The organism is Mitsuaria sp. MSU3D, from assembly GCF_056867975.1.
The window spans coordinates 4,254,666-4,311,466 of the sequence record NZ_CP200314.1 but is presented as its reverse complement, the minus strand read 5'-3'; the positions used below and the strand labels follow the sequence as shown (position 1 = coordinate 4,311,466).

Here is a 56,801-nt window from a genome sequence, read left to right as displayed (position 1 = left end):
AGCTAGAGCTAGAGCTAGAGCCCGAGCCCGAGCAGGACGCCGGTCGCGACAGCGCCGCGACGATGCCCGGCCACAGCGCCAGCGAGCGCCAGCCCAGGGCGGCGATCTCCGCGCCGCCCTGTTCCTGCTCGGCGAGCGGACTCAGCATGCCGGCGGCGCTGAACGCGGCCGCGCCGTGCGCGTCGAACGCAGGCCCGGGGCCGGGCGACGCGTCGAAGACCTCGACGCGATGTCCGGCCCGCGCGAGCGTCCACGCCAGCAGCCGTCCGGCGAGCCCCGCGCCGGCGATGGCGATCGCGGCCATCGCGCTCAGGCCTGGCGGATCGGGATGTAGAGCTCGCCGCCGCCGGCGAGGAACTCGGCGCTCTTCTCCCGCATGCCGGCTTGCGCCTCGGCATCCGCCGCATGGCCGCCATGACCGCCATGGCCGTCGGCCTCGCCGTTCGCCGCCAGCTGCGCGCTGTACTCCCGCACGTCCTGCGTGATCTTCATCGAGCAGAACTTCGGTCCGCACATCGAGCAGAAGTGCGCCACCTTCGCGCTGTCCTTGGGCAGCGTCTCGTCGTGGAACTCGCGCGCCGTCTCGGGGTCGAGGCCGAGGTTGAACTGGTCCTCCCAGCGGAACTCGAAGCGCGCCTTGGACAGCGCGTCGTCGCGCGCCCGGGCCGCCGGATGGCCCTTGGCGATGTCGGCCGCGTGCGCCGCGATCTTGTAGGCCATCAGGCCCTGCTTGACGTCGTCGCGGTCGGGCAGACCCAGGTGCTCCTTGGGCGTCACGTAGCACAGCATCGCGCAGCCGAACCAGCCGATCATCGCGGCGCCGATGCCGCTGGTGATGTGGTCGTAGCCCGGCGCGATGTCCGTGGTCAACGGGCCCAGCGTGTAGAACGGCGCCTCGTCGCAGTGCTTGAGCTGCTCGGTCATGTTGGCCTGGATCATGTGCATCGGCACATGCCCGGGGCCTTCGATCATGGTCTGCACGTCGTGCTTCCACGCGACCTTGGTCAGCTCGCCCAGCGTGCGCAGTTCGGCGAACTGGGCCTCGTCGTTGGCGTCCGCCAGCGAGCCCGGCCGCAACCCGTCGCCCAGCGAGAAGCTGACGTCGTACGCCTTCATGATCTCGCAGATCTCCTCGAAGTGCGTGTACAGGAAGTTCTCGCGGTGATGCGCGATGCACCACTTCGCCAGGATCGAGCCGCCGCGCGACACGATGCCGGTGCGGCGCTTGACCGTCATCGGCACGAAGGGCAGGCGCACGCCGGCATGGATGGTGAAGTAGTCGACGCCCTGTTCGGCCTGCTCGACCAGCGTGTCGCGGAACAGCGCCCAGGTCAGGTCCTCGGCCACGCCGCCGACCTTCTCCAGCGCCTGGTAGATCGGCACGGTGCCGATGGGCACGGGGCTGTTGCGCAGGATCCAGTCGCGCGTCGTGTGGATGTTGCGGCCGGTGGACAGGTCCATCACCGTGTCCGCGCCCCAGCGCGTCGCCCACACGAGCTTCTCGACCTCTTCCTCGATGCCCGAGCTCACGGCCGAGTTGCCGATGTTGGCGTTGACCTTGACCAGGAAGTTGCGGCCGATCGCCATCGGCTCGACTTCCGGGTGGTTGATGTTGGCCGGGATGATGGCGCGGCCGCGGGCGACCTCGTCGCGGACGAACTCGGGCGTGATGATCCCGGGGATCTGCGCGCCCAGGCCCTGGCCGCGCAGGCGCTGCTCGCGCTCGGTGTCGGACAGGTACTCGTGCATCCAGGCGCGGCGGCCGTTCTCGCGGATGGCGACGTATTCCATCTCGGCGGTGACGATGCCGCGTCGCGCGTAGTGCATCTGCGTCACGTTGGCGCCGGACTTCGCCCGGCGCGGCGGACGCGTCAGCGCGGCGCTCTGCGCGCGCAGCGCCTGCTGCTGCGCGGCCTCGCGCAGGCCGTCGTCGAAGAGCTGGATGGCGCGGCCGGTGTAGGGCTCGGTGTCCCCGCGCGACTCGACCCACGCGGCGCGTGTCGTCGGCAGGCCGCGGCGCACGTCGGTCTCGACGGCGGGATCGGTGTACGGGCCCGAGGTGTCGTACACCGTCAGCCGTTCGCCGTTGGTCAACGCGATCTCGCGCAGCGGCACGCGCAGTTGCGGATGCAACACGCCGGGCTCGTGCGTCTTGGTCGACGCGGGCAGCGGCGCGCGGCTGGCGGCGAGGCGGTCGTGGAAGGCGGCGGCGGCCGGGGGCAGGTCTTGCTGCAGGTCAGGCGTCGAGTCGGGCATCAGGGTCTCCGGTTGGGCGCCGGAGGCTGGACTGACGGGGACGTTCGGACGTTCGGAACAGACCCCTTCCTGGGCGGGGCGCACGGGCGCGGTGCGGGACCGCTGGGCGTTGGTGCGGGCCTGGGGGGCTCGCGATTCGCCGAGGTGCGCCTGGAAGGGCGGGCTCTTCTTACGCCGGTACGAACCGGATCAAGTTCAGCGGGTCCACGGCTTCATCGCCATGTCTCAGCCCGTGCCGGCGATGCGCGAAACGCGTCGTCGACCCAGGGCTCCCCGGAGCAGGCGCGCAGTATAGGTCCGGTCGCGCGCGGCGCGGCGCGGATGTGAATTCCTCGACGGAACCCCGACGCCATGGGGCTTCCAGGCCGCTGTTACATCCTGATTCCGGGGAAACACCGAGGGGGATGCACCCAGGTGACTTCTTACACTGCGGCGCTCATGCCGGGGCGCGAAAGAACCACAGCAACAAGCAGTAGACAAGACCGGCGTTGTCTCCAAAAGAGAGCAACCAGCGCAATCGAGAGGGTGGAGTGATGAGCAGCCGTAGTCTCCCGAGCGTCCGACGCCGTGGCCTGGTCGCGTGCCAGGTGTTGACCCAGGCCCTGACCTGGGGTCTGGTCGCGATGACCGCGCACGCGCAGACCGCGCAACCCGCGCAGACAGCACCGACCGCGGCGGCCACGTCGGCCGCGCCGGTCGATCCGAAGGCGGCCTTGAGCGACGTCGACCGCGCCAAGCGCGATGCCGACAAGGTGTTCCAGTGGATCAAGTTCCACGCGGAGAAGGGCGAGAAGAAGCCCGCGCACGAAGCCAAGGCCGAGGCGCCCAAGCCGGTCGCCCGGCCCGTGGCCACGGCCGCGCCGGCCGCCGCGCCCGTGGCGCGTCGACAGGACCTGGACCCCGCCGCCGAGCGTGCGCTCGCGACCCGCAATGCCGCGCCCGATACGGCGCCGGTGCCAGTCGTTGCCACGGCGTCGCCCGCGCCCGCGGCGATCGGTCAGTCCGCCGCGCAGACGATCGCGCCGCCGACGCCCGTGCCGCAGCCGATGTCGGAAGCGCCGGCGCCGCAGGTCGTGTCGATGGCGGCACCGTCGACCGCCGCGCCGGCCGGCAAGGCGCCCGAGCCGGAGCCCGACGACGAGCCCGTGCCGCTGAAACTGCTGCGCAAGGTCGATCCCGAGTACCCCCGCTCCTTGCTGGCGCAGCAGCGCGCCGGCTCGGTGCTGGTGCAGTTCACGGTCCGGCCGGACGGCTCGGTCGATGGGGCGCAGGCCTTGCGCTCGCCGGATCGCAAGCTGAGCACGGCCGCGATCAACGCGGTCAAGCAGTGGCGCTTCGGACCCATCCCGGCGCCGCGTCAGGTCAGCGTGGAGATCGGCTTCCAGGTGGAGTGACGCCCCGGCGATCGAAGACGTGAACCGCGAGGGGGTGTGCAGCGCACCAACCCCTCCTTGTTCATGCTTCCTGGGGTGTTCGCCGTGTATCCATCGTTCTCTCAATCGCCGCCGTTCCTGAGCTTCGACTGGCCGTTCCCGTCGACCACGCCGTCGGAGGTATCCGCTCGCAGCGACGTGAACGGACCGGCGCGCGATGAGTTGTCCGTCCTCTTCCGCCGGCTGACGGCGTCGCTTCCGGTGACGGGCCCGCATGCGGACGTGACGCAGGCCATCGGACGACAGGCGGCGGGGTGGACCGATCCGCGCTCGGCCATGGGCCCTGCGCAGGCGCAGATGTCGGGTGCCGGCAAGCGCCTGCTGGTCGAGTTGTGCCAGGCCCTGGAGGCCAATCCGCAGCCCGACATCCAGGCCTTGGCCTGCCACCCTCTGCGTGCCGGCTTCGTGCCCGGTACGGACCTGGATCCGCGCGCCGTCACGGCGATCGGACGGGCGCTCTCCGCGGTGATCGCCGCCAACGATCCGGACCTTGCGTTGCGTCGCCGCGAGCAGGCCCTGTCGAAGCTGGAGGCCTGGGCGCGCACCTGCAGTTTCCCGGGTGTCACGCCGGCCGACGTGGCGCGGAGTTTCCTGCAGTATCTCGGCTTCGACGAGACGTCCAAGGTCTCCGCCAAGCGCGAGTTCTGTGCGATGTCAGCCGATGCCCAGACATGCGACGCGGCCGCTGCGGCCTGTGCGGGGCTCCTGCCACGGCGCCCGGACTCCTCGGTGCCCGAAGAATACTTGCATGAACGCGTCGAGGAACTGCGCCAGCTGGCCGTCCAGCTCGGCGTCGGGCCGGTGGAATCGCTTGACCGGTTCATCGAACGATTCGCCGGGCGCAGTCCGACAGGCGGGCAGGTCGACCCGGTAGGCAATCTGCATCGCTTCGGGTTGGAGGCGCTGAAGCACCTGTGCTCGCGGGCGAAGGAACGGGGCTGGAAAGAGGAGGGCAAGGTGCGTGACGTGCTCGAGCGCGTGCTGCATGGCATCGGAAGCGCCGAGGAACCCGCGGCGCTTCTGCTGAGCGCCCTCCGATACCGTCTGCCCAGGTTGGATATCCGGCCCGGCGACAGTGATGTGGAGGATCAGGCTCGTGTGCGTGTGATCCGCGATGCCGTTGAACGCAGCGCCGAAGGACCGCTGATGAACTGGTCGGCGCGGGAACGAGAAGCCCTCGTCGAATCGGCGGTGGCCAAGGTGGCGGAGCTGCTGGGGATTGCCCTGAGCGTGCCCGAAAGCCAGTGGTCGACGACCTCGGGACTCATCGATGTCTCGACGGACAACCTGGCGGCGCTGCTCCAGAAGACGCGCATAGAGGCCGGACGTGCCGTCGACCGGCGGTCCTCTCATCGTCATTGACGACCCTGGGTGCGCGGCCGTCCAGGTCGCGGCGCTTCGGACCGCTGCCGGCGCCTACATCCCGTACATCGCCGCCTGATCGAACGGCGTCAGCGCCGCGGCCATCGCGTCCAGGAACAGCCGCGTGCGCAGCGGCATCAGGCGGCGCTGCGGGAACACGGCCCAGCAGGTCGACGGCTCCGCGCACCAGGCCGGCAGCACGCGCAGCAGCTCGCCGCGGTCGACGAAGGCCTGCGCATACTGGTTGCCGACCCAGGTGATGCCCAGGCCCGCGCGGGCCATCTGCAGCAGCATGTCCGGCGCGTTGACCAGCGTGCGGCTGTCCGGCACGCCGACCCATTCGATGTGCTGGTCCGCCTGTCCGTCGACGATGCCGAACAGGCGCCAGGGCAGGGGCTCGCCGGCGCGGCTCAGGATCATCAGGCCGTGCATGCTCAGCAGACCCTCGGGCAGTTGCGGCTCGCCGTGCCGTTGCAGGTAGTCCGGCGAGGCATACAGGCCGCTGCTGAACATCGCCATGCGCCGGGCCGCCAGTTGGCTGTCCGGCGGCAGCTGGCCCATGCGCACGGCGATGTCGAAACCTTCGGCGATCAGGTCCACGCGACGCGGTGACAGGTCCAGCTCCAGCTGCACCTCCGGATAGTCGCCGACGAAGCGGCTCAGCATCGGGATCAGCATCTGGTTGGCGAAGTCCGCCGGCATCGACACCCGCAAGCGCCCCGTCGGCCGCTGCTGCCGATGCAGCGCCAGCGCGAGCGCGCCGTCCACCTCGCCCGCCAGCACGCGCGCATGCTCCAGCACGCCCTGGCCGAACTCGGTCAGCGTCAATCGCCGCGTGCTGCGCTGGAGCAGCTTCTCGCCCAGCCGCTCCTCCAGCGCCGCGATCCGGCGCGACACCGTCGACTTCGGCAGTTGCAGCCGCTCCGCCGCGCGGCTGAAGCTGCCGCTTTCGATCACGCGGGCAAAGACCAGCAGGTCGTCGGCATCGAGGCTCATGGACGAGGTGCTTTCAAGGCAATTGGATTGTTCGTTGAATGGAACAATCTTATCCAGTACGACGTCTTCCGGTGCCGGCAGGGGATCAATAGAGTTCACTCCATCCCATCACACCCCGGCTGATCCAGCCGAAACGCCCGGAGAAACGCACCATGAACATCCTCCAGATCAACTCCAGCGCCCGCCGTCTGCATGAGGGCCAAGGCTCGGTCTCGACCCTGCTGGCCAACGAAGTCGTCGCCCAGCTGGTGGCCCGCAATGCCGGCGCCACGACGGTCGTCCACGATCTGGCGGTGCGCCCGCTGCCCGCGATGGACGAGGCCACCCTCGGCGCGCTGTTCACGCCGGCCGACGCCCGCACCCAGGCGCAGACCGACCGCGTGGCCTTCAACGACCAACTGATCGCCGAGCTGAAGGCCGCCGACGTCATCGTGCTGACCGCGCCGATGATCAACTTCGGCGTGACCTCGCAGCTGAAGAACTGGATCGACGCGGTCGCCCGCGCCGGTGCCACGTTCAAGTACGGCGCCAACGGCCCCGAAGGGCTGGTGACCGGCAAGCAGGTCATCGTCGTCAGCACGCGCGGCGGTGTGTACCGCGGCCAGCCGGCGGACAACATCGTTCCCTACCTGCAGCTGACGCTGGGCTTCCTCGGCATGACCGACGTGAAGTTCGTGCTGGCCGAAGGCCTGAACATGGGCGAGGAAGCCGCGGCCAAGGGCCTGGCCACCGCCCGCGAAGAAATCGCCGCGCTGTTCGGCGAAACGCAGCCGGCTTGATCGCCGAGACGGTGGCGTAACCGGCCTGATAGACCGCGCGCGCCCTCCACGGGGCATGGGGGATCCCTCCTGGACCCCCAAGCCCCATGCCGGGCCGGCAGCACCCGCTGACGGCCGGCACAGACATTCATCGACACCTTGGAAAGGAATCCATCATGACCGCCGCCACCCCTGTCACCTCTCTTCGGACGCCCCGCCAGGTCGAGCGCCTGGTGCAGGGCAGGGCCACCAGCGACGGCGCCGGCGTCAAGCTGACGCGCGTGCTGACGCAGGACCTGCAGCGGCGCCTGGATCCTTTCCTGATGCTGGATGCCTTCGGCACGGACAACGCCGACGACTACATCGCCGGCTTCCCCGACCATCCGCATCGCGGCTTCGAGACCGTGACCTACATGCTCGAGGGCCAGATGCGCCATCGCGACTCGGCGGGCCATGAGGGCCTGCTCGGTCCCGGCGGCGTGCAATGGATGACCGCCGGCCGCGGCGTGGTGCATTCCGAGTTGCCCGAGCAGCAGGAAGGCCGCATGGAAGGCTTCCAGCTGTGGCTGAACCTGCCCGGCCGCGACAAGATGCGCGACCCCTGGTACCGCGACATCGCCAGCGCCGAGATCCCCGAGCTGACGCTGCCGGGCGCGACGGTCCGCGTGATCGCGGGCGAGAGCCACGGCGTGGCCGGCGCGATGCAGCGCGACGTCACGTTGCCGATCTACCTCGACGTGCATCTGGAACCAGGCGCGACCTTCGAGCAGGCGCTGCCGGCGACGCACAACGCGTTCCTGTACGTGTACCGCGGGGCGCTGCGCTTCGACACTGGCTGCTTGGTGCCGAGCGGCCGCATGGCGATCCTCGCCAACACGGCCGGCTCCGATGGTGCGCGACTGACGGCCTCCGATGAAGGCGCCCGCGCGATCCTGATCGCGGGTCAACCGCTCGGCGAACCGATCGCGCAGTACGGTCCGTTCGTGATGAACACGGAAGGCGAACTGCTGCAGGCGGTTCGCGACTTCCAGGCGGGCAAGTTCGCCTGAGGAAGGGGCCGGTGCCGAGGGTTCGGTACCGGTCCGCTTGTCGCCGGAACCAGAACGGCTGGGAATGAACTGAAGCGGCCTCAACTTCTGGAGCGGCCATGTATCAATCCCCCGTTCATCGACAAGAGTCCGCAGGGCTGTCGATTGCGTCAACCATTGAGACCGGAGGTGCCGCCGATGCGGCGGTGGTCGACCCGATCCGATTCTCCGGCGAACAAAAGCGCTTCCTGCTGTCGCTGGTCGAGAGACTGGAAAAGCGTCCGTCACCGAGCACGGTGAATGCGGTCTGCGGCGAGTTGCGCCTGGCGACTGACGCACCGAATGCAAAGGCGCATGGAGCAAGGCCCGTGCCGCAACCCAGGCGAGCTTTGATCGCTGGTCCGAAGGCACTGGCCGTCCCCTCAACGAGCGCTCCCGCCGTAGCGCCGCTGCCGCAGTCCGACGATGTGGTGATCACTCAGGCTCTGACGGACATGGGGGCCGAGGAAGTCCGACGACGCTGCACACGACTGAGTAGCAGCGTTGACCGGCTGCTCCGCCTTGTGCCGGAGGACATGCACACCTTCCGAGGGCACCTGATCGCCCTGCGCGACCGTTATGCGACCCCGCCGGCGCGTATTGAGGGGAAGCACGCCGAGATGCTGGAGGGCGGCCACCTCGTGCTCACTGCAATCTGCAATGAGCTGGAAAGACGCGATCCCAGCACCCGCAAAGGAGCGCTCTGGTACCTATCGTTAAATGTGCCTAAGGAAGGCGAGAGAGGATCTCAAGTCAGCAAGCTGTTCCACGGCTTGACCTTCTCGGAGAGCTTCGAGGTGGATGGAGACGGGTCCGGAGACAACGACCTTCATCTGAGCGAACGGCGCACGCGATTCGAAGCCTGGGCCGAGCCGCTGCTAAAGAGTTCGAAGTTGACGGTGGCAGAGGTCAGCCGGGGCATGAAAGACCTGGGCCTGGAACTTCCCGACTTGGAGGGCGAGGGAGTTTCCATGTGGCTGCACCCTGTCTACAACAACGCGGCCTGGCGCGCGTGTCTGGGGATCCCGCTCGATCCGAATGATGTGCCTGCGCTGGCGAACGTTGACAGAGCCGAACTGGTCCTGGCGCTGGATGGGTTGCGGCAACGCTGCGAGGGCCTGAGGGTGGACACGACCGCGCTCGACAGGTTCTCCGACACCTGGCTTGGACACAAGCCATCGGACGATCGCGACGACAGGGTGTGGCGGCTCCAGGGGGCCGGTGTGGATTCGTTGTGGCGTATCAACGAACACCTTGCCGGCAAGGGCGATCGCGGATCCAAGCGTCAGTTTCTGGTCGACATGATGCGCTCCTTGTCGGTGGCCCAGGACCCGGCAAACGAACTGCGCTTCCTTACCAACCGGATGAAGGAGTGAGCTGTCATGTATCACCACTCCGACTATCGCAACGCGGTCTCGGGACTGTCGACGGCGTCAATGATCGAGACCGACGGTCCTTCCGATGCCGCCATGGCCCGGATGATCCGGACTGCAAGGGAGCAGACGCACTACTCGGATGGACTGAAGCTGGAGACGTTCAAGCACTGGTCGGAATTTCCCGCAGCGCGCAAGGAGTTGTTCTGCTGCCTGCAATGGCTGACGACCTTGCTTCCCGGCGATGGCGATGCGGCCACCGTGAGAGCCGCGATCGCCAGCAAGGCCGGAGAACTCAGCGACCCCATCCCCCCTCACGACAGCGCTGATCGATCCCGACATCGATATCGACGGCGAACTCACCCGGATGCATCCCATCCGCAACAACGCGGCGTGGCGTGTCTGCCTGGGGATGTCCGTCGAACCGGGCCATGTGCCCCCCTGGCGGGCCTCCGCTACGCGGACCAGGCTCCGGCGCGACACAACGGCGCAATCAGAATCTGACCGCGGCACGACAAAGCGGAGCTCATCGCTCCGTCGTGCCTCATGTCGTCGTTCCTTGTCGCCTCTCCGCTCGCCCCCGATGGCGCCTTCGATCCGCACTTCGGGTTCGCGCCCGGCATCGAGCCGGACCTCGCGCCCGTCGCGCCGGCCAAGGGCGTCGAGGCCGGATGCGACCTGGCGCGGACCCTCGCCTCGGCCTGCGCCGATCTGTCGGCCGGCGCGAGCGCGCTGGGCGCGGCACGCGAGGCGGCGCTGTTCGGCGACCTGCCGGCGCGCACCGAGGACGTCGAAGACCCGGCGTCGGAGTCCGATCGCAGAATCTTCTTCCATGGTGAGGGCGCGGCGCTGCTGCAGGCGCTCGCCCGGCTGGCCGTCGATCCGGCCATCGCCGCCTTGCTGCGGCGGGAACAGTTGGTCCTGGCCGCCGAGGCCATCGGCCTGTGCGTGAGAGGTTGCGTCACGGCCTTGCGCGACGCGGTGCACCGGCTGAGCTGCGCCGCGGGCGGTGCGACACAGGCCGCCGCGCTGCGTCGCACCGAACTCGTCCGGCAGACGCTGATCGAGGTCGTGCGCGCGACCGTGGGCCGTGATCCGGACGAGGGGTTCCGGTCGCTCGCGAATTACGAGTCCCACTACGTCACCGCGCTGGAGCAGCGGTTGCGACTGCCGTTCGCCCCGGATCAGCCTCACGACCGCTACTTCGACGCCGGGACCTTGGCGCCCGAGATCGTGACGCGCGCCCGGCTCGCCTTGCGCCAGCGTGTGACGCCGACGGCGGTCGCGCGCTCGCTCGCCGAAGAGGCCTTGGAGCGCCTGCGCGCACGCCTGGGCGAGGCGGGTGTGAATCTGGCGTGCGTGTGGCCGGCGACTGCGGACCAGCAGGCGGTGATCGACGAGGAGATCGTCGCCATCGAGCGCGCGCTGGGACCGGTGGACCGCTGGGCCTTGTTCCATGAGGACGCCGGCAGCGGCCAGGCCGGCCTGCTCGCACATCCGACCTGGCTGGCCGTGCAGGTGCTGCTGAACCTCATGCACAACGGGGCGTTGCCGGCCCGTGCGATCGACACGCGCCTGGCCTGGACGGCCGCCGACGGACCCCACCGGCTGCGCCAGCTGGGCGAGGGGCTCTGGTGGGTGCAGACCGGCCGCGCGGAGGATTTCGACCCCGGCGAGGCCTTGCCGGTTCGTGTCCGGCAGTTGCGCGAACTCGATCGCGAGCAGACCCGGGGTCATCGCAGGCGCCTGGGCGCGGAGGAGCGCGAGGGCCTCGCGCGAATGCCGATCCTGTTCGATGCCGAGGACGCCTTGCGATGGATTACCCCGCATTGGCTGGTGACCGATGAACTGACCGGCATCTGGTGGCGCCGCATGGGCGAGGCGCGCTGCAAGGACTGGCTGCAGAGCCATCGGACCGATGGCCTGCCGGCGGATCTGCGTCATCGGCTGATGCTCGCCGCGGACGCCGCCGACCAGGCGTGGGCCTTCGCCCGCCTGCTGCCGAGGGAAGAGGAGGCCGCGGCCCGGGCATGGCTCGTGTGTGACGGCCCCGGCATCGTGGCCGCCGCGGTCCGGCGCGACGACGTCACGCGGCTCCAGCGCTGGCAGGTCCTGCTGCAGATCGCCGCGCCGGCGCTGGGCGCGCGGCAGCGCGGGCGGGCGCTGGTGGCCCGCGACGACCACGGGCAGGCCGCGCTCGCGCGCGCCATGAGCCTGCCGGACGGCGCGGACACGGTGCGCGAACTGGTGGCGACGATGCTCGCGATCCGGGCGCATCCCCGGCCGGCGCCGCTGTCCATGTGGCCGCCCTTCAACGAGATCCTCGCGGGTGGCGACGCCGACTCGCTGGGAGCCATCGGGGTGGCGCTCGCGGAAGGCCGGGCCGCGCCGCTGCAGGCCTTCCTGGACGCCGTCGAGGTCGCCCACGAACGTGGCGTGCTGACGCATCCGGAAGTCCGGGGACTGCTGATGGGACTCGACGATGCGGACGGTCCCGGGCATTGGTGCGGGTTCGAGTACGCGATGGCGCGCAACCACGCCGACGTGATCGTCGTCTGGACGCAGGCCCTCATCGGCATGGCGCGACAGGGCGTGCTCGACGGTCCTGATCTCTTCGATGCCTTGAAGGTACCTCGGGTCGATGGCTCGGGCGTCTATCACCAGGCGATGCGCGAAGGATCGTGCGAGGCGGCGGCCCGCTATCGCGATGCGCTCCACGCCGCGCGGACGGATCGTCTCCTGTCGCGCGACCAGGTGGGCCGGCTGCTCCTCGGTGAGCGCGACGAGCCGCAGCCGCTGTTGCTCGCTGCTGCCGCGGGCCATGCGCGCGCGGTGGCGGAACATCTGCGGGAAGAGCTGACCGTGCTGGACCTCGGGCGCTTCTTCGACGTGGAAGACAAGGTGCATGCGCGCTGGTACCGGCGCGGTGGGCACGTCGCGATCGGCGCGGCGATGCGGTACGGCCAGGTCGAGGTGGTGGGTGTGCTGACCGGGCATGCGCTCGCACTGCAGCGGGGTCTCTGGCGGCCGGCGTTGTTCCCGTCCTTCGAGGGGGTGCTGGGCGATTCGCCAGCGATCGGTGTCGCCGTGACGGCGGGCCATTTCGATGCGGTGAGCCTGTGGATGGGGGCACTGGCCCGGGGCGTGGAAATGGGCTGGATCGACCGCCGGGACATGCTGGCCCTCATCGCGGCCAAGGACCGCCGCGGCGTCCGTCTCGTCCACATGGCCGCGCTGGTGCTGGAGCCCGTCGCCCTGGGCGAGCTGCTGGACCTGACGGTCGAGACCGTCCGCCCGGCGCGGCTGCGATCGTCGGACCTGATGCGACTGCTCGGGCCGGGGCGGCGTCAGCCGTCTCCGCTCGCGGCGGCCCTGCTCGCGGACCGGGCCGGCGCGGTGCGGCAGATCGGACGCTGCCTGCTGCGTCTGCACGGCGAGGGCGCCTTGTCGTCGCGCGACCTGCACCGTCTGCTGGCCCTCCGGGGCCGGCCTCGCTGGTGGGGCGGCAAGGCGCCGCGTCAGACGCCGACGGCCGGTGGGCCGCGCCCCGCGGCCGCGATCGAGGCCTACGTCGCGCTCATCCGGTCGGCTGTCAGCAGCGGTTGGGTGGACGAGCCACGCGCGCATCGGTGGCTGCAGGCGTGGACAGCCGCTCCTGCCGACTAGTGCGGCGTCTTGAGCGGCGGCACGACGGGCGCCAGCAGCCGAGGGCCGTCGAAGCCGTGGACCGCGCCGAAGCGGCCGCCATCCTCGCGGCTGTTCCATTCCTCGGCGTAGACCTGCATCTCCTCGCGCGTGCGGCCGACGAAGTTCCAGAACAGCAGCACCGGCTCGCCGAACGGCGGGCCGCCGAGCAGCAGCGCGCGGCTCTTGCCGCCGCCCGACAGCAGCGTCAGCGACTGCGCGCCCGGCGCGATGTAGAGCAGCTCGCCGGGCTTGCTCGCGCCGGTGGATTCGCCGTCGAGCGTCACCGACAGCTCGCCCTCCAGCACCATCAGTCCGTACTCCTGATCGGGGTGCAGCGGGATCGTCGCCTCCGCGGCGCGCGTGGCGCTCAGGTCCACGCCCAGCAGCGGCGTGTGGCTGGGCACCGGCGAGCGGTGACCGCCGAACTCGCCCACCAGCAGCATCGTGTCGAAGCCGCCCGTCGCGAACGACGGCAGCTCGGGGAAGTGCTCGAAGGCCGGCTCGCGATGGCGGTCCGCGTCCGGCAGGGCGATCCACAGCTGGGCCAGCTGCAGGCGGTCGGACTGCGACTCCTCCGTGTGGCTGATGCCGCGGCCCGCCGTCATGAGGTTCACCTGGCCGGGGCGCAGCATCTGCTGGGAGCCCAGGCTGTCGCGGTGCAGCACCTCGCCCTCGATCATCCAGCTGAAGGTCTGCAGGCCGGTGTGCGGATGCGGGCCGACGCGCATGGCGTTCTCCGGCGTCAGGTCGGCGGGGCCTGCGTGGTCGAGGAAGCACCAGGCGGCGATCATGCGGCGCTTGGGCGTCGGCACCGCGCGCCGGATCGTCAGGCCGCCGACGTTGCCGAGATGCGCGGTGATGCGCTCCCAACGGGCCGGGACGGGATCGGCAGGGCTGCCGGATGCGGGATCGGAATCGAGGGGGGCGCTCATGGGGCGGCTCCTTGTGCGAGGTCGTCGAGGATGGGGCAATCGGGGCGGTCGTCGCCGTGGCAGCAGTGTGCGAGCTCGGCCAGCGCGCGGCGCATCGCCTGCATCTCCGCCATGCGGCGGTCGAGGTCGGCGATGTGCGTCTCGGCGATGCGCTTGACCTGGCCGCTGGCGCGGCGGCGGTTCTGCCAGAGCTTGAGCAGCTCGGCGATCTCCGCCATCGAGAAGCCCAGGTCGCGCGCGCGGCGGATGAAGCGCAGCGTGTGCACCTCCTTCTCGCCGTAGAGGCGGTAACCCGCCTCCGTGCGCGCCACCGGCGGCAGCAGGCCCAGCGATTCATAGTGGCGCAGCATCTTCGGCGACACGCCGGAGCGCTCGGCGGCCTGGCCGATGGTCAGCGGCGACGGGGTCATCGCGCGGCTCCCTTCCAACGCTTGAGCAGCAGCGCGTTGCCCAGCACCGAGACGCTGGACAGCGCCATCGCCGCGCCGGCGATCACCGGGCTCAGCAGTCCCAGCGCGGCCAGCGGCACGCCCAGCAGGTTGTAGATGAAGGCCCAGAACAGGTTCTGGCGGATCTTGGCGACCGTGGCGCGCGACAGCGCGATCGCCTCCGCGACGAGCCGCGGATCGCCGCGCATCAGCGTGATGCCGGCGGCTTCCATCGCGACGTCCGTGCCGCCGCCCATCGCCATGCCGACGTCCGCGGCGGCCAGCGCCGGCGCATCGTTGATGCCGTCGCCCACCATCGCCACGTGCGTGCCGTCGGCGCGCAGCCCGGCCACGATGCGGGCCTTGTCCTCGGGCAGCAGCTCGGCGCGGACGTCGTCCAGCCCCAGGGCATCGCCCGCGGCCTGCGCGGCGGCGGCGTTGTCGCCGCTGAGCATCAGCGTGCGCAGGCCCAGCGCCTTCAGATCGGCGATCGCCGCGGCCGACGAGGCCTTGACCCGGTCGCCGAACGCCAGCATCGCGAGCAGCACCGGCGCACCGGGACCATCGGCGGCGGCCAGCCACGACAGTGTGCGGCCCTGTGCCATCGCCGCCTGGGCTTGCGTCTCGAGCGCCGACAGGTCGACCCCGAGCTCCGCCATCCATCGCCCGCTGCCCAGCATCAACGCGCGGGCCTGGACACGGCCCTCGATGCCGCGTCCCGCGATCGCGCGCACCGAGGCCGCCGGCGCCGTCGTCAGCGCACGCTCGACGGCGGCGTCGCGCACCGCGCGGGCCAGCGGATGCTCGCTGCCCATCTGCAGCGCGGCCGCGAGGCCGAGCGCATCGTCCTCGCGCCCGCCGGGCGCCGCGACGAAGTCGGTCAAGCGCGGCTTGCCCTCGGTCAACGTGCCGGTCTTGTCGAACACGACCAGTTCGACGCGCCGTGCCTGCTCCAGCGCCTCGGCGTCCTTGATCAGCAGCCCGCGCCGCGCGGCCACGCCGGTGCCGACCATGATCGCCGCGGGCGTGGCCAGTCCCAGCGCGCAGGGGCAGGCGATCACCAGCACGGCGACCGCATGGATGAGCGCGCGTTCCCAGTCGCCCGTGGACAGGCCCCACGCCAGCAGCGTCACCGCCGCGATGCCGAGCACCGCCGGCACGAACACCGCGCTCACCTGGTCCACCAGCCGCTGGATCGGGGCCTTGTGGGCCTGCGCGGATTCGACCAGACGCACGATCCGCGACAGCGTGGACTCCGCGCCCAGCGCCGTGACCTCGACGAGCAGCAGCCCGTCGCCGTTGACCGCGCCGCCGACGACGCGGTCTCCTTCTGCCTTGTCCACCGGCAGGCTCTCGCCGCTGATCAGCGACTCGTCGACGGGACTGCGGCCCTCGCGGATGCGGCCGTCGGCGGGAATGCGCTCGCCCGGACGAACCACCATCAGATCCTTCAAGCGCAGCTGCGCGAGCGGTACCTCGATGTCTGTTTCGGCGCCGGCGGGTCCGCGGCGCACGCGCGCGTGGTCGGGGCGGAGCTGCTTGAGCGCGGCGATCGCGCTGAGCGTCTGACGCTTGGCGCGGCCTTCCAGCCACTTGCCCAGCAGCACCAGCGTGATGACGGCGGCCGCCGATTCGAAGTACAGCGCCGTGCTCATCGGACCTTGCTGGAGGAGCTCGTAGACGCTGAGGCCGTAGGCGGCGCTGGTGCCCAGCGCGACGAGCAGGTCCATGTTGCCGCTGCGGTCCTTCAGCGCGGCCCAGCCGGCGCGGTAGAAGCGCGCGCCGAGCCAGAACTGGACGGGCGTGGCCAGCGCCAGTTGCCACCAGCCGGAGAGCATCCAGTGGCCGCCCCACGCCATGGCGATCATCGGTGCGATCAGCGGCAGCGTGAGCAGCGCGGCGGTGAGCACCGGCCAGCCGGTCGCGGCCCAGGGCGGCGGGGGTGGGGGCGAGTCGTCTTCCGCGGCGATCACGTGGGCGTCGTACCCGGCCTTGGTGATGGCGGCGACGAGCGCATCGACGGCGATGCTGGCGGGTGCGCGCACGGTGGCGCTTTCCGTGGCGAGATTGACTTCGGCGCCTTCGACGCCGGGCACCTTGCGCAGTGCGCGTTCGACGCGGTTGACGCAGCTGGCGCAGGTCATGCCGGACACGGCGAGCTGGAACTCGCCCGTGGCTCCGGCGGCGCCAGCGGCAATGGTGGGGGTGGTGGCGATGTTCATGGCGTCAGTCTCAAGCTTGCCATGATGGGAAGGTCAAGGCCATGCCCCTGATGGGAGAGGTGTCCGAGGGCCCGAGCGACGCGGTGGACCGGTCTGCGGGATCCGGTGCCGGCCGACCGATTTGCGGAACATGTGCAGCGTATGAGGGCGGCCGGCACCGGATCCCGCAGACGCGCTCGACGACGGCAGGCTTGACCTTCCCATGGCGGCAAGGTTTAGGCTTGAGCCTGAAGACTGATCCGAAGGAGATCCCCATGCATGAATTCAAGCTTCCCGACATGAGCTGCGGGCACTGCCTGGCTGCCGTGACCGAGGCGGTGAAGGAGGCCGACGCGCACGCCGAGGTGAACGTCGACCTGCCGCAGAAGACGGTGAAGGTGGAGAGCGGCCTGAGCCGCGAGCAGCTGGCGGGTGTGCTCAGCGAGGCCGGCTACCCGCCGGCCTCCTGAGCGTGGGACAGGCGCTCGGGCGCCTGCTTGATCAAGCCTGCTTGAGCGCCTCGCTGTCGAACGGCAGCTGGCGCAGCCGCTTTCCGGTGGCCGCGAAGATCGCGTTGGCCACGGCCGGCGCGATCGGCGGCGTGCCGGGTTCGCCGATGCCGCCGGGGGCTTCGTTGCTCTGCACGATGTGCACGTCGACCTTGGGCATCTCGTTCAGGCGCAGCACCGGGTAGTCGTGGAAGTTGCTCTGTTCGACCTTCCCGTCCTTGAACGTGATGCGTCCGTACAGCGCTGCCGACAGCCCGTAGACCACCGCGCCCTCGATCTGCCGGGCGATCGTCTGCGGGTTGACGGTCTGGCCGCAGTCCACCGCCGCGGTCACGCGATGGACCTTGATGCCGCCGTCCTTGGCCACGGACACCTCCGCCACCTCGGCGACCCAGGTGCCGAAGCTTTCCGCCACCGCGATGCCGCGATGCCGGCCCTTGGGCAGCGCCCGGCTCCAGCCGGCCTTCTCGGCCGCCAGCAGCAGGACGCCCCGGGCGCGCGGGTGCTTCTCGAGCAGCGCCAGCCGGTACTTCAGCGGATCGGCCTTGGCGGCGTGCGCCAGCTCGTCGATGAAGCTCTCGATGAAGAACGCGTTCTGCGAATGTCCCACCGAACGCCAGAACCACACTTGCGGCCCCGGCTCCGCGCGGCCGTAGGCGATGCGCTGGTGCGGGATCTCGTAGGGGTGGTCCGCGAGCCCTTCGACGGCCATTGCATCGACGCCGTTCTCGGGAATCTTCATGAAGCCCGACGCCGCCATGATCGACGGGCTCGCGACATCGGCGCGCAGCATCAGCGGCTGGCCCTTGTCGTCGAGCCCCGCCTCGAAGCGCACGCGCGACGTCGGCCGGTAGTAGCCGGCGGCCATGTCGTCCTCGCGGGCGTAGACCAGCTTGACCGGGCTGCCGCTGAGCTTGGACAGCAGCGTCGCGTCGATGGTGAAGTCCGGCGCGAAGCGGCGTCCGAAGCCCCCGCCCAGCAGCATCGTGTTGACCTTCACCTTGGCCGGCGTGACCTGCGCGACCTGCGACAGGATGCCCTGCGCCGGCCCCTGGCTCTGCGTGCCGGCCCAGATGGTGACCTCGTCGCCCTTGACCCAGGCCAGGCAGTTCAGCGGCTCCATCGCGGCGTGGGCCAGGTAGGGCACGTCGTACTGTGCGGACAGGTTGCGCGCGGCGTTGGCGCTGCCGTCCTTGACGTTGCCCACGTCGCGCGCGATCGCGGTGGCGTTCTGCAGGCCTTCATCGAGCGCGCTCGAGACCTTCTCCGACGACAGGTCCGCATGCGCGCCCAGGTCCCATTCGATGCCGAGCGCGTCGCGGCCCTGCTTCGCCGCCCAGTAGCCGTCGGCCAGCACGGCCACGCCCGACGGGATGGCGATGACCTTGCGTACGCCCTTGATGGCCTTGGCCTTGCCTTCGTCGAAGGCCTTGGGCTTGGCGCCGGCGATCGGCGCGCGCGCCATCACCGCGACCAGCAGTCCGTCCACGTGCGCGTCGATGCCGAACTTGGCTGTGCCGTTGATCTTGGCCGCGCTGTCCAGCCGGCGCGTCGGCTTGCCCATGATGCGGAAGTCCTTGCGGTCCTTCAGCGCGGGCTTGTCCGGCACCGGCTGTTTCGCGGCGGCGTCGACCAGCGAGCCGTAGCTGGCCTTGCGGCCGTTCGGGCCGATCACCTGGCCGCGTTCGGTGCGCAGCGACGAGGCGTCCACGCCCCATTGCTTCGCCGCCGCGGCGACCAGCATCTGGCGCGCGGCGGCGCCGGCCTGGCGCACCGGCGTCCAGTGCGCGCGCACCGTCGTGCTGCCGCCGGTGGCCTGCATGCCGAACATCGGGTTGTTGTAGGCGGCGTCCGCCGGCGCCTGCTCGACGGAGACGTGCGCCCAGTCGGCGTCCAGTTCCTCGGCCACCATCATCGGGATCGCGGTCAGCACGCCCTGGCCCATCTCGGCCGAGCCGCAAACGACCGTGACCTTGTTGTCCGGCGTGATCCGCAGCCAGGCGTTGGGCGCGAAGGTGTTGGAGGCGGCGCCGGGCTGTGCCAGCGCCGCGCGACCCGCGGCCAGCGGCAGCGCGAACGACACGGTCAGCGCCGCGCCGCCCTTGAGCAACGAACGACGGCTCGTGGAAACCGGAGAGGCGGGAGCAGCAGGAGAAGCGGGCGAGGACGGCGTTGTCATCGCGTCCTGGTCGAACATCATGCTCATGATCAGCCTCCCTTCGCCAGCGTGGTCGAGGCGTCGTGGATCGCCGCCCGGATCTGGTTGTAGGTGCCGCAGCGGCAGACGTTGCCGCTCATCGCGCCGTCGATGTCGGCGTCGGTGGGCTTCTTCTTGCCGGCCAGCAGCGCACAGGCGCTCATGATCTGGCCGCTCTGGCAGTAGCCGCACTGCGGCACGTCGATCTTGAGCCAGGCGTGCTGCACCGCGCGGCCGGTGGGCGTGGCGCCCACGCCCTCGATCGTGGTGATCTTCTTGCCCGCGGCCGCCTCCAGCGGCGTCTGGCACGAGCGCACCGGCTGCCCGTCCAGGTGCACGGTACAGGCGCCGCACAGCGCCATGCCGCAGCCGAACTTGGTGCCGGTCAGTTGCAGGTCTTCGCGCAGCGCCCACAGCAGGGGCATCTGCGGATCGGCATCGAGCGTCACCGCCTTGCCGTTCACGGTCATCGAAATGGACATGGGGGGTTCCTCCTGGGGACGCCTGGGCGGATCCGTCGCGCCCGGCCCTTCTGAAAGGGGGTCGGGTCTTGCGTCGGGGGTGCGCAAGCGTATCGCTTTCGAACTTCCAGCGTGCGGGGTCAGGGCTTGAGGGGAGGCGATGCCCACCGAAGTCCTGAATGCTTCGGGAGAACCCCTGCAGGGTTAACTCGCATGAAAGGGCGGTCAGCGCACCTGAATGGTGCCGCCTTCAACTCAGAGGGTTTTCCCTTCCTGGAACCGCTGTCATGCCCTGTTTCCACGCGCCCTTCGCCCGCTTTTGCGGCATCAGGGCGTTCATCGCCCTCCAATGCGAAGAGTGAATGCTGCGATGTGAATGATTGTTGCGGTTTTGCAATGGATGACGACGGACATGGGGGAGGGGGCTCCCCAGAATCCGCCCCCTCGCGCCCCTCGGGAGATCCCCGGACGCGACCCCGGTGCCCACCCGGCTGCCGGTCTCCTCGGCCGATGCCACCCATCCGGCCCTTCATCAATTCGCAAGTGGAAGTATGAGAAAAAACACCCAGCTCTCCCTGTCCCTGAGCGCCGCCGCGGCGCTGCTGTGCTGCGTCCAGATCGCGCAGGCCCAGGCACAGGACACGACCCAGCTTCAGCGCGTCGAGGTGACCGGCTCCAACATCAAGCGCCTGGCCTCCGAGACGGCCTCGCCGGTGCAGGTCTACAACCGTGACGAGATCCGCCGCACCGGCGCCAACACCGTGCGCCAGGTGCTGGACACGCTGACCTCGACCTCGAGCAGCGAGATCAGGGACGACGGCAACACCTCCAGCTTCGCCTCCGGCGCCTCGGGCGTGTCGATGCGCGGCCTGGGCAAGGGCGCCACGCTGGTGCTGCTGAACGGCCGCCGCGTCGCCAACTTCGGCCTGGCCGACGGCGCCAAGGACACCTTCGTCAACGTCGACTCGATCCCGGCCGACGTGGTCGAGCGCATCGAGGTGCTCAAGGACGGCGCGTCCGCCATCTACGGCTCCGACGCGATGGCCGGCGTGATCAACATCATCACGCGCCGCTCGTACAACGGCGTCGGCGCTTCGGCCAGCTACACGTTCAACGAGCACCCGAGCGTCGGCGCGCAGCGCCAGGCCAGCGTCGTGGCCGGCTTCGGCGACCTGGACAAGGACCGCTTCAACGTCTTCGCCAACATCGAGGCGTACCGGCGCGAGGGCTACACCGTGGCCAACGTGAAGGACGACTATCCGGCCTGGCACAAGGGCTTCTACAACCCGGCCTTCGGCGACCCGAGCCTGAGCTCCTACCCGGGCAACCTGCGCGTGGGCACGACCCGCGTGCCGGTGGCGGGCTGCACGACGCTGAATTCGGCGGGCCAGTGCGTGACCGACATCAACGGGCTGAACCCGGTCTCCGACCCGGCCCGGCGCGTGAACCTGTTCAGCGCGGGGCGCCTGAAGGTCACGGAGGACATCCAGGCCTTCGCCGAGGTGTCCTACTCGAAGACGACCACCGAGTACCTGACCGTGCCGATGACCATCGGCGCCGGCGCCACCTCGCGCTGGTACGACGGCTACAACAAGGTCGCGCAGTCGGTGCCGCATCCGGTGCTGTCGGCCACGAACCCGGCCAACCCCACGGGCCAGGCCCGCGGCATCGACTACCGGTTCATGGACGACCCCAGCCTGTTCAACTATGACGGCACCGGCAAGCAGTACCGCGCGCTGACCGGCCTGCAGGGCACGTTCCGCGACATGGACTGGGAAGTCTCGATCGGCCGCAACGCCGCCGAGGCCGAGAAGCTGGCCCGCTGGGGTTCGCGCGACCTGTTCGCGGCCGTCGCGTCGGGCGAGTACAAGATCGGCGGCGGCAACAGCCGCGAATTGCTGGAGCGCCTGTTCCCGGTCAACGGCTCCAAGGGCAAGAACCACCAGACCTGGGTGGACGCCAAGCTGAGCGGCGAGCTGTTCCAGCTGCCGGGCGGTCCGCTGGCCTTCGCGCTAGGCGCCGAGCACCGTCAGGAAGGCGTGTCGATCAAGTCGACCGACAACGTCCTGAAGGCGCAGATCGTCGGTCGCGGGTCGGTGCTGATCGACGGCGAGCGCAACCTCGACGCCGCCTTCCTGGAGCTGAACGCCCCCGTGCTGAAGAAGCTGGAGCTGAACGGCGCGCTGCGCTTCGACAAGGCCTCGGGCTTCGACGGCCGCGTGTCGCCGAAGCTGGGCGTCCGGTTTGAGGTGCTGCCGCAGCTGCTGCTGCGCGGCACGGTCGCCGGCGGTTTCCGCGCGCCCAACATCCCCGAGACGCTGGGTCAGGTCGGCGTGACCGGCTTCTTCAACAACACGGTGGATCCGGCGCGCTGCGCGACCGCCACGGCCATCAGCGACATCCTCAAGAAGGGCAACGCCGCCGACCAGTCCGATGCCGCGCTGGCCCTGGCCAGCGGCTGCCGCGCCTCGGTGCCGGCGATGATCTCGGCCAACCCGGACCTGAAGCCGGAGACGTCCAAGAGCGTGACCGTGGGCTTCGTGTTCGAGCCGACCAAGAACGCGTCGATCGCCGTCGACTACTTCAAGATCGAGCGCAAGAACGAGATCAACTCCCGTGATCCGTCCTACGTGCTGGACCGCGAAGGCAAGCCCGGCTACGAGAACATGATCAGCCGCGGCGCGCTGACCGCGCAGGAGCAGGCCTGGGCGACCCGCGCCAACCAGCTGTCCGGCGGCACGCTGGCCTGGCAGGCGGGCCAGATCACCTCGCTGCTGCTGCAGTACGAGAACTTCGGCAAGACCGAGACCTCGGGCGTGGACATCGACGTCAAGGGCCGCGTGGCGGCGGGCTCGTTCGGCACGCTGAACCTCGGCGTGGCGGCGACCTATGCGCTGACCTACAAGGCCTGGGACATCGACGCGAACACGTGGCGTCCCAACCAGGTCGGCCTGTACGAGAACCCGCGCCTGAAGGCCGTGTTCTCGGCCGCCTGGAACAAGGGCGGCTGGACGACCGGCCTGCGCTTCAACTACACGTCCCGCACGGCGCTGAACCGCGACGAGACGGACGTGGCCAGCTGGGGCGAGGAGGGTTGCCAGAAGACCCTGAAGCCGGGCGCGCTGCCCTGCTACATCGACGAGGACATCCGCACCGACTTCAGCCTGGGTTACACCGGCATCAAGAACCTGCGCCTGTCGCTGAACATCAACAACCTGATGGGCGACGAGCGTCCGGTCAACCTCCGCGATGGCTACCGGATCCGTCCGCGCAGCTACAAGGTGGGCGCGTCCTACGACTTCTGATCGCCGCGCGCGATCTCCGGATACCGCCGTCGGGTTTTCCCCGACGCGGTGGTCCGCACCCAAGCCCGGCCTCGGCCGGGCTTTTTTTCGTCCGTCGGTCGCGGCGAGGGGGCCTCAAGCATGTCGAACCGGACAAGAACCGTGGAGGACCCCCCTGCCTTTTGACACCGTGGATGCCTGGGTCATGGGAATGACCCGGCATATCCGTGTGATTTGCGCCTGCATTTGAGGGGGTTTGTGGGGATAGGGTTCCCCCTGCTTTGACCCATGACTTTCGGGTTTCTTCTTATAGGTCTGTCGCTCTTTTGCTGCGCGATGTAGCAAATGTTTAAGTCGGTGAACCACACGTTTGCGCTACTGAAAAAATCCGCTCACGCATCGCACCGGACACATCACCGTCTGGGGCGCTCTGCAACGTTCGGGAAGAAGCGCCAACACCCGGTGCGACCCCATTCTCAGAAGAGGACCGCAATGTCTCGTCAACTTACCCACAGGGCGCTGGTACTCACCAGCATCGCGATCGCCAGCACGCTGGCCTGCGGCATCGCCGCCGCGCAGGAGTCGCAGCAACTGGAGCGCGTCGAAGTGACGGGCTCCAACATCCGCCGCACGGCCGCCGAAGGCACCTCGCCGATCGAACGGATCACGGCGGCCGAAATCCGCGCCAGCGGCGCGAAAACGGCGCTCGAGCTGATGAAGATGGTCCCCTCGATGGGCACCGACGGTTTCAGCGACACCCCGGGCCAGAACGGCTTCTCGCGCGGCGTCGCCACGGCCTCGCTGCGCGGCCTGGGCTCGACGTCCACGCTGATCCTGCTGAACGGGCGCCGCCTCACCCCGGCCGCCTACGCGAACCCGAACAACGGCACGTCGACGCTGTACGACCTGAATTCGATCCCGGTCTCCGCGCTGGAACGCGTGGAGATCTTCAAGGACGGCGCGTCGGCGGTGTACGGTTCCGACGCGATCGGCGGCGTTATCAACTTCATCACGAAGCAGGACTACCAAGGTGGCCAGATCGCTGCCACGGTGGGGGCCAATGACGACGGCGAATTCTCGCGCCAGACCGTCAACGGCTCGTTCGGCTTCGGTGACTTCGCCAAGGACGGATTTAACGTCCTGGTCAGCGCGGACATCTCCCGTCGTGGCCGCACCATGACCCGCGACGTCAAGGATATCCACGCGGACGACTACCGCGCGATCAACCTGCGCCTGAATCCGTACGGCTCGTTCGTGTCGTCTTCGCCGTTCTTCACCCGTGAAGGAACGCCCGGCCAGTTGAACTTCACGCAGACGGCAACCAGCGTCATCAACGTTCCGAAGTGCGATCCTTCGCAGCAGATCACCGGCGGCGCCCAATACGGCAACACCGGCCAGCCGACGCTGGGCCGCACGTTCTGCAACTTCATTCTCGACAACTACAACGAGGCGCAGAACAAGGGCACCGACGGCAGCCTGATCTCGCGCGCCAACTTCCGCGTTACCAACGACATCACAGCGTTCGCTGAAGCCGGGTACGCGCGCACCCAGCGCGACTACTTGGGCGCGCCGCGCACGATCAGCGGCACGAGTGCGGTGACCAACTACATGTTGGGCACCATCGCCCCGCCATTCCAGGCGATTCTGGATATCGGTCATCCGGACAATCCGTTCCCGAACGCACGCTCTGCCGTGCAGATGCGGTTCGAGAACATCCGTGGCGGCAGCGAGCTGACCAACGAACAGTACCGTGGGCTGGGCGGTATCAAGGGCACCACGGGCCGATTCGACTGGGAAACCGCGGTCCTGTGGAACAAGTCCAAGCGCGAGGAAACCAGCTTCGGTTTCCTGAACCTGGACGTACTTCGCACCATGCTCGGCCCCAACGGTCGCACGTTGGCCTCGATCGCCGCAGACCCCAACCTGTCGACCCCGCTGACCAACACGGGTGACGCGTCGATCTGGCAATGGGACGCCAAGGTCGCTACCGAATTCGGTTCGCTGCCGGGTGGTGCGATCGGCGCCGCCGCCGGTGTCGAGATCCGTCGCGAGAATTTGGAAATCACGCCCGATCCGCTGAACGCGGCGGGCAAGATCCTGGGCCTGGCCAACACGGCGATCGATGCGGGACGTACCGTCAAGTCGGCGTTCTTCGAGTTCCGCACGCCTTGGCTGAAGAGCTTCGAAATGGACTTCGCGGGCCGCTTCGACAAGTACCCGACACTCAAGACTAACTTCGTGCCGAAAGTCGGCGCCAAGTGGACGGTGATCCCGCAGTTGTCGTTCCGTGGCACCTATGCCGAAGGTTTCCGGGCGCCGGCGGTGTCGCAGGTTGCGCCTGGCGGCGCGCAGTACTTCGTGTCGGTCGTTGATCCCCTGCGGTGCCAGTCTGACGGCACGACGCCGGTGACTGGCGCGGCGCCGAGCGACTGCCCTAAGAGCATGGCCGGTGTAGGCGTGAACAACCCGGACCTGAAACCCGAAGAGTCCAAGAGCCATTCGTTCGGCCTGATCTTCTCGCCGACGAAGAGCCTGGACATTCTGGTCGATTACTTCAACATCGTGAAGAAGGGCGAAGTCGCGCTGCTGGGTGTCGAGACTGTGATCGATCATCCGGAGCGATACGGCAACCTGATTCTGCGTGACTCCAACCCGGCGCTGCAATTGCCCGGCGTGCCGAACTCCGGACCGCTGCTGTTTGTGCAGACGCCGTGGGTCAACCAGGGCAAGACGGAGGTCTCGGGCATCGATTTCGAGGTCAAAACCAACATGGTCCCGAAAGAAGGCCTGCGCTGGAGCAACCAACTGCGCGGCACTTACATGACCCGGTACAGCCGTGAAGAGACGCTCGGCGACGCGCGCAACAACTTGGTGGGCACTAACGGCGGTCTCGCAGACTGGGCCACCTCGGTCGGCGATATTCCGCGTCTGAAGTTCCGCGCCACGTCGACGCTGGAGATCGACGGCCGTCACTCGATCATGGGAGCGATGAACTGGGTCAGCGGAGTGTCGTTCATCCGTCGCATGGACGGCACGGCACCTAACCCGGAATACTACTCGGGCAATACCTGCCACTACGGTGGTCCGAACCCGGACGGACTGTCCCGCTCGGTGCTGGGCGTTGCACCGACGGCGACCAACGGTCGTGATCTGTACTACAACCGCTATCCGAGCTGCGCGGTCGGCAAGTGGATGACCTTCGATCTGGGTTACACCTACAGCGGCTTCAAGGATCTGTCGCTGTCGCTGAACATCCAGAACATCACGGATGAGAAGGCGCCGTACTACCCCGGCACCAACACGGCCGCCGGCACGATCCAGGGCTGGAACTCTGGCCTGCACAACGGTACCGGCCGCTATTGGACGCTGAGCGCCAGCTACACGTTCAAGTGATCGACACCGGCTCCGGCCGGTTCAAACCTCACTCTGAACGTCACTCCGAAGGGGACCGCAAGGTCCCCTTTTTCGTCTGTACGGGCTCAACGGCGCCGCTTCTTCTTGGGCGAGGGCACTCGCACGCGGGCCTGGTCCTTGGAATGCTCGAAGCGCGCGGCCAGCGCGTCGATGAACAGCCGGGTGCGGGCCGGCAGCAGACGCCGCGACGGGAACACGAGCTGCAGCGGACCGACCTCGCCGGCCCATTCGGGCAGGACCTCGACGAGGCGGCCGTCGTCGAGTTCATCGACCACGTCCCAGACCGCGCGGCGCACCAGGCCCAGGCCGGCCAGCGCCCAGTCGTGCGCCTGCTCGCCGTTGTCGGTGACGAGCCGGCCCTGCACGGTGACCGTGCGCGGCGAGGGCGACACCGTGGGATCGGCAGGCATGAACAGCCAGTCGGACTGCCGGGTGGCGATGCGCTCCTGCAGGATGCAGTCATGACCGGCGAGGTCCTCGAGCGAGCGCGGCGTGCCGCGGCGGCGCAGGTAGTCCGGCGTCGCGCAGAGCACGCGCCGGTTCGGGCCGAGGCGGCGCGCGACCAGCCGCGAGTCCGCCGGTCCGCCGATGCGCACGGCGCAGTCGAAGCCTTCCTCGATCAGGTCCACGAGCGCGTCGGACAACGAGACCTGCACGGTGACGTCGGGATGCTCGCGCATGAACTCCGCAGCCAGCGGGCCGATGCAGCGACGGCCCAGCGCGACGGTCGAGGTGACGCGCAGCAGCCCGCGCGCCTGCTGTCGGCCCTGCGTGAGCTCGGCCTCGGCGTCGTCGATGTCGGCGAGGATGGTCTGGCAGCGCTCGAGGTAGATCGCGCCTTCGTCAGTCAGCGCGAGGCGTCGCGAGCTGCGCTGCAGCAGCCGCACGCCGAGCCGCGCCTCCAGCCGCGCCAGCCGCTTGCTGCCGACGGCGGGGGAGAAGCCCAGCTCGCGTCCGGCCGCGGACAGGCTGCCCGCCGCGACAGCGCGCACGAACAGGCGCATGTCATCGAGTTCATTCATCGGAAGACTCCAACGGATCGCCGCGTTCCCCCTCTATCGAGGGAGGTGGCGGGTGCCCTCTTCGGGGTGTCATCTGTTCCATCCGGGAACAGATACTTGTGCGGCGCGATGGATTCTCATCCGGATCGGTTGAGATCACAGTGTCCGCATTGAAATCACCGTTGGAGTCCTCCGATGACATCCGTTTCGACATGGCCGGTCCGCCCGGCGGGAGTTCCGGCGTGAGCGCCGTCATCACTCCTGGCGCGGCGAAGGACGGCGTGCCGCGCGCGTCGCGCGGTTTCCCGCTGCCGATCCTGGCGTTGGCGCTGGCGGCTTTCGCCATCGGCACGACGGAGTTCGTGATCATGGGCCTGCTGCCGGCGATGGCGCAGGACCTGGCGGTGAGTCTGCCGCGCGCGGGGCTGCTGGTGACCGGTTATGCGCTGGGCGTGGCCTTGGGCGCGCCGCCGCTGGCGGCGCTCAGCGCCGGCTGGCCGCGCAAGCGGGCGCTGCTGGTGCTGATCGCGCTGTTCATCGCGGGCAACCTGCTGTCGGCGATCGGCGGCGGCTACTGGACGGTGATGGCGGGGCGCATCGTCGCGGCGCTGGCGCACGGCTCCTTCTTCGGGATCGGCGCGGTGCTGGCGAGCGAACTGGTCGCCCCCGATCGCAAGGCCGGCGCGATCGCGCTGATGTTCACCGGGCTGACGCTGGCCAACGTGCTGGGCGTGCCCCTGGGCAACCTGATCGGCCAGGAATGGGGTTGGCGCGCGAGCTTCGGTGCGGTGGCGGGGCTGGGCATCGTCGCGGCGATGGCGCTGGTGGCCCTGCTGCCGAAGGCGAAGGACGCCGATGCCGGCGCTCAAGCGGGCAACGACTGGTCGGTGCTGAAGCGCCCGCAGGTGTTGATCGCACTGGCGCTGACGGCGGTCGGCTTCGGCGGCATCTTCACGGCGTTCACCTTCATCGCGCCGATGCTGGCGGAGGTCACCGGCCTGACCCCGGGCTGGATCACCGGTGTGCTGTTCCTGTTCGGCCTGGGCCTGACGATCGGCAACACGCTGGGCGGCAGGCTGGCCGACTGGAAGCTGATGCCGTCGTTGATGGGCGTGCTGGTCGCGCTGGCGGTGGTGCAGGCGCTGCTGGCGGTGGTGCTCGACTGGCAATGGCCCACGATCGTGACCGTCTTCGTCTGGGGCATGGCCGCGTTCGCCACGGTGCCTGGATTGCAGATGCGGATGATGCAGCAGGCGCCCGATGCGCCGGCGCTGGTGTCGACGCTCAACATCGCGGCGTTCAACCTGGGCAATGCGGGCGGTGCGTGGCTGGGTGGGTGGATGCTGACGCACGGTGCATCGCTGCGCTCGCTGCCGGTGGCGGGGGCAGGGCTTGCCGTGGTCGGGATCGGTCTGGCGGCGATCAGCGTGCTCATCGAACGGCGGGCTCGCTGACTTCAGCGATGGCCGCAATGAGGAAGGGCGACCGCATGCGGTCGCCCTTTCGCTGGGAATCAGCTTGCCAGTGCAGAGGCTGAGGGGTCCGGCCAGTTCTGTCGCGTATGGACGATGTCCAGCACTTGGATCGCCTCGGGCGTGACTCGATACGGAACGAAGTAGTTGGGGGTCACGACGATCTCTCGTGTACCGGTCACACGAGAGGAGGCTCGGTACAGCATCGGGAACCGCGAGGCCAGGCCAATCTTCTTGGTGACCAGCCGAGCAAAGTCGTCTGCAGCCATTGCGTTGTGCTGACCAATCTCGTCGATCAGGAGGTCGAAGCGAAGCAGGGCTCGGGGACGCCATTCAAGCGTTGCAGGATTGAGCATGGCGGCTCCTTAGCGATTGAAGCTTGCGTTCCATCCAGTCGAGGACGTCTTCATGAGGGATGCTGGGTCGCGGGTCCTCGATGGACAGGCGAATCTGCTCCCGGTACCACTCGTCCCAGGCTTCCTGATCAAAGTTGTCCTCGCTGATGCGAGGCGCGTACTCACCGGGGGCAGTGGGTGGAGGGAGCTGCATCGGCGCAATGCCAGCGCCCAGCAGCTCTTGAGCTGCGGGATCGATGTCGTGGTTCACGTTGTCGGTCTCCATGGAATGACTCGAAAGTCGGAGCCGTCATCGTTCCCGAACAGGGGCCGTCGAGCTATGACCTCAACTGCTGATCTTTTGACCTTCCCAGGTCTTGCGCGTTTCGACGCGTTGCGCTGAGGGTCAGGCCTTGCCGTCGACGGCGTCCATGCCGCCGCCGTCCAGCGCCTCGGCCACGCGGGCCTTCAGTCGACGCAGGGCCTTGAGCTCCTGGTCCGGCGCCTGCAGCGCCGGCCACAGCAGCGCGACCAGATCGCGCGCCGCCGCGTCCACCTGGATCTGCCGGCCGGCGATGATCACCTCCCACAGCATGTGTTCCATCGGCCCGAACACCAGCGAGCGCAGCAGCCGCAGCGGAATGTCCTGCCGCACCTCGCCCTGCGTCTGGCCGCGCGCCAGCAGGTCCATCAGCGGCGCCGTGTAGCGCCGCTGCAGGTCGACGAAGGCCGCGCCGAAGTCCTGGCCCTCGCCGCGCGCCACCGGCGCCTCGCGCTTGCGGCCTTCCGACAGCACCAGCTCGCACAGCCCCGTGCCCTGGATCAGGAACAGCCGCAGGTGGGTGTGGACCACGAACTCCAGCTGGTCCCGGATCGGCCGCTCGCGGGGAAGGCCCGATTCGATGGCCTCGATGATCTCGTCGTACCAGTCGCCGATCACCCGCATGCAGAGCTCGCGCTTGCCGCGGAAGTAGGTGAAGACCGTCGCCTCGGAGATCCCCAGCCGCTGCGCGATCTCGGTCGTCGTGGCGCGCTCATAGCCGCGCTCGGCGAACACCGCGCGGCTCGCGCGCAGGATGTCCTTCACCCGCTGCTCGGCCTTCGCGCCCACCGGCGAACGGCGCTGCGCGGGCAGGGCGGCCGCGGAGGGCGGATCGAGGCGGGTGTCCTCTCGGGACATCGGTGCAGGGCTCATGTGGAGCGCATTCTCCGGGTTTGTTGAGCCGGGCTCAAGTCCTTTCTCCGCAGGCTTGGAAACCCCCGCCATCTCGCTTATGCTTCGCGCCTTGCGTCGCTCCGGCGATCCCGGAACGGCGCCGTCAGCCAGCGCCCCCGCACCGAATTGAGCGCGGCTCATAAGACCGTCCCCGACGGTCACAAGACCGGAGACCCAGAACCATGCCCTTGCTGCCCACCAAGCTCAACGCCCGTTCGGCCGACTTCAAGGCCAACGCGGACGCGATGCGCGGCCTGATCGACGACCTCAACGCCCGACTGGCGAAGATCGCCGAGGGCGGCGGCGAAGCCGCGCGCGCCAAGCACGTCGGGCGCGGCAAGCTGCTGCCGCGGGACCGCGTGGAGATGCTGCTCGACCCGGGCACGCCCTTCCTGGAACTGGCGCCGCTGGCGGGTCTGGACATGTATGACAACGCCGCCCCGGGCGGCGGCGTGATCGCGGGCATCGGCCGGGTGTCCGGCGTCGAATGCGTGATCGTCTGCAACGACGCGACCGTCAAGGGCGGCACCTACTACCCGATCACCGTCAAGAAGCACCTGCGCGCGCAGGAGATCGCCGACCAGAACCGCCTGCCCTGCATCTACCTGGTGGACAGCGGCGGCGCCAACCTGCCCAACCAGGACGAGGTCTTCCCGGACCGCGACCACTTCGGACGCATCTTCTTCAACCAGGCGAACCTCTCCGCCAAGGGCATCCCGCAGATCGCCGTGGTGATGGGCTCCTGCACGGCGGGCGGCGCCTACGTGCCGGCGATGAGCGACGAGACCGTCATCGTCAAGAACCAGGGCACGATCTTCCTGGGCGGCCCGCCGCTGGTGAAGGCCGCGACCGGCGAGGTCGTCAGCGCCGAGGACCTGGGCGGCGGCGACGTGCACACGCGCCTGTCCGGCGTGGCGGACCACCTGGCCGAGAACGACACGCACGCGCTGGCGATCGCGCGCCAGTCGGTCGCGCGGTTGAACTGGCGCAAGCAGGGCGAACTGCTGACGCAGTCGCCCCAGGCGCCGGCCTACGATCCCGCTGAGCTGCACGGCGTGATCCCCACCGACACGCGCAAGCCCTTCGACGTGCGCGAGGTCATCGCCCGCATCGTCGACGGCAGCGCGTTCGATGAATTCAAGGCCCGCTACGGCAACACGCTGGTCTGCGGCTTCGCGCACATCGAGGGCATGCCCGTCGGCATCGTCGCCAACAACGGCATCCTGTTCGCGGAGAGCGCCAACAAGGGCGCGCACTTCATCGAGCTGTGCTGCCAACGCAAGATCCCGTTGGTGTTCCTGCAGAACATCACCGGCTTCATGGTCGGCCGCAAGTACGAGAACGAAGGCATCGCCCGCGCCGGCGCCAAGATGGTGACGGCGGTGGCGTGCGCGCAGGTGCCCAAGTTCACCGTGATCATCGGCGGCAGCTTCGGCGCTGGGAACTACGGCATGTGCGGCCGCGCCTACTCGCCGCGCTTCCTGTGGATGTGGCCGAACGCCCGCATCTCGGTCATGGGCGGCGAGCAGGCCGCATCGGTGCTGGCGACGGTCAAGCGCGACGGCATCGAGGGCAAGGGCGGCCAGTGGTCCGCGGACGAGGAAGAGGCCTTCAAGGCGCCGATCCTCCAGCAGTACGAAGACCAGGGCCATCCGTACTACGCCAGCGCCCGGCTCTGGGACGACGGCGTCATCGATCCGGCCGACACGCGCCGCGTGCTGGCGCTGGGCCTGTCGGCCGCGCTGAACGCGGAAATTCCCGAGACGAAGTTCGGCGTGTTCCGGATGTGAGGCCTTGATGTCGATGATCGCGCGCCTCCTTCGCGAGACCTCGTCGGTCCGCCATGGCCTGTCGGCGGCCGCGCTGTGCCTCGCCGCAGGGGCGGCGGGCGCCGCGACCACGGAGGACCTCTCGCGCATCAACGAACAATTGGGCCGCGTGGCCGCGCCATGGTGCGGCAAGCTTGCCGAGTTCGACGCGCAGGGCGTGCGTCGCTGCACGATCACGTCCGGCATGGTGGCGGCGGGAGGCGGGCCGGCCGCCGCCTCGTTCCTCGATGGCGCCTGGATTTCGGAAGAACTGCTGGTGGCCCTTAATCGCGACGAACTGGCGGCGGCGATGGGTCACGAGATGGCGCACCTCGTTCTGGGGCACGGTCTGTTCAGGTTCAATCAGGCGCAGGCGGGACAGGTGGGCCGGCACACCGACGGGCTGTCGACCCTCATCGAGGCCAGCAGTGTGATGCCGCGCGACGATACGCCCAAGGACCAGAGGCTCCAGGAACTGGATGCGGACACCCTGGGGCTGGTCTTCGCCGGCCTGGCGGGTTACGACGTCCGGCAGGGCGCGGACCTGTGGCGTACCGGAGCGCGGCGCATCGTGGGATTCGAGAAGGTCTCGGCGAAGACCCACCCTTCTTTCACGACGCGGGCGTCCCGCGCGCGCGCCGTGGCGAAGGCATTCTGCGATGCGGTCCGCGACGCACGCATGCCGTTGCCGATCGCGGAGCGCTTGCAGCCGCCGTATCCGCTCAATCATGAAGAATTGGCCCGTCAGCTCGACCCGGACGCGCTGACGCGCGCCTGCGCCCACGCGGCGGCGCCAGAGCCGTCCTCATCCCGCCCGTCGCCGTCGAAGGTGACGTCCCGTCCGCTTGCCCCGACCACGCCGTGACGACCGAGACTGCCGTGACTGCATTGACCGACCTCACCCTGCGGCCCCTTGCGCCTGACGATTCCATCGAGGCCCTGACCGCGCTGCTGCACGCGTCCTACGCGTCGCTCGCGGCGCAGGGCTGGAACTTCACGGCCGTCGACCAGAGCGTGCAGACGACGCGCGAGCGCGTGGCCGCCGGGCAGGCCTTCGTCGCGCTGACCGCGACCGGCGAACTGGTGGGCACCATCACCATCGCGCCGCCGAAGCGACCCGATGGCCGCTATCTCGGCGACCCGGTGCCCGAGTGCTACACGCAGAGCGACACCGCCATCCTGGCCCAACTGGCCGTGCATCCGTCGTGCCGCGGGCAGGGCGTCGCCGAACGGCTGATGGACATCGCCGAAGCCTGGGCGCTGGCCCAGGAATATGCGCACGTGGCGCTCGACACCGCCGTGCCCGCTGAAGCGCTGCGCCGCCGCTACGAGCGCCGCGGCTACGCCTACGTGGGCGACGTGCAGTGGGCCGGCAAGACCTATCCCAGCGTGCTGATGCGCAAGGTGCTGGTGCGCCCGGCAGGACGCGCAGAAACCGCATGAAGGACGAGGACCGCATGAACGTCGTTCCGCGCTCACGCCCACGCGCCGCACACAGGGTGGTTCTCGGCCTCGTGATCGCGCTGGGCCTCATCGCCGCCGGCGCGCACGCGCAGGACGCGACCGTCGGCGAGGCGCCGCAGGCCGCGCCGGCGCGACTGGCCACCGACATCCGCGAGGCCGTCGTCCGCGTGCCGGTGTCGGTCGAGAACCACATCGGCCGCACCGTCCAGGCGGACCTGATCGTGACGACCTTCCGGCCGGCGGGACAGGGGCCGTTCCCGCTGGTGGTGCTCAACCACGGGCGCCCGGTCTACGAGCAGGAACGCGCCGCGATGAAGCGTCAGCGGCTGGAAAGCGCGGCGCGCTTCTTCGTCCGAAAGGGCTTCGCCGTCGCCGTCCCGACACGCATCGGTTACGGCGAGCTGGCCTCGGTCGGCGATCCGGAATCCAGCATCAGGTGCGACACGCCGCGCTACGAGACCGCCGCGGCCGCCGCGGCCGCGCAAGTGGCCGCCGTCGTGCGCTTCATGCAGTCCGCGGCCGACATCGACGCGCGACGCGTGGTGCTGGCCGGCCAGTCCCTGGGCGGCTTCGCGACGATGGCCGCGACCGGCGAGCGACTGCCCGGCGTCGTGGCCGCCATCGATTTCGCCGGCGGCCATGGCGGCAGCCCCGATCTGCACAGCGGCGAGCCTTGCCGTCCCGACGAACTCACGCGCCGCTTCGCCGACTTCGGCCGCCGTGCCGCCGAAGGCGGTCATCCGGTGCCCACGCTGTGGGTGTTCACGGAGAACGACCGCTTCATCGCGCCACGTTTCCAGGAGCGCTGGTCCGCGGCCTACCGCGAGGCCGGCGGATTGGCGCAGACGCGGCTGATGCCGGCCTTCGGCGAGGACGGCCATTCGCTCTTCGTCAAGGGCAACGACCTCTGGCAGCCGATCGTCGACGACTTCCTGAAGCCGCTGGGCTTTCCGATTCCCGGCGCGCTGGCGGTGCCGTCCGGCGGCACGGTCGCTGTCGAGGACACGTCGGCGCTGCCCTCGGACGGGCGCGTCGTCAACGGCTACCGCAAGTTCCTTGCGGCCAAGGAGCCGCGCGCCTTCGCGACCAACGGCAACCATTGGGGCCTCGCGACCGGCGACGACGCGCCGTCGCGCGCGCTCGCGTTCTGCGACCAGCACACCGACGGCGAGGAACGCTGCCGTCTCTACGCCATCAACCGGACCGTCGTCTGGAGCCACCCATGATCTCGACCCGCTCGACCGATGCCCTGTCTCCGACCACGCTGCGCGTCGAACGCTCCGGTCCGTCCGATGCCGTCGCCCGCGTCACGCTGAACCGGCCCGACGTCCGCAACGCCTTCAACGACACTGTCATCGGCGAGCTGACCGCGGTGTTCGAGGCGCTCGGCCGCGACCCGTCGCTGCGCGCGATCGTGCTGGCAGCCGAAGGCAAGGCCTTCTGCGCCGGCGCCGACCTGAACTGGATGAAGGCGATGGCCGGCTACAGCTGGGACGAGAACCACGCCGACGCCGGCCGCCTCGCCCACATGCTGTGGACGCTCTACAGCTGCCCGGTGCCAGTGATCGCGCGCGTGCAGGGCGACGTCTACGCCGGCGGTGTCGGCCTGGTGTCGGTGTGCGACATCGTCGTGGCCGCCGAGTCCGCCGGCTTCTGCCTGTCCGAGGCTAAGCTCGGCCTGCTGCCGGCGACGATCGGTCCCTATGTCGTGCGGGCGCTCGGCGAGCAGGCGTCGCGCCGATACTTCGTCACGGCCGAACGTTTCTCCGCGGCCGACGCGCATCGCCTGGGTCTCGTCCACGAACTGGCGACCGATGCCGAAGCGCTGGACGCGAAGGTCGAGGCGCTCGTCGCGTCGCTGCTGGCCAATGGGCCGGCCGCCGTGCGGGCGTGCAAGCGCCTCGTCCAGGACGTCGCGCATGCCCCGATCAGCGCGACGCTGCGCGACGACACCGCACGCCGCATCGCCGACATCCGCGCCAGCGACGAGGGTCGCGAGGGCGTGCAGAGTTTCCTGTCGAAGGGCAAGCCCTCGTGGCTCGCCTGATCGATCCCGCCGATCCGATGCGGGTGCCCGCTCGAGCACCGCGTCCTTGTTTTCCGAGAGCAGGTCTTTTGAATGTCTGAAGCAGTACGACAAGATTGGCAGCGCCGCAGCCTCGCGGCGGTCTGGCACCCGTGCACGCAGATGGCGCGCGCGCAGGACGTGCCGCCGCTGCCCATCGCCCGCGGCGAGGGCCCCTGGTTGTTCGACCACGAGGGCCGGCGCTATTTCGACGCCAACAGCTCGTGGTGGGTGAACCTGTTCGGCCATGCCGACCAGGGCCTGAACGACGCGATCAAGCGGCAGCTCGACACGCTGCCGCACGTGATGCTGGCCGGCTGCACGCACGAGCCGGCGGTTCGGCTGGCCGAGCGCCTGTCCGCGCGCACCGGCGGCGCGCTGGGACATCTGTTCTTCGGCAGCGACGGCGCCTCCGCGGTCGAGATCGCGTTGAAGCAGAGCTTCCATTCCTGGCGCAATCGCGGTCTCACGGACAAGCGCGAGTTCGTCTGCTTGAAGAACGGCTATCACGGCGAGACCATCGGCGCGCTGGCCGTCACCGACGTCGCGATCTTCCGCGACGCCTACGACCCGCTGCTGATGCGCAGCCACATCGTGACTTCGCCGGATCAGCGTCTGGGCAACGAGGCGCAGGCGATCGATGAGATGCGCGCGCTGCTGGCCGATCGACACGATCACATCGCCGCCGTCATTGTCGAGCCGCTGGTGCAGGGCGCCGCCGGCATGTCGATGTACGCGCCCAGCTACCTGAAGGCGCTGCGCGCGCTGTGCACCGAATTCAAGGTGCACCTGATCGCCGACGAGATCGCGGTCGGTTGCGGCCGCACCGGCACCTTCTTCGCATGGGAGCAGACGGCGCCCGCCGCAAAGGCGGACTGGCCCGATTTCCTGCTGCTGTCCAAGGGCATCACCGGCGGCACGATGCCGCTGTCGCTGGTGCTGACGACCGACGACGTCTATGAAGCGTTCTGGTCGCAGGACGTGACGCGGGGGTTCCTGCACTCGCACAGCTACACCGGCAATCCGCTGGCATGCGCCGCCGCGAACGCGGTGCTGGATCGCTTCGACGCGGGCCAGCTCGAACGCAACCTGCAGCAGGCCGCGTGGCTCACCGAAGCCTTCGCGCCGCTGGCCGCCGATCCGCGCGTCACGCATCTGCGCCAGCGCGGCATGATCCTGGCCTTCGACATCCATCCGAAGACGACGGTGCCGGTCGAGCGCTTCTCCGAGAAGTTCCACCTCGCGGCCCGCAAGCACGAACTGCTGATCCGCCCGATCGGCCAGACCGTGTACCTGATGCCGCCGTACCTGATCGACGAAGCGGCCGCGAAGTTCCTGGCAAGCGCCGTGACGGCGACGCTGGAGGAGGTGCTCCATGCTGCTTGATCACCTGAAGTCGAAGCTGGACGCGATCCGCGCCCAGGACCTGACACGCTTCACCCGCATCGCCGAGACCGGCACCGCGGCGCGCCAGACGGTGCGTGGCGCCGACGGCGTCGCGCGTGAGCTGACGATGTTCTGCAGCAATGACTACCTCGGTCTCGCCGCGCATCCGGCGGTGGCAGAAGCGCTGATCGAGGGGGCGCACGTCTACGGCGGCGGCTCGGGCGCATCGCCATTGGTGAGCGGCCATTCGCGTGCGCACCATGACGTGGAAGCGCTGCTGGGCCGCTGGTTCGAGCCTCATATCCCGAGCGCCAAGGCCATCGGCTTCTGCACCGGCTACATGGCCAACCTGGCGGTGGTGACCGCGCTCGGCGACGCCGACGCGGAGATCTTCAGCGAGACGCTGAACCACGCCTCGCTGATCGACGGCACGCGGCTGGCGAAGGCCAAGGTCTCGCGCTACGCGCACTGCGACGTCGAGGACCTGCGCGCGCAGCTCGCGGCCAGCGCCGCGCGTGTGAAGCTGATCGTCACCGATGCGGTCTTCAGCATGGACGGCGACATCGCGCCGCTGCCGGCGCTGCTGGCCGCGGCCGAGGAATTCGACGCCTGGCTGATCATCGACGACGCGCACGGGCTGGGCGTGCTCGGCGAGAACGGCGTCGGCTCGCTGGAGCACTTCCAGTTGCGCAGCGAGCGGCTGATCCTCGTCGGCACGCTGGGCAAGGCGGCGGGGCTGGCCGGCGCCTTCGTCGTCGCGCATTCGACGATCACCGACTACCTGCTGCAGGCGGCGCGCAACTACATCTTCTCCACGGCCTCGCCGCCCGCGGTGGAGCACGCGCTGCTGACCAGCCTGGACCTGATCCGGGGCGATGTCGGGCGCGAGCGTCGCGCGTCCTTGCGCGCATTGCAGGCGCGCTTGCGCGATGGCATCGGGGCGCTGCTCGATCGGCATCCGACGCTCACCTGGAAACTCGCCGATTCGCAGACACCGATCCAGCCGCTGATCGTCGGCGGCAACGCCGAGGTGATGGCGCTCGCCGCCGCGCTCGAGCGCGAAGGCCTGCGCGTGCCCGGCATCCGTCCGCCGACGGTGCCCAAGGGCGAGGCGCGTCTGCGCATCACGCTGTGCGCGACGCACACCGAGGCGGATGTCGATCGCCTTGTCGCCGCGCTGGAGGCCTGCGCATGAGCACGATGCATCCGCTCCACGGCTTCTTCATCACCGGCACCGACACCGAGATCGGCAAGACCTGCATCACCGCCGGCCTGACGCGCGCGTTCGACGGCCTGGGCCGCTACGTGACGCCGATCAAGTCGCTGGCCGCCGGTCAGACGCAGAACGCCGACGGCGTCTGGGTCAACGACGATGTCGCCCGGCTGCATGCCGCGCAGCAGCAGGGCATGACGATGGACGAGGTCGGCCCGCTGCAGTTCCGCGAGCCGTGCGCCCCGCACATCGCCGCGAAGCTCGAAGGCCGCGAGATCGATCGCGCCGCGTTGCTGGCCGCGATCCGGCGTTCGGCGTCCAAGGGCGACTTCGCGCTGATCGAAGGCGTCGGCGGCTTCCGCGTGCCGCTCACCGACGACTGGGACACCGCCGACCTGGCCGTCGACCTGGCGATGCCGGTGGTGCTCGTGGTCGGGCTGCGGCTGGGCTGCATCAACCACGCGCTGCTGACGGCCGAGGCCATCCTCGCGCGTGGCCTGCGGCTGGCGGGCTGGGTCGCGAACACCGCCGACCCCCATCAGCCGCATGTGGCGGACAATCTGGCCGCCTTGCGCGCGCGCCTCGACGAGGCGCTCGGCGTGCCGTGCTGGGGCCATGTGCCCCGACTCCAAGATCCCTCTCCCGCGGCCGTGGCCGCGCACCTGCAGCAGCCGCTGCTGTTGAACGCATTGAAAGCATGACGATGAAGCAGACCGTCAACCAGATCCAGACGCTGACGCCCACCACCGACGAGCAACGTCGCAACGCCAAGCCCTGGACCGTCAACGAGATCGCCGCGCTGTTCGAGCTGCCGTTCAACGACCTGCTCTTCCGCGCGCAGCAGGTGCATCGCGAGCACTTCGATCCGAACGCGGTGCAGCTGTCCACGCTGCTGTCGATCAAGACCGGCGGCTGTGAGGAGGACTGCAAGTACTGCCCGCAGTCGGCGCACTTCGACACCGGCCTGAAGGCCGAGAAGCTGATCCCGCTGCAGGAGGTGATGGAAGCCGCCCGCGCCGCCAAGGCCAACGGCGCGACCCGCTTCTGCATGGGCGCCGCCTGGCGTTCGCCGAAGGAGCGCCACCTGGAGGCCATCGGCGAGATGATCGCCGAGGTCAAGGCGATGGGTCTGGAGACCTGCCTGACCGCGGGCATGCTGGGCGACGGCCAGGCCGAGCAGCTGCGCGAAGCGGGGCTGGACTACTACAACCACAACCTCGACACCTCGCCGGAGTTCTACGGCCAGATCATCACGACGCGCACCTACCAGGACCGCCTGGACACGCTGGAGCGCGTGCGCGGCGTCGGCCTGAAGGTGTGCTCGGGCGGGATCGTCGGCATGGGTGAGACCCGCCGCCAGCGCGCCGGCCTGATCGCGCAGCTGGCCAACCTGGATCCGTATCCGGAGTCGGTGCCCATCAACAACCTGGTGCAGGTCGAGGGCACGCCGCTGGCAGGCACCGAGGCGCTGGATCCGTTCGAATTCATCCGCACGATCGCGGTCGCCCGCATCACGATGCCGCGCGCGATGGTGCGCCTGTCCGCCGGCCGCGAGGAGATGCCCGAGACGATGCAGTCGCTGTGCTTCCTGGCCGGCGCGAACAGCATGTTCTACGGCGACAAGCTGCTGACCACCAGCAATCCGCAGGCCGAGAAGGACCGCCAGCTGATCGATCGCCTGGGCATGCACTGCGCGACGGAGGCCGAGCTGAGCGCCGACACCGTGCCCGGCTGCGCGCCGGTGGGCGAGGACGCCGCGGCCTCCTGCGGCCATCGCCATTGAGCTGAACCGACCTGACCTGAACCGACCCGACAACGCGTGACGGCCCCTGCCGGCACGCGGCCCCGGACGATCGCGAAGCGCGCTCGTCCGGGCGCACCCGGCGCGAAGCGGCCACAAGCCGCGACGCGCCGAGGACCCGAAACATGAGGAGACACCCGTGTTCAAGAAGATCCTGATCGCCAACCGCGGCGAAATCGCCTGCCGCGTCGCCGCCACGGCGCGCCGTCTCGGTGTGAAGACGGTTGCCGTCTATTCCGATGCGGACGCGAACGCGCGCCACGTCCAGGCCTGCGACGAGGCCGTGCGCATCGGCGGTCCCGCGCCGCGCGACAGCTACCTGCAGTGGCAGCGCATCCTCGAGGCCGCGAAGGCCACGGGCGCGCAGGCCGTCCATCCCGGCTACGGCTTCCTGAGCGAGAACGAGGAGTTCGCGCAGGCCTGCGCCGACGCAGGCCTCGTGTTCATCGGCCCGCCGCCGTCGGCGATCCAGGCGATGGGCCTGAAGGCCGAATCCAAGCGCCTGATGGAACAGGCCGGCGTGCCGCTGGTGCCCGGTTATCACGGTGCCGATCAGGATCCGGCGCTGCTGCGTCGCGAGGCCAATCGCATCGGTTTCCCGGTGCTGATCAAGGCCAGCGCGGGCGGCGGCGGCAAGGGCATGCGCGCGGTCCACGCGGACGAGGAATTCGACGCCGCGCTCGCCTCCTGCAAGCGCGAGGCGATCAACAGCTTCGGCGACGACGCGGTGCTGATCGAGCGCTACGTGCAGCGCCCGCGGCACATCGAGATCCAGGTCTTCGGCGACAGCCACGGCGATTGCGTCTATCTGTTCGAGCGCGACTGCTCGGTGCAGCGCCGGCATCAGAAGGTCCTCGAGGAGGCGCCGGCCCCCGGCATGACGGCCGAGCGCCGCGCCGAGATGGGCGCGGCCGCGGTCTCGGCCGCGAAGGCGGTCGGTTACCAGGGCGCGGGCACCGTCGAGTTCATCGCTGAGCAGGACGGCCGCTTCTACTTCATGGAGATGAACACGCGGCTGCAGGTCGAGCATCCGGTGACGGAGGCGATCACCGGCCAGGACCTGGTCGAGTGGCAGCTGCGCGTCGCCGCTGGCGAACCGCTGCCGCTGAAGCAGGACCAGCTGCGCATGCACGGCCACGCGATCGAGGCCCGCATCTGCGCCGAGAACCCCGAGGGCGGTTTCCTGCCCGCGACCGGCACGCTGTCGGTGGCGCGCTGGCCGGCGCACGAGGCGTTCCGCCGCGCCGACGTGCGCATCGATTCGGGCGTGGGCGAGGGCGATGCGATCAGCCCGTTCTACGACTCGATGATCGCCAAGCTGATCGTCTGGGGCGAGACGCGCGAGCAGGCGCTGGCGCTGCTGGACGCGTCGCTGCGCGACACGCACATCGTGGGGCTGCATACCAACGTCGCGTTCCTGCGCCGCTGCGCGGCGACGGCGTCGTTCACGAATGTCGACCTGGATACCGCGCTGATCGAGCGCGAGAAGGCGGTGCTGTTCGGTCAGCCGGGCCTGCCGCTCGCAGATGCCGCGGCGGCCGTCGTGGCACACACTCTGGCGGAAGAAGCGCTCACCGAATCCGTCGATCCGTGGAGCCGCCGCGATGGCTGGCGGATGTTCGGCGCGGCGCAACGCCGCTTCGAACTGGACGTCGACGGCGAGCATCATCAGGTGCTGCTCGCGCGCCACCATCACGGCAGCCTGTCGCTGTCGGTCGGCGGCGAGTCGATCGCGCTGGCGGTGCGTTCGTCGGGGCCGGAGCGCCATGAGCTCTACCTGGGCGAGCGTCGCATCACCGTCTCGACCTACAAGGTCGGCGAGCAGGTGGCGGTGTTCGGCGCGGACGGCTCGGCGCTGGTGACTGAGGTCGACGTCATCGCCCACGCCGGTCAGGGTCAATCGGAAGCGGGTCGACTGACCGCGCCGATGCCCGGCAAGCTGGTGGCTTTCCTGGCCCAGCCGGGCGATGCGATTACCAAGGGCCAGCCGCTGGCGGTGATGGAGGCGATGAAGATGGAACACACCATCACCGCGCCGCGCGACGGCGTGGTGGCGGAGCTGCTGTTCGCGATCGGCGACCAGGTCGGCGACGGCGCCGAGCTGCTTCGGCTGCAGGCGTGAGGCCGCTGGCCCTCACCCCCGCCCTCTCCCGCAAGCGGGAGAGGGAGTAAGCCAGACACCCAGCCAGAGGATCAAGCCATGACGACATTGCCCACCCGCGTCACGCTCGTCGACGTCGGCCCGCGCGACGGCCTGCAGAACGAAAAGGAAAACGTCGGCACGGCCGACAAGGCCCGGCTGGTCTCGCTGCTGCAGGACGCCGGCCTGAAGGAGATCGAGGTCACCAGCTTCGTCTCGCCGAAGTGGGTGCCGCAGATGGCGGACAACACGGCGGTGATGGCGGCGATCGAGCGCCGGCCCGGCGTGCGGCACAGCGTGCTGGTGCCCAACATGAAGGGCCTGGAAGCCGCGCTGCCGACCAAGCCGGACGAGATCGTCGTCTTCGCGGCCGCGTCGGAGGCCTTCTCGCAGAAGAACATCAACTGCTCGATCGCGGAGAGCATCGAGCGCTTCGCGCCGGTCGTGGCCGCGGCGCACGAGGCGGGCATCAAGGTGCGCGGCGCGCTGTCGTGTTCCGTCGGCTGCCCGTACCAGGGCGACGTGTCGGCGGACGAGGTCGAGCGCGTCGTGCAGCTGATGAAGGCCATCGGCGTGGACCACCTCGGCGTGGCCGACACGATCGGCGTCGGCACGCCGCGCAAGGTGCAGGCCGCGATGGAACGTGCGCTCAAGCACTACCCGCTGGTCGAAGTCAGCGGGCATTTCCACGACACCTACGGCCAGGCGCTGACCAACATCTACGCCTGCCTGGAGATGGGCATCCACACCTTCGATGCGAGCGTCGCCGGCCTCGGCGGCTGCCCGTACGCGAAGGGCGCGACCGGCAATGTGGCGACCGAGGACGTGGTGTTCCTGCTGAACGGCCTGGGCATCGAGACTGGGATCGACATCGACAAGCTGGTCGATGCGGGGGCGTTCATCTCGGGCGTGCTGGGCCGGCCGCCCGTCTCGCGGGTGGGGAAGGCGATCCTGGCGAAGCGCAAGGGCTGACGCCGCGCGACGCGTGCGGCCTCGTCCGGGGCCGCCGGGTGTCTCAACCCCTGACCCGCTCCACGAACCACCACAGGTGGCCGCCGAGGTCGAGCACGCCGTAGCTCTTGTCGGCCCAGTACTCGGGGCCGTAGTCCTCGATCTTGGGCTCGTAGACGATCGTCGCGCCCGCCGCGCGGGCGCGCTCGCAGTGCGCGGCGGCGTCGTCGACGTAGACCATCAGGCTCTGCGTGTTGGCCCCGCCCACGCCCTTGGGACTGCGCAGCGGGATGCCGAAGCGCTGCGAGCGCTCCCCTTCGCCGCCCTCGCTGACCATGATCAGCGCGTCCCCGTAGATCAGCTGGCTGTGGACGACCGAACCGTCGTCGCCATCGACCCGCAACTGCACTTCGAACCCGAAGGCCTTGCACAACCACGGGATCGCCTCGGCGGCGCTGTCGTAGAACACGGCGCTGGACAGACGCGGCCAGCCGGCGGGCGTGGGTTTCATCGCAACTCCTGCGGGTCGGCTCCGGGACGAAGCCAGGCGTCAGCATAGGCGATCGGACGTCCGACGCGCGACGAGCCCATCTCGAACCAACTGTTGGACCCGCCAACCAAGACGCCTTTCCATGTTCGAAAGGCGTTTCGATGAAAGTCTCCCTGCGACAGATCGAGGGTCCGTGGACCGCTGGTTTCGTGCTCGACAAGCAGATGCTGAGCAGCGTCTACGTCGGCGACGACCGCGAAGGTCGTCCGCAGTTCGAGCACACACGCACCGACGCCGGCGAGGCCCTGTTCCAGCTGAAGTACCGCGGCGACAAGTCGCAGGCGGAGCCGCTCGCCCGCGCATTGCGCAACTTCATCCTGCCTCGTCTCGGACCGGTCGGTTTCATCGTGCCGATGCCGCCGTCGCGCGTCCGTCCGTGGGACCCGATGTCGCTGATCGCGCGCGAGCTGGCGCTGCAGCTGCGCGTGCCCGTGTTCGAGCGGCTGCTGCTGAAGACGCCGCTGTCACGACCGCTGAAGGACTTCCCCACGCGCGAGGAAAGACTGCTGGCCCTCGCCCAGGCGTTCTCTCTGCACGACGAGGTCCGCAACCAGGGGCTGTGGAACGCCCTGCTGATCGACGACGTGGTCGACAGCGGCGCCACGATGGAGGCGGCCAGCCTGATGCTGCGCAAGTACCGGAAGGTCAACCACCTGTACGTCGCGGCGGTGACCTGGACATGAAGGAAGCGGGTGTCGATGATCAGCCGGCGGTGAGCGTTCGCGCGACGCTGTCGCGGAACTTCGCCGCGCGCTCGGCGTCGGATTCGGCCTCGATGCGCTCGCAGCAGAGGTCGATCCATTCCAGGAAGCGGCTTTCGGTGTCGGCCTGCCGTGCCAGGTCTCGCAGTTCGCCTTCGCGGCCGGCCAGCATCCGGGTGACGAGGTCGAGACCGAAGAACTTCGCGGACACGAGCCGGCGCGCCCGATCCTGTGCGGCGCGCGCCAGCGCGGCGGCTTCGAGTACTTCGGCCTCGTGGATGACGTCGAGGCCGGTGACGATCGGAGGCGTCGCGGCCACCGTCGGCGGCACGACGATGGCCGGCACCTCGACCAGCCCCTGGTCGACCAGGCGTGTCAGGCCGTCGTCGCCCAGGCCCAGGCCGCGGCCGAGCTGGCGCAGTTCTTCGGCGTTGCGCTTGCCGTCGACGGTGATGAGCAGCGCGCGCAGCGCGGGCGGCAGCCGGCGCTGCCCCGGCGCGAGCATCTCGCGCGCCAGGTCCGTCTTGCGGGGAGGTGTTACGGATGCTTGCATGGCGGGCGGATCTTGCGGAGCCCGCGTGCACGCTTGATGACACCCCCCATAGGCCTCCCGCCTCCACCTCCGCGGCCGCCGCGGCGCCGATTTGGGCGCCCCGCGTCGTTGCGAATCCTCGCCATAGCGCTGCTATGGCTCCGGTTCGCGCCTAGCGGTGCATCCCAAATCGGCGCCGCGGCGGCCGCGGAGGGCAGGGCAGACCTGAACTAGGATCCACGTGTTCCGGGCGGCGGGCCGGACCAAGGAGGACCTCCATGGACAAGCTGGTGATCGTTCATCGCGGCGCGCTGCGCGCCAAGTACGGCGCGACCGCGCTCACGAAGATCGACGCGGCGTTGAAGGCGCTGGCCGCCGCGGACAAGCGGCGCGGCGTCGACACGCTGATCGTGGCCGTGGACCTGGCGTCGGTGATGAAACCCTACAGCGTCGCGCCCGTGCCGGCTCGGCCGGACGCCAAGTCGCTCAAGGGCGTCATCGACGCGCTGGCCCATGCGCGTCTGCCGCATTACTTCGTGCTGCTGGGCGGGCCCGACGTGCTGCCGATGGTCCCGCTGAAGAACCCGGCCCATGGCGGCGAGCTCGGGGACTCGGACAAGCTGGTCCCCAGCGACCTGCCGTATGCCTGCGAGGCCGCCTACTCGACCGATCCGAACCGCTTCCTCGGGCCGACGCGCGTCGTGGGCCGGCTGCCCGACCTCCCCGGCGCGACGAAGCCCGACCTGCTGCTCCAGTTGATCCGCGCCGCCGCCCGCCACACGGGCCTGCCGCGCGACGCCTTCGCCGACAGCTTCGGCCTGTCGGCCGAGGTGTGGCAGGGCTCGACGCGGCTGAGCCTGACCAACACCTTCGGCAATGCCGACCGACTGCACCTGTCGCCGCCCGGCGGCCCGAAGTGGACCAAGGCGGACCTGGCGCCGCGGATGCACTTCATCAACTGCCACGGCGCCGAGGACATGCCGGAGTACTACGGCCAGCGCGGCGAAGACTTCCCGGTCTCGATGCGATCGGCGCTGCTGCGTGACCGCGTCACCGCCGGCACCGTCGTCGCGGCCGAGTGCTGCTACGGCGCGCAGCTCTTCGATCCAGCCCAGGCCGACGGCGACTGGCCGATGGCGCTGCGTTATCTGGCCGACGGCGCCTGCGGCTTCCTCGGCAGCACGACGGTGGCCTACGGCCCCAGCGACGGCAACGGCTCGGCCGACCTGATCTGCCAGTATTTCCTGCAACGGGTCCTGGCCGGCGCCTCGCTGGGGCGGGCCCTGCTGGAGGCTCGCCAGAAATTCGCCGGCGAGCGCACCCACCTCGATCCGATGGACCTCAAGACGCTCGGGCAGTTCTACCTGCTGGGCGACCCGTCGCTGCAGCCGGTGTCAGGGACGGGGCATGCGCTGTCGCGGACGAAGGCGTTCCGCAAGGCCTTCGCCTCGGTCGAGGATCGCGGCGTGCGTGGCCTGCGGCGCGAGCGGCTCGAGCGCGAGGGGCGCAACCTGGCGCGTTCGTTGCCCCGTCTTCAGTCCACCGACGCCGCGCCCGCCAAGGCCGTCGCCGACGCCGTGCGGCCGATGCTCAAGGAGTCCGGCATCGACGCCGACCACTGCGTCCCCATCAGCTACCGCATCGCCGGCGCGCCGGGCCATCGAACGATCCACGTCTACAAGGGCTGGGTCGATCGCCGGCTGCTGGCGCTGATCGCCACCGAACAGGACGGCCGCCTCCTGCACGTGAGACGCATGCATGCCCGCTGACCTCGACGACTCGACCGCCCCCGCCCCCACGGAGCAACTGCGCGGCCGCCTGTGCCGCGAGCGCGTCGACGCGGGCAGCAAGAGCGAGCGCCAGGCCTTGCTGCTCGCGGTGGCCGACGGCGAACGCGTCGCGTTGCGCCGCGCCGGCGCCAATCCCTTCCGCGATCCGGAACTGGAGGCGCTGGAGGGTCAGGTCTTGATCGTCGAAGGCGAACGCCGCGCGCGTTATTTCCTGGTGCGCCACTACACCGTTTGCGCCGAGGATGGCGGGTCGCCGGGGTGATTTCCTCTCTCTCGCGCGGCTACCGGGAGCGAAATCTGCCGGAAGCGGGCGCATGGCCCGCGCATTGGCAAAACCGCGCGCCGCGGTCGGACACCCGTCGGGGCGACTTGCCGGGGACTGCTCGACAGACGTACAACCGGACTCCGTCCCGCGCCGATGCGCTTTCTGATCCCACAAACCGACCAAAAGGAGTAACGCTCATGGCCAAGACCTCTCCCTCCGACCGCCTGCTGACCGACCTGCACCAGGTGGTGACCGACGCCGAATCGCTGCTGCGCGCCACGGCCGACCAGACGAGCGCCGGCGCCTCCGAGCTGCGTGCCCGCGTCCAGTCGACGCTGGACCGCGCCAAGTCCAGCCTGGGCGAGTTCCAGTCCGTGGCGGTCGAACGCGCGAGGGCCGCCAGCAAGGCGACCGACGACTACGTGCATGACAACCCGTGGCAATCGATCGGCGTGGCGGCCGGTGTCGGCCTGCTGATCGGGCTGCTGCTCAGCCGCAAGTAAGCCGCAAGGCGATCGACGACGGCGCTCGCGCCGCCGTCGATCGGCGACCGCCGTCAGGCGTCGCGGTCCAACGACCGCCGGCTCCAGGGTGGTCGTTCAGCGGCCGCTGCTGGCTGGCGCCGCGCAAGGCGCCGCCAATACCGTCACCGCGGTCGTCGCGGGCGGATCCGTTTCCCAGGACTTGGGCGCGGCCAGCCAGCGATCCAGTTCGTCCGCCGGCATGGGCTTGGCGAACAGCCAGCCCTGACCCTCATGGCAACCCAGCGCCAGCAGATGCTGGCGTTGTTCCTCGGTCTCGATGCCTTCGGCAACGACGCGCATGCCGAGGCTGCATCCCAGGTTCACCACCATCTGCGCGATCGTCGCGCCTGCGGCGGAGCTTTGCGCCTCGCGGACGAAGGCGCGGTCGATCTTGAGCCGTTCGACGTCCAGCCGGCGCAACTGGCTCAGCGACGAGAACCCGGTCCCGAAGTCGTCGATCGCGACCGAGGCGCCCGTCCCGCGGATCTCCGCGAGCACGCGCAGCACGGCCGAGACTTCTTCCATCGCCATCGATTCGGTGATCTCCAGCTCCAGCGCGGCGCCGGGCACGTCAGCGTCGGCCAGCGCGCGGCGGACCGTGTCGATGAAGGCGGGATGGCGGAACTGCGCCAGCGAGATATTCACCGCGATGCGGAATTCCGAATAGCCGGCGTCGCGCAACTGGCGCACCTGACGGCAGGCGGTCCTCAGCACGAATTCGCCGATCGGGACGATCAGTCCCGACTGTTCGGCCAACGGGATGAACTGGTCGGGCGGCACGAACCGGCCTTCGTCGGTGCGCCAGCGCAGCAGCGCCTCGGCGCCGATCACGCGGTGCGTGGCCAGCTCGACCTGCGGCTGGTAGACGACGAACAGCCGCCGCTCCTCGAAGCTGGCGCGCAGCCCCTTGAGCAGCTTGAAGCGCTCGCGCGCATCGATGCCCATTTCCGGAGAGAAGTACTGCGACGCGCCGCGGTTGCCCGCCTTGGCGCGCTTGAGCGCGATCTGCGCGTCCAGCAGCAGTTCGGACCCCAGGGCGCGCGACTGGGCCAGGCGCACCAGGCCGGTCGTCGCCGACAGCTGCAGCCGCTCGCCGGAGACGGTGAAGGGATCGTCGAAGACGCTGCCGATGCGCTGGCCGTTGACCATGTCGTCCGGCCCCAGCAGGCCGAAGGCGTTCGACGAGATGCGCGCCATCGCGGTGTTGAACCCGAGCCGCTGCGCCAGCCGCTGCGACACGGCTTGCAGCACCTGGTCGCCGAAGCGGTGACCGAAGGCATCGTTCACATCGGCGAAGTCGTCCAGGTCGATCAGCGCCAGCGTGATGCCTTCGGGCGACTTGAGGTTGTGCTCCAGCAGCTCGATGAAGCGGGTGCGGTTCGGCAACTGCAGCAGCGGGTCGTTGTACGCCTGGTCCGTCAGCTGCGTGTAGAGCATGACGTTCTCGAAACCGACGGCGATGTTGGAGCAGAACGCGCGCAGCAGCTGGCGGTCGAGCTCGTCGAGCTCGCGCTGGACCTCGACCAGCGCCGCCATCGCACGCCCGCTGGGCAGGCCGAAGAACAGGACGGTGCAGCCGTCCTCGTACAGGTTGTGGCCCACCGACAGGCAGCGCGAGAGCAGTTCGCGGATCTTGCCGGCCGGCACCGCATGCAGCGGGCGGTTGATCAGCGAGCTGTACTGGCCGGCGGCCGCGATCACGCGGGCTTCTTCGCTGACCTCGCCGCTGTGGTGCTTGGGGGCCTGCACGCAGACCAGGCCCTCGGGCAGCGTGCCCAGCAGCGCGCACAGCTGCGTGACCACGCCCTCGGCGAAGCGGTGCAGGCCGTGCTGGCGGCCGAGCTCGGTGCTGGCCTCGACGATCATCTCCAGACCCTGCCGGTTCGCCTCCAGCGCGCGGATCTGCCGGTACGACCGGATCGCGGCGGTCAGCACCGTGTAGAGCCGCGTGCGGGTCAGCTCCGACTTGGTCTTGTAGTCGTTGATGTCGTAGGCCTGGACCGTCTCGATCTCGGGCGCGTAGCCCGGCTGGCCGGTGCGCAGCACGATGCGCACGGCGCGCTGGCGCAGCTCCTCGCGGATGTGGCGCACCAGTTGCAGGCCGGCGTCGTCGGACTCCATGACGACGTCCAGCAGCACGACGGCGATGTCGGGTTCGTGCCCCAGCAGCGAGCGGGCCTCGGCCGCGGACTTGGCGTGAAGGAAGGCCAACGGCTGGCCCTCGACCTGCAGTCCCTGCATGGCGAGCTCGGTGGCCTTGTGGACGTCGGTGTCGTCGTCGACGATCAGCACCCGCCAGGGCTTGCGCGCCTCGTCGGGCTCGTCGGCCGCGTGCTCGTGGTCATCCAGGAACTGCAGCAGGTCATCGTCTTCGACGACGGCGGAGTGCGGCGTGTGCTGGCGATCAGGCATTGAATGGACCTTGTCAGGCAGGCGGCGCGGGGTCCGCGCAACCAGGCGTTACCGCACTGTAGCCCAAGCCCTGCGGGCGGATCGGACAAAGAACGCCCTCGTTTCCCCCGATTCAGTGATAGCTTTGGCACACCGAGAGGCCGGACACAGAGGAGAAACAATCGATGGAATCACGCGATCCGGGGCTGACGGAGCGGCTGCGGCGAGTGGCCGATCGGGCGCTCGAACTGGCCCGCGTGCGGCTGGAACTGCTGGGCGTGGAATTGCAGGCGGAGCTGCTGCGTCTGTTCGGCGCGCTGACCGCGCTGTTGCTGGCCTTGCTGCTTGGCGTGGCCGCCTTGCTGATGCTGGTGTTCGCCGCACTCCTGTGGGTGCCTGACGTGTGGCGGGCGCCGGTGGGGGCGGGGCTGGGCGCGGCATTCCTGATCGGCGCCGCGGGGTGCTGGTTCTGGGCGAAGCGGCAACTCGCGGCGGGCAAGCCGTTCGCGGCGAGCGTCGCCGAACTGGCACGAGACCGGCGGGCGCTCGAGCCTGAGGACGGGCCGGAAGGCGGCAGCGGAGTGCGGCCGTGATGTGGGGCGACGCACGTCAGCGGCTCCAGCTGCGGCAGCTCGAACTGCAACTGCGCAGCGCCGAGTTGCGGCTCGGCTTGCGGCACGAGGTGCAGGGGCTGGAAGGTCCGATGCGATGGGCCAACCGCGGCCATGCCCTCTATCGGTTGGCCGGCAGTCTGCCGCGACTGTGGCGGACCGTGGCGGCGCTCGCTGCGGCGGGTGGCCTGGCGGGCCTGATGCGCACGTTCCGGCGGCACGATCCGGAGGCGGCTGACAGCCCGCCGGGACGGATCGCCCGGCTCTGGGCGTGGATCAGCCTGGGATGGAAGGTGTGGCAGTGGGTGAAGCCGGCGCCGCCGGCCGGGCCGTCGACCTCGTCGACGTCGCCGGACGCCGACGACTGCTGATCCGCTGCCTCAGCGCGGGCCGCGCTTGGCGCCCGCTGCTTTTGTGCCCGCTTTTGCGCTGGCGTTTGCGCTGGCTTTTGCGCCGGCCTTCGCGCCCGCCTTCGGCGCCGTGCCGCCGCCCGTCTTGACGAAGGGCGTGGCCGGCGAACGCTGCGGGGTCCGCGCCGCGCCAGTCTCGCGCGGCGGCAAGCCGGTGTGCTGGGTCAGGATCTGGCCCGAGCGCGGCTTGTTGGGCGCGACCTTCTGGCCGGCCTGCGTCGAGTTCTTGCGCCGTGCCGATTCGTAGCCGCCGTCGGTCGCCGGCTGGAAGGTCGGGATCAGGTGGTGCTTGCCGTTGCCGATCAGGTCGGCGCGGCCCATGTCCTTGAGTGTCTCGCGCAGCAGCGGCCAGTTGTTGGGGTCGTGGTAACGCAGGAAGGCCTTGTGCAGGCGCCGACGGCGCTCGCCCTTGACGATGTCGACCGGCTCGCTGTCGCGCGTCACCTTCTTCAGCGGGTTCTTGCCCGAGTGGTACATCGCCGTGGCCGTGGCCATCGGGCTCGGATAGAAGGTCTGCACCTGGTCCGCGCGGAAGCCGTTGCGCTTGAGCCAGAGGGCCAGGTTCATCATGTCCTCGTCGGCCGTGCCCGGGTGGGCCGCGATGAAGTAGGGGATGAGGAACTGCTTCTTGCCCGCCGCCGCACTGGCCTGCTCGAACAGCTGCTTGAAGCGGTCGTAGGTGCCGATGCCTGGCTTCATCATCTTCGAGAGCGGACCGCCCTCGGTGTGCTCCGGCGCGATCTTCAGGTAGCCGCCGACGTGGTGGGTCACCAGTTCCTGGATGTACTCCGGCGACTCGATGGCCAGGTCGTAGCGCAGGCCCGAGCCGATCAGGATCTTCTTCACGCCGCGCAGCGCGCGGGCGCGCCGGTACAGCTTGATCAGCGGACCGTGGTCGGTGTGCAGGTTCGGGCAGATGCCTGGATAGACGCAGCTGGGCTTGCGGCAGGCGGCCTCGATCTCGGGGCTCTTGCAGCCGATGTGCCACATGTTGGCGGTCGGGCCGCCGAGGTCCGAGATGATCCCGGTGAAGCCCTTGACCTTGTCGCGGATGTCCTCGATCTCGCGGATCACCGAGTCCTCGCTGCGGCTCTGGATCACGCGGCCCTCGTGCTCGGTGATCGAGCAGAAGGTGCAGCCGCCGAAGCAGCCGCGCATGATGTTCACCGAGAAACGGATCATTTCCCACGCCGGGATCTTCGTGGCGTGGTCGTGGCTGCCGTTCTCGTCGGCGTAGACCGGATGCGGGCTGCGGGCGTAGGGCAGGTCGAAGACGTGGTCCATCTCGACCGTCGTCAGCGGGATCGGCGGCGGATTCAGCCAGACGTCGCGGTCGACGCCGCCCGACGAATGCCGCTGCACCAGCGCGCGCGCGTTGCCGGGATTGGTCTCCAGGTGCAGCACGCGGTTGGCGTGGGCATAGAGGACCGGATCGCTCTTGACCTGCTCGTAGGCCGGCAGCCGGATCACGGTGCGGTCGCGCGGCGTGACCAGCGCGCGGCCGTCGGTCTTCGACAGCGTCTGGCGGATGATCTTGATCGGCTTGATCTCGGGCATGCCCGGCTGAGGCGCAGCACCCGTCGCCGGGGCGCCAGGAGCGCCGGCGGCCTGGGCCTGTTCCTGCTGCTTCGAGCAATCGGTGCCTTGATCGGCGGCCGCTTCCTCGGTCGTCATGTAGGGACTCAGCAGCGCGTCGATCTTGCCGGGGGCGTCGACGTCGGTCGAATCGATCTCGAACCAGCCGTCCAGCGAGACCTCGTCCGGCTTGCGCATGAACGCGGTGCCGCGCACGTCGGTGATCGACTCGATCGGCTTCTTCTGCGACAGGCGGTGCGCGATCTCGATGATCGCGCGCTCGGCGTTGCCGTAGACCAGCAGGTCGGCCTTCGAGTCCACCAGGATCGAGCGCCGGACCTTGTCCTGCCAGTAGTCGTAATGCGCGATGCGGCGCAGCGAGGCCTCGATGCCGCCGATGATCACGGGGACGTCCTTGAACGCCTCCTTGCAGCGCTGCGTGTAGACCAGCGTCGCGCGGTCGGGCCGCTTGCCGGCGCCGCCGCCCGGCGTGTAGACGTCGTCCGAGCGGATCTTCCGGTCCGCCGTGTAATGGTTGATCATCGAATCCATGTTCCCGGCCGCCACGCCGAAGAACAGGTTGGGCTTGCCCAGGGCCCGGAACGCGTCCGGCGAGTTCCAGTCCGGCTGCGCGATGATCCCGACGCGGAAGCCCTGCGCCTCCAGCGTCCGTCCGATGACGGCCATGCCGAAGCTCGGGTGGTCCACATAGGCGTCGCCGCTGACGATGATGATGTCGCAGCTGTCCCAGCCCAGTTGCGTCATCTCCTCCCGCGACATCGGCAGGAAGGGGGCGGGGCCGAACCGTTTCGCCCAGAACGGGCGGTACGAGGTCAGCGCCTTCTGGCCGGTCTTCTTCAGATCGGACAGTGGACGGGTGGGCGGAGGTGCGATGGACACGGCGGCGGCTCGGGCGTGGGCAACCGGGTATTGTCGCCGCTGACTGGGGTTCTCCCCAGGGCAGCCTGCATAAATGCAGGGCTTTCCAACGGAATAGGCGTCAGTCTCGGGGCGTGGCGGGGTCGGCGGTACGCCGGACGCCATCGTCGCCGCCATGTTCCGCATCGTCGGCCGCGTGGCCGTGACCGGGCAGGTCGTGGCCGCGGCTCGCGTCGCAGACCGGCTGCCGGCCCAGCGCGCCACGCTCGGCGGCGGTCAGCGGCGGGAAGCGGTTCGGCACCACGACCGTCAGCGAGGACAGGTAATGCTCCAGCCGGGCCTGGCCGACCACGATCAGGTCGAAGGCCTCCGGATCCAGGATCCAGTGATGCAGCAGCCCGCCGATCAGCGCCATCAGCCCGATGGCCGCCTGGTGGGCATCGACGTCCTGGGGCAGTTGGCCGAGCGCCTTGGCGCGCTCGAAGGCTTCCCGGTTGTGGGCGGTCCACTCCCGGTGGGCGGCGACCTTGCGGCCGCGGATCGACGCCATCTCGCCGACGAACTCGACACGCAGGTTGGCGATCTCGAAGGCGCGGCGGGTGCGGGCATTGAACGCCGCGCAGTGCATGACGTTCATCAATCTCAGCCGCAGATCGTCCAATGGGCGGTCCGGTCCGGGGGACACCGACGCCTCGAAGTCTTCCTCCAACGGCATGGTGGCGCGTTCCATCATCGCGTTGAAGAGCTGGACCTTGTCCTCGAAGTGCCAGTACACGGCCCCGCGGGTCACGCCGGCGGCCTGCGCGATGTCCTGCAGCGAGGTGCGGGAGACGCCGCGCTCATGGAAAAGCTGTTCCGCGGCGTCGAGCAGACGGGCGCGGGTTTCCTGGGCTTCCTGTTTGGTTCGACGAGCCATGTTCCGATTGTAGGAGCACATGGCAGAAACATACATGCATGAATGTATGTATATACTGCGCCACTTTGGTCGAACCGTACCGATGCCGTACGTCGTGGCGGTAGGGCCGCGGTTTGCCCCGTCCGCCCGGCTGTTCGAGCCGGGCCGACCACCTGAATCTGCGAATCTGTACTTCGAGAGGAATCCCATCGTGATCTCTACCCCTCTGACAAGAGCAACGCCGGGGTCGGAGCGCCCGGTCCTGAAGGCCGGCGCACGCATGCTGTATCTGCTGCCGCTGGTGATTTCGATCGCGGCCGTGCTGACCGCGTGCGGCAAGGACGAAAAGGCCGCCGGTGCGCCGGGCGGCGGCATGCCCCCGGCCAACGTCGGCGTGGTGACGGTGGGTCAGCAGGCGGTGGCGCTGCAGACCGAGTTGCCGGGCCGCGTCGAGGCACTGCGCACCGCCCAGGTCCGCGCCCGGGTCAATGGCGTGATCCTCAAGCGCCTGTTCACCGAAGGCTCCGAAGTGAAGGCCGGTCAGGCACTGTTCCTGATCGATCCGGCGCCGTACCAGGCGCAGCTCGACAGCGCCAACGCCAACGTGGCCAAGGCGCAGGCCAATGAAGCCCAGGCCGCCGCGCAGGCCGCGCGCAACAAGCCGCTGGCCGACGCGAAGGCGATTAGCCAGCAGGAATACATCACCTCGGTCGCGACCGCCAAGGCCGCCGCGGCCGACGTGGCCGCCGCCAAGGCGGCCGCGGTGACGGCCAAGCTGAGCCTGGACTACGCCCATGTCTACGCCCCGATCGCCGGCCGCATCGGCCGCGCGCTGGTGACGGAAGGCGCGCTGGTCGGCGCGTCGGATGCCACGCAGCTCGCGCTGATCCAGCAGGTCAGCAGCGTCTACGTGAACTTCACGCAGTCGGCCAACGAGGTGCAGGCGATGCGCCGCGCGCTGGCGGCCGGCCAGCTCCGCAGCGCGGGCACGAACGCCGCACAGGTGGAAATCGTCGGCGACGACGGCACCGTGCTCCCGCGGACCGGCAAGCTGCTGTTCACGGACCTGACGGTCGATCCGACCTCGGGCCAGGTCACGCTGCGCGCCGAAGTGCCGAACCCCGACAGCGCCCTGCTCCCCGGCCAGTACGTCCGCGTGCGCGTGGCGCAGGCGGAGCTGCCGTCGGCGATCCTGCTGCCGCAGCAGGCGGTGACGCGCGGCTCGACCGGCGACACCGTGCTGGTGGTCGGACCCGACAACAAGCCCGCGCCGCGCAAGGTCAAGATCGGCAATGCCATCGGCAACCAGTGGGTGGTGCTCGACGGCCTGAAGGCCGGCGAGAAGGTCATCGCCGACGGCTTCCAGAAGATGTTCGTGCCGGGCGCGCCGGTCAATCCGGTGCCGTTCAACCCGGCCAGCGCCGCCTCCGGCGCAGCGCCCGCGGCCTCGGCCGCGGCGAGCCGCTGAGCGCCTGACGCTCAGGAAGGATCCAAGACATGGCACGTTTCTTCATTGATCGCCCCATCTTCGCGTGGGTGATCGCCTTGTTCATCCTGGTCTTCGGCGGGGTGGCGATCACCCAGCTGCCGGTGGCGCAGTACCCGACCGTGGCGCCGCCCTCTCTGGTGATCTCGGTGGCGTATCCCGGCGCCTCGGCCAAGACGCTGGACGAGGCGGTCGTTTCCGTCATCGAGCAGGAGCTCAACGGCGCGCCCGGACTGGCCTACATGGAATCGATCAGCCAGGCCAACGGCACCGGCTCGATCACGGTCACTTTCGAATCGGGCACCAACATCGACCTGGCGCAGGTCGAGATCCAGAACCGCCTCTCGCGCGCCACGCCGCGCCTGCCGGCGGCGGTCACGCAGCAGGGCGTGCGCGTCGACAAGTCGCGTTCGAACTTCCTGCTGTTCGTGACGATGGCGTCCAAGGACGGCTCGATGGACCCGATCGCGCTGGGCGACTACGCCGCCCGCAACATCGTTCCTGAAATCCAGCGCATCCCCGGCGTCGGCCAGGCGCAGCTGTTCGGGTCCGAGCGCGCGATGCGCATCTGGCTGGATCCGGCCAAGATGCAGTCGTACAACCTCAGCCCCGCCGAGGTGAGCGCGGCCGTCGGCGCGCAGAACGCGCTGGTGCCGGCCGGCGTGCTGGGCGACCGCCCGAACACCTCCAGCCAGACCATGTCCGCGACCATCGTCGTGAAGGGTCAGCTCGAGGACAAGGCGCAGTTCGAGAAGATCGTGCTGCGCGCCAACACCGACGGCTCCAAGGTGCTGCTGAAGGACGTCGCCCGCATCGAGCTGGGCGGCCAGAGCTATGCCACCTACACGCGCCTGAACGGCCAGCCCTCGACCGGCATCGGCGTGCAGCTGTCGCCCACCGGCAATGCGCTGGGCACCGCCAACGCGATCAAGAAGCGGATGGAGGAGCTGCAGAAGTTCTTCCCCGCCGGGGTCGTCTACAC

At 69.4% G+C, this 56,801-nt stretch carries 47 protein-coding genes and 1 riboswitch (2 of these 48 cut by a window edge); of the genes, 30 read left to right on the top strand and 17 right to left on the bottom strand.

All coding sequences use genetic code 11. The features are described 5' to 3' along the window. Positions 1-304, bottom strand: partial view of an FAD-dependent oxidoreductase gene (locus AC1VNM_RS18945; protein ID WP_483107924.1) — the 5' portion only. Its footprint begins 833 nt before the window's first position; 304 of the gene's 1,137 nt are visible here — the first part of the coding sequence; the start codon lies at positions 302-304; its stop codon lies beyond the left edge, outside the window. Positions 305-309: 5 nt separating this feature from the next. Then, positions 310-2,256 (bottom strand): phosphomethylpyrimidine synthase ThiC, encoded by a 1,947-nt coding sequence (gene thiC, locus AC1VNM_RS18940; protein ID WP_483107923.1) that lies wholly within the window; start codon positions 2,254-2,256, stop codon positions 310-312. A gap of 149 nt (positions 2,257-2,405) precedes the next feature. Then, positions 2,406-2,542: riboswitch (TPP riboswitch) on the bottom strand. 247 nt (positions 2,543-2,789) lie between these two features. Between thiC and AC1VNM_RS18935 the strand changes: the two genes are divergently transcribed. After that, positions 2,790-3,650: an energy transducer TonB gene (locus AC1VNM_RS18935; RefSeq protein WP_483107922.1), complete on the top strand. Its 861-nt coding sequence runs from the start codon at positions 2,790-2,792 to the stop codon at positions 3,648-3,650. Positions 3,651-3,686: 36 nt separating this feature from the next. Further along, a complete protein-coding gene (locus AC1VNM_RS18930; protein ID WP_483107921.1) occupies positions 3,687-5,051 on the top strand; it encodes a hypothetical protein in 1,365 nt (454 codons plus the stop codon). 54 nt (positions 5,052-5,105) lie between these two features. Here the strand turns inward: AC1VNM_RS18930 and AC1VNM_RS18925 are convergent, their stop codons facing one another. After that, positions 5,106-6,047, bottom strand: a complete 942-nt coding sequence (locus AC1VNM_RS18925) for a LysR family transcriptional regulator (protein WP_483107920.1) — start codon at positions 6,045-6,047, stop codon at positions 5,106-5,108. A 152-nt stretch (positions 6,048-6,199) separates the two neighbouring features. Here AC1VNM_RS18925 and AC1VNM_RS18920 point away from each other — a divergent pair, with 152 nt between their 5' ends. The 5 genes from AC1VNM_RS18920 (at position 6,200) to AC1VNM_RS18900 (ending at position 12,911) form a co-directional block, all read left to right on the top strand. Further along, positions 6,200-6,826, top strand: a complete 627-nt coding sequence (locus tag AC1VNM_RS18920; RefSeq protein WP_483107919.1) for an FMN-dependent NADH-azoreductase — start codon at positions 6,200-6,202, stop codon at positions 6,824-6,826. A gap of 155 nt (positions 6,827-6,981) precedes the next feature. Then, complete coding sequence (locus AC1VNM_RS18915; RefSeq protein WP_483107918.1) at positions 6,982-7,854, top strand: pirin family protein; 873 nt, start codon at positions 6,982-6,984, stop codon at positions 7,852-7,854. 98 nt (positions 7,855-7,952) lie between these two features. Continuing rightward, positions 7,953-9,248 carry a hypothetical protein gene (locus tag AC1VNM_RS18910; RefSeq protein ID WP_483107917.1) on the top strand — a complete coding sequence of 432 codons (1,296 nt, stop codon included), beginning with the start codon at positions 7,953-7,955 and terminating at the stop codon, positions 9,246-9,248. A 6-nt stretch (positions 9,249-9,254) separates the two neighbouring features. Next, complete coding sequence (locus AC1VNM_RS18905; RefSeq protein ID WP_483107916.1) at positions 9,255-9,749, top strand: hypothetical protein; 495 nt, start codon at positions 9,255-9,257, stop codon at positions 9,747-9,749. Between the two features lie 42 nt (positions 9,750-9,791). Next, positions 9,792-12,911 (top strand): hypothetical protein, encoded by a 3,120-nt coding sequence (locus AC1VNM_RS18900; protein WP_483107915.1) that lies wholly within the window; start codon positions 9,792-9,794, stop codon positions 12,909-12,911. Here the strand turns inward: AC1VNM_RS18900 and AC1VNM_RS18895 are convergent. Genes AC1VNM_RS18895 through AC1VNM_RS18885 form a run of 3 tightly spaced genes read right to left on the bottom strand, consistent with a single transcriptional unit; the run spans position 12,908 to position 16,514 of the window. After that, on the bottom strand, positions 12,908-13,864 hold the full coding sequence (locus AC1VNM_RS18895; protein WP_483107914.1) for a pirin family protein: 957 nt from the start codon (positions 13,862-13,864) through the stop codon (positions 12,908-12,910). The genes AC1VNM_RS18900 and AC1VNM_RS18895 overlap by 4 nt on opposite strands. Next, positions 13,861-14,274, bottom strand: coding sequence for a Cu(I)-responsive transcriptional regulator (gene cueR, locus AC1VNM_RS18890; protein ID WP_483107913.1), 414 nt, complete (start codon positions 14,272-14,274; stop codon positions 13,861-13,863). Before cueR ends, AC1VNM_RS18895 begins: the two co-directional genes overlap by 4 nt. Beyond that, positions 14,271-16,514: a heavy metal translocating P-type ATPase gene (locus tag AC1VNM_RS18885; protein WP_483107912.1), complete on the bottom strand. Its 2,244-nt coding sequence runs from the start codon at positions 16,512-16,514 to the stop codon at positions 14,271-14,273. Before AC1VNM_RS18885 ends, cueR begins: the two co-directional genes overlap by 4 nt. Before the next feature lie 254 nt (positions 16,515-16,768). Between AC1VNM_RS18885 and AC1VNM_RS18880 the strand changes: the two genes are divergently transcribed. Continuing rightward, positions 16,769-16,963 carry a heavy-metal-associated domain-containing protein gene (locus AC1VNM_RS18880; protein ID WP_377159922.1) on the top strand — a complete coding sequence of 65 codons (195 nt, stop codon included), beginning with the start codon at positions 16,769-16,771 and terminating at the stop codon, positions 16,961-16,963. Positions 16,964-16,994: 31 nt separating this feature from the next. Here the strand turns inward: AC1VNM_RS18880 and AC1VNM_RS18875 are convergent, their stop codons facing one another. Together AC1VNM_RS18875 and AC1VNM_RS18870 are read right to left on the bottom strand one after the other, a co-directional pair. Further along, positions 16,995-19,208 carry a xanthine dehydrogenase family protein molybdopterin-binding subunit gene (locus AC1VNM_RS18875; protein ID WP_483107911.1) on the bottom strand — a complete coding sequence of 738 codons (2,214 nt, stop codon included), beginning with the start codon at positions 19,206-19,208 and terminating at the stop codon, positions 16,995-16,997. A 2-nt stretch (positions 19,209-19,210) separates the two neighbouring features. Further along, a complete protein-coding gene (locus AC1VNM_RS18870) occupies positions 19,211-19,681 on the bottom strand; it encodes a (2Fe-2S)-binding protein (protein ID WP_377159926.1) in 471 nt (156 codons plus the stop codon). Positions 19,682-20,211: 530 nt separating this feature from the next. Between AC1VNM_RS18870 and AC1VNM_RS18865 the strand changes: the two genes are divergently transcribed. Next, positions 20,212-22,965, top strand: coding sequence for a TonB-dependent receptor plug domain-containing protein (locus tag AC1VNM_RS18865; protein WP_483107910.1), 2,754 nt, complete (start codon positions 20,212-20,214; stop codon positions 22,963-22,965). A 471-nt stretch (positions 22,966-23,436) separates the two neighbouring features. Further along, positions 23,437-26,337 carry a TonB-dependent receptor plug domain-containing protein gene (locus AC1VNM_RS18860; RefSeq protein ID WP_483107909.1) on the top strand — a complete coding sequence of 967 codons (2,901 nt, stop codon included), beginning with the start codon at positions 23,437-23,439 and terminating at the stop codon, positions 26,335-26,337. An 86-nt stretch (positions 26,338-26,423) separates the two neighbouring features. Here AC1VNM_RS18860 and AC1VNM_RS18855 read toward each other — a convergent pair whose 3' ends face one another. Then, positions 26,424-27,380, bottom strand: coding sequence for a LysR family transcriptional regulator (locus AC1VNM_RS18855; RefSeq protein WP_483107908.1), 957 nt, complete (start codon positions 27,378-27,380; stop codon positions 26,424-26,426). Between the two features lie 161 nt (positions 27,381-27,541). Here AC1VNM_RS18855 and AC1VNM_RS18850 point away from each other — a divergent pair, with 161 nt between their 5' ends. Further along, positions 27,542-28,813 carry an MFS transporter gene (locus AC1VNM_RS18850; protein WP_483107907.1) on the top strand — a complete coding sequence of 424 codons (1,272 nt, stop codon included), beginning with the start codon at positions 27,542-27,544 and terminating at the stop codon, positions 28,811-28,813. A 59-nt stretch (positions 28,814-28,872) separates the two neighbouring features. On the opposite strand, the gene AC1VNM_RS18845 is transcribed toward AC1VNM_RS18850, so the two are convergent. From AC1VNM_RS18845 to AC1VNM_RS18835, 3 genes are all read right to left on the bottom strand, one after another. Beyond that, complete coding sequence (locus AC1VNM_RS18845) at positions 28,873-29,187, bottom strand: type II toxin-antitoxin system RelE/ParE family toxin (protein WP_431100312.1); 315 nt, start codon at positions 29,185-29,187, stop codon at positions 28,873-28,875. Continuing rightward, complete coding sequence (locus AC1VNM_RS18840) at positions 29,165-29,452, bottom strand: antitoxin PaaA2 family protein (protein WP_483107906.1); 288 nt, start codon at positions 29,450-29,452, stop codon at positions 29,165-29,167. The genes AC1VNM_RS18845 and AC1VNM_RS18840 overlap by 23 nt, the downstream gene beginning before the upstream one ends. 120 nt (positions 29,453-29,572) lie before the next feature. Further along, positions 29,573-30,361 (bottom strand): TetR/AcrR family transcriptional regulator, encoded by a 789-nt coding sequence (locus tag AC1VNM_RS18835; RefSeq protein ID WP_483107905.1) that lies wholly within the window; start codon positions 30,359-30,361, stop codon positions 29,573-29,575. Positions 30,362-30,564: 203 nt separating this feature from the next. On the opposite strand from AC1VNM_RS18835, the gene AC1VNM_RS18830 reads away from it, so the two are divergent. From AC1VNM_RS18830 to AC1VNM_RS18780, 11 genes are all read left to right on the top strand, one after another. Beyond that, the gene (locus AC1VNM_RS18830; protein WP_483107904.1) at positions 30,565-32,172 is read left to right on the top strand and encodes a carboxyl transferase domain-containing protein; all 1,608 of its coding nucleotides are present in this window, start codon (positions 30,565-30,567) and stop codon (positions 32,170-32,172) included. Positions 32,173-32,179: 7 nt separating this feature from the next. Continuing rightward, a complete protein-coding gene (locus AC1VNM_RS18825) occupies positions 32,180-33,055 on the top strand; it encodes a M48 family metalloprotease (RefSeq protein WP_483109307.1) in 876 nt (291 codons plus the stop codon). A gap of 14 nt (positions 33,056-33,069) precedes the next feature. Continuing rightward, positions 33,070-33,633, top strand: a complete 564-nt coding sequence (locus tag AC1VNM_RS18820; protein ID WP_483107903.1) for a GNAT family N-acetyltransferase — start codon at positions 33,070-33,072, stop codon at positions 33,631-33,633. A gap of 14 nt (positions 33,634-33,647) precedes the next feature. After that, a complete protein-coding gene (locus AC1VNM_RS18815; RefSeq protein ID WP_483107902.1) occupies positions 33,648-34,880 on the top strand; it encodes an alpha/beta hydrolase family protein in 1,233 nt (410 codons plus the stop codon). Continuing rightward, on the top strand, positions 34,877-35,701 hold the full coding sequence (locus tag AC1VNM_RS18810) for an enoyl-CoA hydratase/isomerase family protein (protein ID WP_377159956.1): 825 nt from the start codon (positions 34,877-34,879) through the stop codon (positions 35,699-35,701). Before AC1VNM_RS18815 ends, AC1VNM_RS18810 begins: the two co-directional genes overlap by 4 nt. Positions 35,702-35,773: 72 nt before the next feature. Further along, positions 35,774-37,105, top strand: coding sequence for an adenosylmethionine--8-amino-7-oxononanoate transaminase (bioA, locus tag AC1VNM_RS18805; protein WP_483107901.1), 1,332 nt, complete (start codon positions 35,774-35,776; stop codon positions 37,103-37,105). Beyond that, a complete protein-coding gene (bioF, locus tag AC1VNM_RS18800) occupies positions 37,095-38,300 on the top strand; it encodes an 8-amino-7-oxononanoate synthase (protein WP_483107900.1) in 1,206 nt (401 codons plus the stop codon). Before bioA ends, bioF begins: the two co-directional genes overlap by 11 nt. Beyond that, positions 38,297-39,019, top strand: a complete 723-nt coding sequence (bioD, locus tag AC1VNM_RS18795) for a dethiobiotin synthase (protein WP_483107899.1) — start codon at positions 38,297-38,299, stop codon at positions 39,017-39,019. The genes bioF and bioD overlap by 4 nt, the downstream gene beginning before the upstream one ends. Next, a complete protein-coding gene (gene bioB, locus AC1VNM_RS18790; protein WP_377159965.1) occupies positions 39,016-40,101 on the top strand; it encodes a biotin synthase BioB in 1,086 nt (361 codons plus the stop codon). Before bioD ends, bioB begins: the two co-directional genes overlap by 4 nt. A gap of 157 nt (positions 40,102-40,258) precedes the next feature. Beyond that, positions 40,259-42,241, top strand: a complete 1,983-nt coding sequence (locus AC1VNM_RS18785; protein ID WP_483107898.1) for an acetyl/propionyl/methylcrotonyl-CoA carboxylase subunit alpha — start codon at positions 40,259-40,261, stop codon at positions 42,239-42,241. 78 nt (positions 42,242-42,319) lie between these two features. After that, on the top strand, positions 42,320-43,231 hold the full coding sequence (locus AC1VNM_RS18780) for a hydroxymethylglutaryl-CoA lyase (RefSeq protein ID WP_483107897.1): 912 nt from the start codon (positions 42,320-42,322) through the stop codon (positions 43,229-43,231). A gap of 43 nt (positions 43,232-43,274) precedes the next feature. Here AC1VNM_RS18780 and AC1VNM_RS18775 read toward each other — a convergent pair whose 3' ends face one another. Further along, positions 43,275-43,721, bottom strand: a complete 447-nt coding sequence (locus tag AC1VNM_RS18775) for a VOC family protein (RefSeq protein WP_377159971.1) — start codon at positions 43,719-43,721, stop codon at positions 43,275-43,277. 140 nt (positions 43,722-43,861) lie between these two features. On the opposite strand from AC1VNM_RS18775, the gene AC1VNM_RS18770 reads away from it, so the two are divergent. Continuing rightward, positions 43,862-44,443 (top strand): ComF family protein, encoded by a 582-nt coding sequence (locus tag AC1VNM_RS18770; RefSeq protein WP_377159973.1) that lies wholly within the window; start codon positions 43,862-43,864, stop codon positions 44,441-44,443. Positions 44,444-44,462: 19 nt separating this feature from the next. On the opposite strand, the gene AC1VNM_RS18765 is transcribed toward AC1VNM_RS18770, so the two are convergent. Further along, positions 44,463-45,014, bottom strand: a complete 552-nt coding sequence (locus AC1VNM_RS18765) for a hypothetical protein (protein ID WP_483107896.1) — start codon at positions 45,012-45,014, stop codon at positions 44,463-44,465. A gap of 257 nt (positions 45,015-45,271) precedes the next feature. Between AC1VNM_RS18765 and AC1VNM_RS18760 the strand changes: the two genes are divergently transcribed. The 3 genes from AC1VNM_RS18760 (at position 45,272) to AC1VNM_RS18750 (ending at position 47,551) form a co-directional block, all read left to right on the top strand. Then, entirely contained in the window at positions 45,272-46,762 is a 1,491-nt protein-coding gene (locus tag AC1VNM_RS18760) for a hypothetical protein (protein WP_483107895.1), read from the top strand. Next, positions 46,752-47,045 carry a hypothetical protein gene (locus AC1VNM_RS18755; protein ID WP_483107894.1) on the top strand — a complete coding sequence of 98 codons (294 nt, stop codon included), beginning with the start codon at positions 46,752-46,754 and terminating at the stop codon, positions 47,043-47,045. Before AC1VNM_RS18760 ends, AC1VNM_RS18755 begins: the two co-directional genes overlap by 11 nt. 200 nt (positions 47,046-47,245) lie before the next feature. Continuing rightward, on the top strand, positions 47,246-47,551 hold the full coding sequence (locus AC1VNM_RS18750; RefSeq protein ID WP_377159981.1) for an ElaB/YgaM/YqjD family protein: 306 nt from the start codon (positions 47,246-47,248) through the stop codon (positions 47,549-47,551). Positions 47,552-47,647: 96 nt separating this feature from the next. On the opposite strand, the gene AC1VNM_RS18745 is transcribed toward AC1VNM_RS18750, so the two are convergent. Then, entirely contained in the window at positions 47,648-49,984 is a 2,337-nt protein-coding gene (locus AC1VNM_RS18745) for a GGDEF/EAL domain-containing response regulator (RefSeq protein ID WP_377159983.1), read from the bottom strand. 164 nt (positions 49,985-50,148) lie between these two features. Here AC1VNM_RS18745 and AC1VNM_RS18740 point away from each other — a divergent pair, with 164 nt between their 5' ends. Together AC1VNM_RS18740 and AC1VNM_RS18735 are read left to right on the top strand one after the other, a co-directional pair. Then, the gene (locus tag AC1VNM_RS18740; protein WP_483107893.1) at positions 50,149-50,556 is read left to right on the top strand and encodes a phage holin family protein; all 408 of its coding nucleotides are present in this window, start codon (positions 50,149-50,151) and stop codon (positions 50,554-50,556) included. Beyond that, positions 50,553-50,945 carry a hypothetical protein gene (locus AC1VNM_RS18735; protein ID WP_377159987.1) on the top strand — a complete coding sequence of 131 codons (393 nt, stop codon included), beginning with the start codon at positions 50,553-50,555 and terminating at the stop codon, positions 50,943-50,945. The genes AC1VNM_RS18740 and AC1VNM_RS18735 overlap by 4 nt, the downstream gene beginning before the upstream one ends. A 9-nt stretch (positions 50,946-50,954) precedes the next feature. Here AC1VNM_RS18735 and AC1VNM_RS18730 read toward each other — a convergent pair whose 3' ends face one another. Next, a complete protein-coding gene (locus tag AC1VNM_RS18730) occupies positions 50,955-53,459 on the bottom strand; it encodes a YgiQ family radical SAM protein (protein WP_483107892.1) in 2,505 nt (834 codons plus the stop codon). 100 nt (positions 53,460-53,559) lie between these two features. Then, positions 53,560-54,354 (bottom strand): TetR family transcriptional regulator, encoded by a 795-nt coding sequence (locus tag AC1VNM_RS18725; protein ID WP_377159991.1) that lies wholly within the window; start codon positions 54,352-54,354, stop codon positions 53,560-53,562. A gap of 259 nt (positions 54,355-54,613) precedes the next feature. Between AC1VNM_RS18725 and AC1VNM_RS18720 the strand changes: the two genes are divergently transcribed. Both AC1VNM_RS18720 and AC1VNM_RS18715 read left to right on the top strand, forming a co-directional pair. Then, the gene (locus tag AC1VNM_RS18720) at positions 54,614-55,801 is read left to right on the top strand and encodes an efflux RND transporter periplasmic adaptor subunit (RefSeq protein ID WP_377161718.1); all 1,188 of its coding nucleotides are present in this window, start codon (positions 54,614-54,616) and stop codon (positions 55,799-55,801) included. 29 nt (positions 55,802-55,830) lie between these two features. Beyond that, a protein-coding gene (locus tag AC1VNM_RS18715; protein WP_483107891.1) for an efflux RND transporter permease subunit crosses the window boundary here: on the top strand, positions 55,831-56,801 show its beginning. The gene runs 2,215 nt beyond the window's last position; the window shows 971 of its 3,186 coding nt (coding positions 1-971); it begins with the start codon at positions 55,831-55,833; its stop codon lies beyond the right edge, outside the window.

Coding starts and splice junctions, on each gene's coding strand:
- AC1VNM_RS18855 (WP_483107908.1), bottom strand. CDS start 27,380: ATGAATGAACTCGATGACATGCGCCTGTTCGTGCGCGCTGTCGCGGCG.
- AC1VNM_RS18725 (WP_377159991.1), bottom strand. CDS start 54,354: ATGGCTCGTCGAACCAAACAGGAAGCCCAGGAAACCCGCGCCCGTCTG.
- AC1VNM_RS18825 (WP_483109307.1), top strand. CDS start 32,180: ATGTCGATGATCGCGCGCCTCCTTCGCGAGACCTCGTCGGTCCGCCAT.
- AC1VNM_RS18840 (WP_483107906.1), bottom strand. CDS start 29,452: ATGGAGACCGACAACGTGAACCACGACATCGATCCCGCAGCTCAAGAG.
- AC1VNM_RS18810 (WP_377159956.1), top strand. CDS start 34,877: ATGATCTCGACCCGCTCGACCGATGCCCTGTCTCCGACCACGCTGCGC.
- AC1VNM_RS18910 (WP_483107917.1), top strand. CDS start 7,953: ATGTATCAATCCCCCGTTCATCGACAAGAGTCCGCAGGGCTGTCGATT.
- AC1VNM_RS18900 (WP_483107915.1), top strand. CDS start 9,792: ATGTCGTCGTTCCTTGTCGCCTCTCCGCTCGCCCCCGATGGCGCCTTC.
- bioF (WP_483107900.1), top strand. CDS start 37,095: ATGCTGCTTGATCACCTGAAGTCGAAGCTGGACGCGATCCGCGCCCAG.
- AC1VNM_RS18720 (WP_377161718.1), top strand. CDS start 54,614: ATGCTGTATCTGCTGCCGCTGGTGATTTCGATCGCGGCCGTGCTGACC.
- AC1VNM_RS18830 (WP_483107904.1), top strand. CDS start 30,565: ATGCCCTTGCTGCCCACCAAGCTCAACGCCCGTTCGGCCGACTTCAAG.
- bioA (WP_483107901.1), top strand. CDS start 35,774: ATGTCTGAAGCAGTACGACAAGATTGGCAGCGCCGCAGCCTCGCGGCG.
- AC1VNM_RS18870 (WP_377159926.1), bottom strand. CDS start 19,681: ATGTCCATTTCGATGACCGTGAACGGCAAGGCGGTGACGCTCGATGCC.
- AC1VNM_RS18885 (WP_483107912.1), bottom strand. CDS start 16,514: ATGAACATCGCCACCACCCCCACCATTGCCGCTGGCGCCGCCGGAGCC.
- AC1VNM_RS18765 (WP_483107896.1), bottom strand. CDS start 45,014: ATGCAAGCATCCGTAACACCTCCCCGCAAGACGGACCTGGCGCGCGAG.
- bioD (WP_483107899.1), top strand. CDS start 38,297: ATGAGCACGATGCATCCGCTCCACGGCTTCTTCATCACCGGCACCGAC.
- AC1VNM_RS18880 (WP_377159922.1), top strand. CDS start 16,769: ATGCATGAATTCAAGCTTCCCGACATGAGCTGCGGGCACTGCCTGGCT.
- AC1VNM_RS18920 (WP_483107919.1), top strand. CDS start 6,200: ATGAACATCCTCCAGATCAACTCCAGCGCCCGCCGTCTGCATGAGGGC.
- AC1VNM_RS18935 (WP_483107922.1), top strand. CDS start 2,790: ATGAGCAGCCGTAGTCTCCCGAGCGTCCGACGCCGTGGCCTGGTCGCG.
- AC1VNM_RS18750 (WP_377159981.1), top strand. CDS start 47,246: ATGGCCAAGACCTCTCCCTCCGACCGCCTGCTGACCGACCTGCACCAG.
- AC1VNM_RS18835 (WP_483107905.1), bottom strand. CDS start 30,361: ATGAGCCCTGCACCGATGTCCCGAGAGGACACCCGCCTCGATCCGCCC.
- AC1VNM_RS18775 (WP_377159971.1), bottom strand. CDS start 43,721: ATGAAACCCACGCCCGCCGGCTGGCCGCGTCTGTCCAGCGCCGTGTTC.
- AC1VNM_RS18845 (WP_431100312.1), bottom strand. CDS start 29,187: ATGCTCAATCCTGCAACGCTTGAATGGCGTCCCCGAGCCCTGCTTCGC.
- AC1VNM_RS18895 (WP_483107914.1), bottom strand. CDS start 13,864: ATGAGCGCCCCCCTCGATTCCGATCCCGCATCCGGCAGCCCTGCCGAT.
- AC1VNM_RS18915 (WP_483107918.1), top strand. CDS start 6,982: ATGACCGCCGCCACCCCTGTCACCTCTCTTCGGACGCCCCGCCAGGTC.
- AC1VNM_RS18755 (WP_483107894.1), top strand. CDS start 46,752: ATGCCCGCTGACCTCGACGACTCGACCGCCCCCGCCCCCACGGAGCAA.
- AC1VNM_RS18875 (WP_483107911.1), bottom strand. CDS start 19,208: ATGAGCATGATGTTCGACCAGGACGCGATGACAACGCCGTCCTCGCCC.
- bioB (WP_377159965.1), top strand. CDS start 39,016: ATGACGATGAAGCAGACCGTCAACCAGATCCAGACGCTGACGCCCACC.
- AC1VNM_RS18905 (WP_483107916.1), top strand. CDS start 9,255: ATGTATCACCACTCCGACTATCGCAACGCGGTCTCGGGACTGTCGACG.
- AC1VNM_RS18770 (WP_377159973.1), top strand. CDS start 43,862: ATGAAAGTCTCCCTGCGACAGATCGAGGGTCCGTGGACCGCTGGTTTC.
- cueR (WP_483107913.1), bottom strand. CDS start 14,274: ATGACCCCGTCGCCGCTGACCATCGGCCAGGCCGCCGAGCGCTCCGGC.
- thiC (WP_483107923.1), bottom strand. CDS start 2,256: ATGCCCGACTCGACGCCTGACCTGCAGCAAGACCTGCCCCCGGCCGCC.
- AC1VNM_RS18745 (WP_377159983.1), bottom strand. CDS start 49,984: ATGCCTGATCGCCAGCACACGCCGCACTCCGCCGTCGTCGAAGACGAT.
- AC1VNM_RS18815 (WP_483107902.1), top strand. CDS start 33,648: ATGAACGTCGTTCCGCGCTCACGCCCACGCGCCGCACACAGGGTGGTT.
- AC1VNM_RS18865 (WP_483107910.1), top strand. CDS start 20,212: ATGAGAAAAAACACCCAGCTCTCCCTGTCCCTGAGCGCCGCCGCGGCG.
- AC1VNM_RS18860 (WP_483107909.1), top strand. CDS start 23,437: ATGTCTCGTCAACTTACCCACAGGGCGCTGGTACTCACCAGCATCGCG.
- AC1VNM_RS18925 (WP_483107920.1), bottom strand. CDS start 6,047: ATGAGCCTCGATGCCGACGACCTGCTGGTCTTTGCCCGCGTGATCGAA.
- AC1VNM_RS18740 (WP_483107893.1), top strand. CDS start 50,149: ATGGAATCACGCGATCCGGGGCTGACGGAGCGGCTGCGGCGAGTGGCC.
- AC1VNM_RS18780 (WP_483107897.1), top strand. CDS start 42,320: ATGACGACATTGCCCACCCGCGTCACGCTCGTCGACGTCGGCCCGCGC.
- AC1VNM_RS18760 (WP_483107895.1), top strand. CDS start 45,272: ATGGACAAGCTGGTGATCGTTCATCGCGGCGCGCTGCGCGCCAAGTAC.